This window comes from Pseudoalteromonas prydzensis (assembly GCF_001661495.1).
GTDB classification, from domain to species: domain Bacteria; phylum Pseudomonadota; class Gammaproteobacteria; order Enterobacterales; family Alteromonadaceae; genus Pseudoalteromonas; species Pseudoalteromonas prydzensis.
This window is the reverse complement of record NZ_BDDT01000015.1, coordinates 1-57,671: the sequence shown is the minus strand read 5'-3', so window position 1 is coordinate 57,671 and position 57,671 is coordinate 1. Positions and strand designations below refer to the sequence as shown.

Here is a 57,671-nt window from a genome sequence, read left to right as displayed (position 1 = left end):
CGTACTTATGCCTCACAATTACAGTTTGATTGGGACACTGAGTTCAAAGCACTTGTGCATCCACAAGAATACGCAGAAGCGGCATTAAAAGCGGTGGCGGAAGGTTACGATGCGGTTAAAGTTGATCCGATCCAATACGATAAAGACGGCAATACTTATTACGACCGTACTAATATCATTTCACGAGCTGAAATGAAATTATACCGTGCCCGCATGCAAGCAATTCGTGAAGCGGTAGGTGATGAAGTTGACATTATTTTCGAATGTCACAGCTTACCGGGTGTGACATCCGCAATTCAAATTGGTGAAATCGCCAAAGAGTTCGATTGTATGTTCTATGAAGAGCCAGTGAACTATTTAAATCATTCACTGCATGCCAAAGTAGCTGACAAAGTATCCGTGCCGATTGCTGGTGGCGAGCGTTTATACAACCGTTGGGGCGTACGCCCTTATTTAGAAGATCAAAGTATTAATGTACTACAACCTGATATTGGTTTATGTGGTGGTTTTACTGAAACCAAAAAAGTCTGTGATTATGCTGACATCTTTGACGTACGTATTCAGGCTCATGTGTGTGGCGGTCCCGTAGCCACTGCAGCGTCATTGCACTTAGAAACGGCTATTCCAAACTTCTTAATTCATGAGCATCATACTTATGCGATTAAAAAGTGGAACCGTGAGTTATGCCTGCAAGATCCACAACCTAAAAATGGCTTCTTTGAAGTATCGGAAGAGCCAGGTATTGGTATTGAGCTGAACGACGAAATCGTGATGCGCTCGCAACGTGTAGAAATAAAATAAGCGACGAGTCGCGAGCTATGAGTAGCGAGCTAAATTTAGCTCGCTACTCAAGCGATGATTTACTTTGACCTTTAACAAGCTTAAAGTTATTCCTACTAATTCAACATGTTAAAATTTTCCTAGAACCTAGAACCTAGAACCTAGAACCTAGTTATAATTCACCTTACATTTCACATCCGGCAATGGCTCTGTGGCCTTACTGTCTAAATGCCTAACAAAACAAAGATCATTTTTGATCAGCAGCTCATAACGGTCAGGCATATTAAGCTGCTTACCCATAATTGGGTTGCCAAGTTCGTCGGTTTTAGTAACGTTATCGACCACCATTAAACTTCGCTGCATAAATACATCATCAGCGACTGCAATATTCTCGCTGCGCATTAGGCGAGCAATCCCTTGGGCAATAAGCTCACTTTGCGGTTTTGTAAGTAACGCATGTTGTAATTTGGGCGTTGCTGTTTCTGCCGTTGCACAGCCATATAGTAATATTGCCGCTAGCATAAAAAGTACTTTTTTGTTTAGCATTGTTGTTGCCTCAATCGCTTATTGCCTTGGTAATACTTTGCTTTGTTCAGCCAAGGTTGCGGCACGGCTATCTTGTACGGCAGGCGTGTCGCTAAAGTTTGCGGGTGCAAAGCCTTGTTTACTGGCTATCGAGCTTGCAGCCGGGCAACTACCGTTTGTACGGTAATCTAATGCCGCTTTTAACATCGCTTCTTCAGGGTCGCCTAGCTGACGGCTAAAATCGTCTGCTACCGCACAACCCTCTACACGAACAGGTAAGCGGGCATTGTCAGTGGTGTTTTCTGGTGCAAAACCATCTGAGTACTCACCAAAACCTTTGTTGTTTTCGCCGGTAAATTGAATACTAAAGTACGTAGTATCACAGTTATCTGTTGGGTAAAAACCATAAGGTTTGCCACAAGTACCAGAGCCAATTTGAATGACTTCAACATCCACGCCGCGCAGGCCGTTCATAATGGCCTCACTGGCTGAACAGGTACTCGCAGTTGTTAACAAATATACACGTTTTAAATTAAGGCTCGGCAATGGCGTGCCTGGCAGCAACGCTGGGTTATCGGCAAAGCCAACAAATTCATCGGTGAACATCACAGGTTCTAAACGTTGCCCGGTGACAGGGTTAAAAGTTGGGTGTTGGTCATTGAAAATTGTTTTTTCAAAAATTTTGCCATTGGTATTCGCAGACCCTGCGATCATATAGGCAACTTGGCTCGCCATTTGTAAAAAACCACCGCCGTTGTAGCGAATATCAATAATTAAATCAGTGACATTACTGGCTTTAAGGTTATTAAATGCATCATAAAGGGGTTTTTCAGCCACCGCATTATGACTATTAAATTGAAAGTAGCCCACACTGCCGTCGGCTAAGGTTTTCACGTTTGTGACAGGAAGAGAAGTGATTGTTTGCGAGGTTAGAGTAACTTCACGGGTTTCGTCGGTATTAATGTCTTTGAATAAAAAAGTGGTGCTTTTACCGGTTTGACTGGGAAATAAACCCGCATTGAGAGTATCGACCTCTGCTTGCGTTGACGCATTAACAAAATCAACGCCGTCTACTTCTAAAATCTCAAAGCCGCGAGCAAGGTTTTGATTACTCGCGGGGGTATTTGGCTCTGTGTAACTGATCACGCCTTGACGTGGTGCTGTGGCGCTTATTAATTTTATTTTAAAGCCATAACCAAAGGTCACCCCAGACTGGCTTTGTGCTTCCCATTCTGCAGTTGGCAGGCTGGAATGAAAATTATCTTTTTTCGCGCCAGAGTCGGTAATTTGTTCTGTTTTGAGTAATGCAAAGTATTCACTAACAGTCGGTGTGAGTGCTGGATCGCGATCAATAATTTCGTCATACCAAAGGTAGGTTTCGTTACTCCACGAGCGCAACCAATGTTTTTCATTTAATGCTTGGCATTGCTGTGCAAAATTGCCTGATGGTTGAAATACACCTTGGGTCCAGCTGATGCTGGTTCCTGTATCTGGAGGACTGTTATCGCCCATTGAGCTACCGCCACCACAGCCAGTTAGCAGTGCTAGCAAAGAGATATTAACCAGTCCTAAGGCGACTTTATTTGTTGATGAAATAGCCATATTGATACTTTATTTTTATCCAACATAGCTTAAATATAGCGGGTTTTAATTAAACTTGATAGCAGTGCTGTGCGTTTTTGTAGCTAAGTTGTGACCACATGTTATCACTCGTGCAACGTTTGAAATGGCTTTGCCAACATTGTTGGTAACTAGTATTAATTTGGCATACAGGGAAGTTACTGGCAAACATTACTCGCTGTATTCCAAAGCGCTTAATAATAAAATCAAAGCACTGTTGTTGCTGGGTTTGAGTCAGTGCTGGGAGTAGTTCAAATCCTGAAAATTTGATCCTGCAATTGGCTATTTTTGCTAGTTGGCTAATACCTTGTTGCCACTGTGGCAAGTCATTAGGTAAGCCCGCATGGTTTATTACAATCTGCAAATGCGGGAGTTGGCGGCAATAATTTACAATTTGTTGCGTAATAGCGAGGTTTTCAATGTTAAATTGCGCCTCAAAAATTAGCTGATGACTACTTAGTAGCGCTAGGTTTTCTAGGCAGTGAGAGTTACTTAAGCGCACTGCATCAGTACCCTCGGTGATATCTCGAATACCCACTAAGCTGGGGTGTGATAAGGCGGTAATTGCATTATTAAAATCGTTGGGGGGGCTGTCAATCGGGGCAAAGCTGATAGCTTTATAATTGTGGCCAGCTAAGTGTTTAGCTAACCAGCGCAGCTCGTTGATTGGCTGCTGATTATCAAAGCCTGCCTCGATATGTACCAGGCCAGCAAGCTCAAACTGGGCTTGCTGCTGGAGTTGAACTGCCGTCATGGGGGCTTTAATAGTTGCTAAATTGGGCCAGCTTACCGGGTTGCTCCCTTGTAACCAGTCATATTGACCCTGTGCTAAATTAAAAAAGTGTACATGGGGATCGATAATGCGTTCACTCATTGCGCGGTGTAACCACCGTCAATGGTTTGCAAACTGCCGGTAATAAAGCTGGCATCATCACTGGCTAAAAAATTAACTAGAGCAGCGACTTCATCAGCCTGGCCGAGTCTGCCTAACGGTTGTAAAGCACCTTCTTCGGCTACTATACTTGCTTTATCTGCGCCACTACGAGCACAATACGCGTCGATAGCATTATGAAATAGCGGTGTTTCTATGGTGCCTGGGCAGACTGCATTGGCGCGAATATTGTACTGCGCGTAATCTAGTGCGGTGGTTTTTGCCATTGATGCTAAGGCATGTTTTGTTAAGTTGTAGGCAAATGAATTGCTTTTGCCGATAATGGCTTGATCTGAGGCAATTAAGATAATCGCCCCATTTTGCTGCGCTTTCATGCTCGGTAGGACACTTTGAATTGCTGCGTATGCACCTTTTACATTAAGTGCAAATAAGCTATCAAAGGTTGCTTCATCGGTATTCTCAATGGTAGCGCTTAAATGACGACCTGCATTCGATACTAACACATCGATGCGTTTTGAATGACTGGCAATGTCGGCAATAACTTGCTTTACAGCATTAACATTACTGACATCACAGTGGTGCCAAATGCCTAAATCAGCAGCTTCAAGATCCAGATTATGCACTTGATAGCCGTTATTTAAAAAACGCTCAACAACAGCACGGCCGATGCCTTTACTGCCGCCTGTTACGATTGCAACCTTTGACATGGTAATTCCTTAGTGGTTGTGGCCACAGCCACCTTCGCTGTGTACATGACCATGAGACAACTCTTCGCTGGTTGCTTCACGCACGCTGAGTACTTGCACATCAAAAGTGAGAGTTCTACCAGCAAATGGGTGGTTTAAATCGCAATCAGCATTAAAACGGCCTACTTTTACAATCGTTACTTGATGGCGGCCTTGGTTAGAGCTCACCATTGCAGTCATGCCTGGCTTCCACACTTTCGTGTCACCTTGTAGGTGTTTAAGTGGGATGCGTTGAATTAGGTCATCTACTCGCTCACCGTAAGATTCACTTGGCTTAAGGGTTACGCTGAAGCTATCGCCAGCGCCTTTACCTTCAAGCGCAGTTTCAAGACCTGGAAGCATGCCTGCTAGGCCATGAATATAGGTTAATGGCTCGCTGCCGATACTTGTTTCTAGTTGCTCGCCTGCTTCACTTAACGTGTAGTGAAATTCAACTGCCGAGTTTTTGCTAATTTGCATGCTGATCTCTTTAATTTAACTAAAATGAAAAGCTAATTTTACGCTAAATACAGATGATGTGAAACTGCTGCTTAGTGAGGTTGCTTTAAGGTTTTTTCAAGTTCAGAAAGTAAGCTGGCATTGGGCACTTGGGGAACGGTTTTAGTTACTTGCGGTAAATGTAATATCAGTTGCGTACCTGGGGTTAAAATACTGGTGGCATTGAGTTTATTCCACTGTGCTAAATCGCTGTGTGGCACATCATATAGCTGGCTAATTCCCCAGATGGTATCGCCTGGTTTTACTTGATATTGAATAGCAATAGTGGGGATCGTCACTTCATTTTGTTCCAGATAAGGACTGATCCGATAATCAATCATTAATGAATCTGGCATGGTGCGAGGTTGCCCAACCAGCAGAGTTTCGCCAATGCCGATTAGATTGGAGCGTTTATTATTAATAGTTTTAAGCTTTTTGACCGATAAACCAAAGCGACGAGCTATCGAATATAAGGTATCATTTTTTTTCACCGTATATTCACCAGTAAAATTATTCTTAAAAAACTGGCTTCGCAATAAGCTTTGTTGCTGTAGTGGCAGTAATAAAGTATGCGGACCATTGGGAGAACTTTGATTTTTTAAATAGCCAGGATTAAGTTTATGCAGCTGACTGCGGCCAATACCAGATAAGTTTGCGATCACTGAAAAATCAAATTGCTGGCCAACATTAAGCTCAGTGGTTAGGGCTTTATTTGCCAATTTGGGGCGGATCAGTCCACGTTTAGGGTGTTGTACTAAGTAGCTTAATGCCATTAATTTAGGTACGTATTCAGAGGTTTCTTTTGGTAATTTTAACGACCAATAATCGGTGCTTTTACCACGTTTTTTATTTTCGGCAATGGCACGCTTTACCCGTCCTTCACCGCTATTGTATGCCGCTAATGCATGTAACCAATTACCATCAAAACGTTTATGTAAATATGCTAAATAGTCCAGCGCAGCATCGGTCGACGCTAAAACATCTTTGCGACCGTCATACCATTGATCAGATTTAATCCCAAAGTGATGAGCTGTCGCACCCACTAACTGCCACACGCCAACCGCTTGTTCGGATGAGCTAATGGTTGGTCGAAAATCGCTTTCAACAAAGGGCAGTAAAGCCAATTCCATCGGTAGCTTACGTTGCTCAATTTTACTTACAATATGATAAAGATAAGGGGCGGCACGAGTACTGACAATCTGCAAGTAGTTAGGTTGCTTGGTATACCAAGCAATACGCTTATTGAGGGCTTTATTTAGATACACCTCGATAGTTAAGTTATTTGCAATGTGCTGCCATAAATCTTGGCTGCGATTGTTAGCTTGCGATACATTTTCCACTTGTTGCGATGGGGCTTTTAAATGTATTTTTTGTTTTTTCTGCTCAGTGTCAGTCAGCGGCGGCGGAGTAATGGCTGTTGGTTTAAAGTGATTAAAAATAACCGGAGCTTGCTGATTATCACTTGGCTGTAACGACTGCTCAGTACTCTGACAACCAGATAGTAAAAATAACGTTATTAACAGGACTAATAGATAACTGCGCATAAAAATCACTAAATAAATATCCTTATAAAAGATTAGCACATCCAGGTGCGGCCGCTATTTTGACTGTTTCGCTTGTTTAAGTCCAGCCTGTAGGAACAGTGGATAAGCTTTTTGGCTGATCGCATCGATTTGATAGTCTTTAGCAAACTGCGGGTTAAAACTTTGTTCTAATTGTAATAAATCTTGCTGTGGGTGAGCGGTTACATGGGCCTGAATGGCCTGCAAAAAGCTTAAAGGTTGTTGTAAGTCAATGGCTTTAAGGGCGCTTCCGTGGCCAGGAAGGATGATTTTAATTCGCTTATCATTGTGTAATTGAGTGAGTATGTTTAGCCAATTAGCAAAATTACCATGACCTGGGTATGGCAGCCAGTCAACAATATCTGCGCCAACTAAAATAGCGTGGTTTTCGGCGCTGAGCGTTAGGTCAGCATTGGTATGAGCTTGGTAAGCGTTAATGGTGACGGGGTAATTTCCCAACTCTAGCGTTAATGTATTTGCGACTTGTAAATTAGGGGTTTGAAGCTGGTATTGGCGCCAACGCAGTAACCGTTGCTTTGCCAAATTAAGTTTATCGCGCCATTGTTGCTGTTGTGCTGCTGGTTGTTCTGATAAGCGCTGAAAGCTCAGCTCAATACTTTTTTCATAACTATCAAGTTTATCCGTATAGGCTTTTTGCAATGAATTAAACTCGGCCGCAAGCTGCTGATGGACAATTAATTGGGCATCAGGAAAGTGGTGCTGAAAAATGGCCATGCCCAGTAAATGATCATCATGAAAGTGACTGGCAACCAAGTAGCATAAAGGGGTTTTTAAGGTGCTTTTTAGTTGCTCGACAGTGGCTTCGACGGCTGCAAAGTCGCCACTGGCATCAAACATTAGCGCACATTTATCACCTTGAACAAGCACTTGGTTTGAATCATAAAAACGTAAAGCGCTCGATTGCTCTAAAAATTGTACGTTAGCAGAGATGGTGTGCCATTGTGTGGCGGCTACACTGGGGGTGGCTGCAACAGCAAAATAACTTAGCAGTAAAAATGTAATTAACTGCACGGGAGTATAAAAATAGTGGGTCATAGTTACAGAGCCTGAGTTGCCAATAATAAAATAGGCAAGTTAGCTGATTTTGTTTGTAATTGATACTGCAATTGTTGAGGTAATAAAAAAGCGCATCGTGCGCTTTTTTATTTAGTTGATGATTGTCCTAAGTAAGCACTTAGTTTATCAATGAGCTGATCGTGTTGTTGTTGTTCAACGTTTTGCTGCGTTTTTGCTTCAAGTAGCTCGTGGCTAATGTTCAAAGCGGCCATTAATAAGGCTTTTTGATCATTGCGTACTGTTGAGCGTTGCTTCATTTGCTCAACCAAATCGTTTAGGTATTTGGCCGATGCAATGAGGGCATCTTCTTGTCCAGCAGGGCAAGCAAATTGCTGCTCTTTACCAAGCAACTCAACGGTGACTCGCTGGTTTTGCAGCTCAGACATTAGCTAGCCTGTTGGACGCTTTGTAACTTCTCGAGTAAACCAGTTAGAGTTGTACTGGTGTCTTTTTGTTTTTCTTCACTTTCAAGTACTTCAAGTTGAAGAATTTCATTTTCGTCGATTAGTTTACTATTTTTATCTTTAAGTTCGCTAACCTGAGTTTGTAGCTGTGAATTTTGACCAATTAATTGGTCGATCAATTGTTCTAGTTGAGAAAGGGTATCGTTATTCATTAAGGCGCTCATAAAACTGTGATTATTGTCATGCAAATGTAAAGCAAAGTTGCTTTATATGCCAGCATTTACGTGTGTTTTAGCTGATTTTTATTTAATGTTAATGAGCTGTTCAGGCTAGCAGCTTATTTGTTCATAAGTGATTCACTTAATGACCAGCAATTTATGACCCTGCGGATTTTATGTTGTAGAATATAGCCAACTTCAATGGGTTTATTTAAATAAACCATTTATAGCGAAATAACATTATGCTTAGTTATAGACATTCATTTCATGCTGGAAACCCAGCGGATGTGGTTAAACATTTGGTGCTTGCTCAAGTTTTAAGCTACCAGACTCTCAAAGATAAACCATTGGACTATATCGATACTCATTCAGGGGCTGGCTTTTTTGAATTAGCAGGCGCAGATGCGCAAAAGACCCAAGAATATCTCGATGGTATTGCTAAGCTTTATCAACATAACAGCGAACATCAAGAGCTCAATGATTATATTGCGTTGATCAAGTCATTTAATGACGCTCAGCAGTTGGCTTTTTATCCTGGCTCTCCAAAAATTGCCGAGCACTTTTTACGTCGCCAAGACAAGGGCTGGTTTTTTGAATTACATCCGCGAGATTTAGCGTTATTGCAAGAAAACATGAGTGGTAAACGTTCGATACGTGTTCGCGGTGAGAATGGCTTTGCAGGTTTAGTTGGATTATTACCGCCTGCGTCGCGGCGTGCTTGTGTGCTAATTGATCCTCCTTATGAAATTAAAGACGATTACGATACCGTTGTTAAAACCTTAACTAAGGCTTATCAACGCTTTGCTACTGGTACTTATATGATTTGGTATCCAGTGGTTGATAGAGAGCGAATTGAGCGGATGGAAGAGGGGCTTATAGCCTCAGGCATGCGTAATATTCAATTATTCGAACTGGCAACACAAGCGGATACCGATGTACATGGTATGACTGCATCGGGAATGATCGTGATTAACCCACCGTGGAAACTTAAACAAACCATGGATAACGTATTACCTGAACTGGTAAGCTTGTTAAGTGACTCGTCTGGTTTTTACCGTAGCGAGCAGTTAGTAGCAGAATAACCTAAAACGCCCAGCAGAGCTGGGCGTTTTATTTATTTTTCAGCGCTTTAATTTAAAAGTAAGTGGCTTTAAAAGTAGCCAGTTCATTGCCTTGCTGATCTTTTAAGCTGAGTAATTCACCTTTAATTTCCCACTTGGCAGTATTTTGCAACACAGCTGACATTGCCGCTTCTTGTTCCATACCTTTAAAACACATTTTCTTTGTGCTGGCTTGCGGGCTAAATGTAAGTGATTGCTGATTTACCTGATAGCTGCCAGTAAAGTTATTACAGCCTAAAAAGCCATGACTTTTGTTATCAGCGCTAAACTGTATAAATGGTTCTTTTGTTTCTACGGTTACTTTCTCGCCATTTAAAGTAATGGCTTTAAAATATGTATTTACTAAATCAACATCTGGCTTTTGTGGTGCAACCTTTGACACGACTACTTCATAAGGTGCAGCTTGTGCTGATTGCTCAAAAGGGTTGTTATAGGTAGTGCTAACATAAATCAGCTGGTCTTGATTAGTGATCCGTGCGATTACACTGTAACGATGGCGTTGATCCATTTTGCTCGCGTCGTAGCTAAGCTCTACCGTGTAAGGTGGTGCACCATTAATATCGACAGTTTGCTGGCTGATCACTTCAGCTTTAGCATCCATTTTTGATACGTCAGCAAGCGTCACTGTTAGTTGTGAGCCTGGGCGTAGCATACTGCGATCAAGGTAGGTAACTTGTGTTGTTAAAGTGGCCATAGCTGCATCTTCAGTAGTTTGTTCAGTTGCTTCAGGTTGAGTTTGGCATCCTGAAAGCACAACAGCACTGCTGGCTAATAGACTAATACCAACAATCGATTTTAACATTGCATGTGGTTTATGTAATAGCATGGCTTATTCCTTGATGTGAATTAAATCGGTGGACTCTTAATTGCTACAAGTTTACGGCGTAGTTACTTAATCATAGCTTAATTAGCTTAGCTATTAGATCAGCATAAAAGGTGCTTTTAGGCACCTTTTCAATACAAATATTCGCTTATTTCTTTACAAACTTTGTTAAAATAACAATGCGCTGACCATCAACACGCCCTTCGATATGTTCAGGATTGCTGGTTAAACCAATGTTACGAACAGCAGTACCTCGTTTAGCGGTTAAGCTACTACCTTTAACATCTAAATCTTTAATTAGCGTGACGGTATCGCCAGCTTGTAGCACTACGCCATTGCTATCAATATGTTTGATATCATCATTTTCAGCAAGTGCTTTTTTAGCCCATGCTAATGTATCTTCTTCAAGATAGATCATATCAAGAGCATCTTGTGCCCAGCCATTATCAACAGCTAAACGGGTTAGCATTCTATAAGCAACCACTTGCACAGCAGGTGTTTGACTCCACATGCTGTCGTTTAAACAATGCCAATGAATTGGCGTAATATCCGTGTTGCTTTCAACTTGGTCTTTACAGATTTGGCAGGTATAAATGCATTTATCTGAATGAGCTTCAGTGACCGGCGGCACTTCGTATACAGAAAGGTTTTCAGTAGCAGCGCATAACTCACATTGGTTATTACTGCGTTCAACTAAGGCTTGTTCTATGCTCATATCTGGCTCTATTTGGGAGGTAAACTCAAAGGTAAGCCGCTATTATACTCAATTGTAGAGCAAATTAGAACATATCCATTATTTATGTGTGGGTATATCGGTTATTTTAGATGAAGGTGATTTTACTCGATTTAGAAAAATGGGCTTTATTGCTTCAAGTTTAAGTTTAGGCAAGCTGAAAAAATTTAACTATACTGAGTCGATATAATAACAACCATTTAGCTGGCATGAGTCGCTAAAATTATTAGCAGGATATAATATGCTAAATACGCAGGTTACAGCCAATGTGCCAGACCTTGTAACTCAATATATAGCAAGGCAGCCTATTTTTAATGCTGAAACAGGCGTTTATGCGTACGAATTGCTTTATCGAGATTCGATTAATAACGTATTCCCTGTTGGCACAACGGATGGTCAAGCTACAGGGCGATTGTTTTTTAACGCTTTAATGCTTATTGGTATCGATAAACTTACCGCTAATCAATGTGCCTTTATCAATCTTTCTTCAGATGCGTTATTAGAAGATTTTCCTAAATTATTGCAACCAAACAGTGCCGTAATTGAAATTGTGGAAAGAGCCGATAACATAGAGGAAGTAACAAGGCGTGTACGCGCATTAAAAAAAGAGGGCTACATTTTTGCTCTTGATGATTACGATGGCGATGAAAAGTGGGAGCCATTATTAAGCCTAGTTGACTATATTAAGCTTGAAGTTGAAGAGCCAATCATTAAAACCAATATGCTATTAAAAAAGCTAAAGCGTCGTTTTCCTGATGTAAAAATTATAGTTGAACGTATTGAAACCCATGAACAATTCATGATTTTAAAAAACGCAGGCTGCGATTACTTTCAAGGCTTCTTTTTTGCACGACCTGAAATGCTCAGCTATCACAATGTTGAACCATCAAAATTAGCTGTTTTTGATCTATTACGTTGTACATCTCGCCCGGATTTGAATTTTGACGAAGTACATCAACGTGTTGCAAAGGATGTAGGATTAACTGCTCGTATTCTTAAGCTGGTTAATGCTCGCTCTAAAAACCCAGACTTCGTTATTAGTTCTATTTCCCAAGCGGTTATTTACTTAGGTGAAAATACCATCCGTCAATTTGTGCGAGTGCTCGCGTTGAGTGAGCTAGGTGTTGATAAACCCAGTGAATTGACTAAATTAGGTTTAATTCGTGCGCAATTTATGCTGTTGATGCTAGAGCCTGGTGGGAAAGAAATGGCTGAGCGAGGCTATTTAGTTGGTTTAATGTCGGTGCTCGATGCCATTTTAAATATGGGGCTTGATGTTATCGCAAAAGAGTTTTGCTTAGGGGATGATTTATCCAGCGCACTGCTTAACTTTAACGGCATGCTAGGTGCTACGTTACAACTAGCTCGAGCAGTGGAAGAAGATAACTGGCCGTTAGCGATTAAATTATTAGAGACCATTCGTCCTGCTTCTGAAATTGATATCGTCTATAACGCTATGTTTGCAGCGCGTCAGTATGGAGATGACGTTTTAGCCTCAATTATTGAACAAGCGTAATAGCTTGAGTATGATGCGCCATCAGCCATATTATTTTAAAGATTTATTATGCGTTTAGTACTGCCTATCATCACAATTTTAATTGCGCTTGCGCTATTGTTACCTGGGGTTACCCAGCCAGTGTTAACTTTAGAAGGTAAAATAGATAAATCAAAACTAGCACAAACAGGCATTGAAATGCTGGCAGACGAAGGTGACCGTAATACCCGCAATATGCTGATGATGGCATCTAGTATGTTGGGGCTTGATAAATTGGAAGGTGAAATTAACGCTTACCAAAAAACGAGGAGTATTTGGGGTACGGTTAATGAACTGGCTGATAACAAAAATTACTTAGTCGCAGCATTAGTGGCATTTTTCTCGATCGTGATACCAACCTTAAAACTATTGATGCAATTGCTCTATATTTTTTTACCGGTGAATAAATTTAAGCACATGCTCGGTCAAGTAATACAAGGTGTAACTAAGTGGAGCATGGTAGATGTATTTGTGATTGCCTTAATTGTGGTTTATCTTGCGGGTAATGCCGATGGCCAAATGGGGGAATTGATCAACATGCACGCTGAACTGGGTGTTGGTTTTTGGTATTTCACCGGCTATTGTTTATTTGCCATCGCCGCCAGCAGCTTAATAAAAACAGATATAAAAAGTAGTTAAACGTTTGTATTAGCGTGTAAGTTACCATAAACTTCGCTAGAACCTAGAACCTAGAACCTAGAACCTAGAACCTAGAACCTAGAACCTAGAACCTAGAACCTAGAACCTAGAACCTAGAACCTAGAACCTAGAACCTAGAACCTAGAACCTAGAACCTAGAACCTAATTTAAAAAAGGCATTGTGTTGCAACGTATTCACCAGAGTTTATTGGCCATAGTTTTGTTACTCACTTTAGTGGGTCAAGCTGTTGCGTCTGTAACTATGTCGTGCGAAATGCCTCATATGAGCCAACCCCAGTCGCAAGTTTTTGATACTACTGATATGCACCATGATATGTCGGCTGGTATGATGAACATGGATTGTTGCGATGACGACGCAACAAACAACCAAGAGTGCGCTTGCCCAATGAGCGCCTGTAGTACGCACTCTATGCTGTGTATGAATAGCTTATTTACAGCCGTGCTACTCAGTGCCGAAAAAGTACAACTCTATACCCCACAAAATCAAATCTACATAGCCAACTCGTTATATCGCCCTCCTATGTCTGCCTAATTGCAGCATAGGTGCGTCTGAAATTTACTAAACTTTATTAAAAATCGCCTATTGCTGCCTCTAAATTAATCATTTTTTTAATTTTTAGTGGAGTAAGTGATGAATCACTTCGTAGTACTTAAAAGCAGTTTTTTAGCGCTAATGCTAACAACAGCAAGCTCAGTATACAGTAACGAATTAAGCCTTGCACAAGCGCTCGATTATGCTCTTGATAATGAACCTTGGCTCACAGCGAATAAATATCAGCAAGCTGCTGTGCAAGCACAAAGCTTAGCCGCAGGTACATTACCTGATCCGGTATTAAGCTTAGGGCTGATGAATTTACCTACCGATGGCTTTGCTTTCGATCAAGAGGGTATGACCCAATTAAAAGTGGGTGTAAGCCAGATGTTTAGCCGTGGCGACAGCCTAGAACTCAAACAGCAAGCTTTAGCGCAATCAGCGCAGCAATATCCATGGCTGCGTGCCGATAGGCTTGCCCAGGTTAAAACCATTGTTATTGAATCTTGGCTCAACGCTTATCGTGCGCAGCAGAGTATTGCGCTGATTGAGCAGGATAAAGCCTTGTTCACGCAATTAATTGATATTACTGAGTCAAGTTATGCCAGCTCTGTTGGTAAAACTCGCCAGCAAGATATTATTCGCGCCCAGTTAGAATTAACCCGCCTTGAAGACAAACTGGTGGTGCTAGAACAGCAGTTTGAAAGTGCTAAAAAACGCATGTCACAATGGCTACCGATGAGTATGTTAACTCAACCTGTCAGCGCTAAGCGCAATGATATTAGCCCATTAGTTGACTTTGCGGCGCTTAAATTTGAACAGCTAATGCCGCTGTTAATAGCGCATCCTGCAATCGTTGCCATAGAGCAAAGCGTTGCTGCCAAGCAAACCGAAATTGCCGTGGCTAAACAAAGCTACAAACCGCAATTTGGTGTGAATATGGGATATGGCTACCGTGATGACACGCCGATGGGTGACTCTCGTGCCGATTTATTTTCAGTCGGGATTAGTATCGATTTACCGCTGTTTACCGACAATCGCCAAGACCAACAAGTCAATGCTGCTATTGCCATGGCGGAGTCAGCGAAAACAGAGAAGTTGATCGCACTGCAAAAGCTAAAAGGCATGTATTTTAAAGAGTTTAGCCAGCTTTCACGACTGCAACAACGTGACGCCTTGTATCAAACAAAGTTACTGCCACAAATGGCCGAACAAGCGCAAGCTACCCTAAATGCTTATACCCGCGATGATGGTGATTTTTCAGAAGTAATGCGTGCTCGTATCAGCGAACTGAACGCCAAAATTGACGCACTGAATATCCAAATTGATCAACAAATTATTATTGCTCGCTTGAATTATTACGCCAGTAGCAAAGATGCTGCTGTGATGGCTGAGCTATTAACAGGAGCGCATAATGAACACTAATTTAAAACTGCTCATTGCAGCAATAGCCGGCGCGGGAATTGCGACGGCAGGCTTTATTTTGTTAAAGGATGCTGCTGAATCGGCAACCGTTAATTCAGAGCAAAAACCTCTATATTGGGTGGCGCCTATGGATAGTAATTATCGCCGTGACGCACCTGGGCTTTCACCAATGGGCATGGATCTAGTGCCTGTGTATGCAGAAGATGAAAGCAATGGCCAAGATGGCCCTGGCGCGGTGACAATATCTCCTGCAGTGATCAATAACCTTGGCGTCAGAACCGCGAAAGTGCAGCACAAAGCACTGCAAACTGAAGTACAAACAGTGGGGTATGTACAATATAACCAAGATCAACTGGTGCATATTCACCCGCGTGTAGAAGGCTGGTTAGAAACACTTTTCGTTAAAGCTGCTGGTGATCAAGTTAAACAAGGTGAGCCGCTATACACCTTGTATTCACCGCAATTGGTCAACGCACAGGAAGAGTTTGTACTGGCTGTAAACCGCAATAACCCCGTGCTTATTCGTGCGGCAAAAGCCCGCTTAAAGGCGTTAAATGTCTCGGATGGTTTTGTTGAGCGCTTACAAGCTAATAAAAAGGTGATGCAAAATATTACCTTCTACGCGCGTCAAAGTGGAGTGGTTGATGAGCTTAATGTACGCGAAGGCTTTTATGTAAAACCCGGTACCTCAATGATGAGTATTGGCCAACTTGACGAAGTATGGGTCGAGGCCGAAGTGTTCGAGCGCCAAGCGCAGTTGATTGAGGTTGGTTTACCGGTGACCATGACCCTTGATTATATTGCCGGGCAAAGCTGGCGGGGCAAGGTTGATTATATTTACCCAACTCTGGATGCCAAAAACCGTACGCTGCGAGTGCGCCTGCGCTTTAATAATCAAGACCATCAGCTAAAACCGAACATGTTCGCACAAGTGAGCATTCATGCCAAAGCAGCTGAGCAACAACTTATAGTACCTAAAGAAGCAGTGATCCGTACAGGCAGCCAAGATCGCGTTGTAGTTGCGTTAGGTGAAGGTCGATTTAAATCTGTGGCAGTTGAACTGGGCCGAAGCGATAGCCTTAATGCCGTTATTTTAGCGGGCGTTAAAGCCGATGATGAAGTGGTGACGTCAGCACAGTTCTTATTGGATTCTGAATCCAGCAAAAACTCAGATTTTAAACGTATGCAAACACCCGAAGCTATCACTAGCGTGTGGGGCAAAGGTGTGGTGAATAGTGTAATGGCAGGCCATCGTATGGTGAATATTAGCCATGAACCTATGAAGGAATTGGATTGGCCAAGTATGACCATGGATTTTATGGTTGCCGATGGCGTTGATTTTCAGGCGTTACAAGCAGGACAAACTTTGCACTTTGAGCTAACCAAAAATGCCGATAACAGCTACATGATAAGCGCTATTCATATTATGGATTCAACCCATATGATGAATGAAGCTGATAATATGGCGAGTGTAACCGGTACTATCAACAGTATTGATAAAACCCAGCGCACTGCCAATATCAGTCGCGGTGCTATTAAAAAATGGCATCGAGCCCCAGCAACTATGGATTTTGTATTTGCTGAAAATATCGATTTAAGCCACCTTTCAGCGCAGCAAAAATTGGCATTTACCTTTTATGTGCAAGACGGTGAGTTTATCATCCAGCGTATTGATGCTGAATCAAGCATGCAATCACACAGTGGTCACTAGGGGGCATTATGATAGCAGCAGTTATTCGATGGTCCGTTACTAATCGGTTTTTTGTCTTGTTATTAACAGCAATACTGATTGGTGGTGGCTTATTTGCCGTAAAAAATACCCCCGTTGATGCCTTGCCCGATTTATCAGATGTGCAGGTGATTGTAAAAACCTCATATCCTGGGCAAGCGCCACAAGTGGTGCAAGATCAGGTTACTTTTCCACTGACCACAGCGATGCTCTCAGTGCCAGGGGCACAAACGGTACGCGGTTTTTCATTTTTTGGTGACTCCTACGTGTATGTCATCTTTGATGAAAACACCGATCTTTACTGGGCACGTAGTCGAGTGCAAGAGTATTTAAGTCAAGTGGCTAGCCGTTTGCCTGATAGCGCAACGGCAGAACTTGGCCCAGACGCCACCGGTGTTGGTTGGATTTATTTATACGCGCTAGTGGATAAAACCAACCAGCACGATATTAGTCAATTGCGCAGCTTACAAGATTGGTTTTTAAAATTTGAATTGCAAACGGTACCCGGGGTGTCAGAAGTGGCCTCAGTTGGGGGGATGGTAAAGCAATATCAAGTCAATGTAGAGCCAGATAAACTGCGCGCTTATGGTATTCCGCTGAGTTTAATTCAAACCGCGATTAAGCAAGGTAACCAAGAAATGGGCGCCTCGGTGGTGGAAATGGCCGAAGCCGAATACATGGTAACCAGCACCGGTTATATAAAAAGCGTTGCTGATTTAGAGGCCATTCCACTGGGCGTTAACGCCAACGGCACGCCACTACAATTGCGTGATGTTGCCGATATTCGTCTTGGTCCACAAATGCGCCGCGGCATTGCTGAGCTAAACGGCGAGGGCGAAGTCGCTGGTGGCGTAGTGGTAATGCGCTTTGGCGAAAATGCACAAAAAACCATAGAGTTGGTAAAAGCAAAGCTCGAATCACTGAAAAAAGGCCTGCCTGATGGCGTTGAAATAGTGCCTGTGTATGACCGCTCTAATTTGATCAAAAACGCAGTTGATAACCTCACCAGTAAACTGCTCGAAGAGTTAGCGGTGGTGGCGCTGATCTGCGTGGTATTTTTGTTCCACGTGCGCTCATCACTGGTGGCTATTATTACTTTACCGCTGGGGATTTTAACGGCGTTTATTATCATGTATTGGCAAGGTATTAACGCCAACATTATGTCGCTCGGCGGCATTGCCATTGCTATTGGCGCGATGACCGACGGCGCAATTGTAATGATCGAAAATATGCATAAACACATGGAAAAAACCCCACTCACGGATGAAAACCGCTGGCAAGTGGTCACTGATGCCGCCAGCGAAGTTGGTCCAGCACTATTTTTTAGTTTATTGATCATTACCGTCAGTTTTATGCCGGTGTTTATTCTAGAAGCCCAAGAAGGACGCATGTTTGCTCCGCTGGCGTACACTAAAACCTATGCAATGGCGGCATCAGCAGGTTTAGCAATTACCTTAGTGCCAGTATTAATGGGTTACTTTATTCGTGGCAAAGTTATTTCAGAGCAGAAAAATCCGGTTAATCGCTTATTGGTTAACGCCTACAAGCCATTACTGAATCTCGTTTTACGGTTTCCTAAAATGACCTTAGTGTTAGCACTGGTAGTCGCAATTATTGGTTTCTATCCGGTGAATAAAATTGGCAGTGAATTTATTCCACCGTTGGATGAAGGCGATTTAATGTATATGCCAACCACTTACCCAGGCTTGTCGATAGGTAAAGCGCGAGAGATTTTACAACAAACCGATAAGCTCATCGCCACAGTACCCGAGGTGTTAACCGTGTTTGGTAAAGTAGGCCGTGCAGAAACTGCCACCGATCCTGCGCCACTGACCATGATCGAGACCTTTATTCAACTCAAGCCTAAAGATCAATGGCGCGAAGGCATGACCTTAGAAAAATTGAAAAAAGAACTCGATGGCTTAGTGAAGTTTCCAGGCCTGACCAATGCGTGGGTGATGCCAATAAAAACTCGTATTGATATGCTAGCAACGGGAATTAAAACCCCTGTCGGCATTAAGGTTGCGGGGCCTAATTTGAGCGAAATTCAAAAAATTGGTCAGCAGATTGAAGTGTTACTTAAAGATGTGCCCGGTACTGCTTCCGTTTACTCTGAGCGGGTAGCGGGTGGGCGTTATATCAAGGTCGATATCAACCGTGAAAAAGCCGCCCGTTATAGTTTAAATATTGCCGATGTGCAGCAAGTGGTTGCCACTGCAATTGGCGGTATGAATGTAACCGAAACGGTTGAAGGGCAAGAGCGTTACCCGGTTAACTTACGTTACCCACAAGATTACCGTGATTCACCCGAAGAGCTGATGCTATTGCCAATTGTCACGCCAACAGGTCAACGTATTGCGCTTGCCGATGTAGCTGATGTATTTATTGAAGATGGCCCTCCGGGTATTAAAAGCGAAAATGCCCGCTTAAACGGCTGGAGCTTTATTGATATTGATGGCATTGATATTGGCAGTTATGTAGACAATGCGCGCCAAGTGCTTGACGAAAAGCTAGTGCTTCCAGCTGGCTATTCAATAACCTGGGCTGGGCAATATGAATACATGGAGCGTGCTAAAGATAAGCTTGCCTATGTATTACCACTGACCTTAGCGATTATAATTGTGTTGTTGTACCTCAACTTTCGAAGCTTTGTAGAAGTAGCCATAATAATGGCCACCTTACCGCTGGCGATGATCGGCGGTATCTGGCTCATGTACTTAGAAGGTTTTAACTTCTCAGTCGCCGTGGGCGTTGGCTTTATTGCCCTTGCTGGAGTCGCGGTGGAAATTGGCGTGATCATGCTGGTGTACTTAAACCAAGCCTATAATGCAAAGTGCGCGCAAGCACAACAAGCAGGTACAACGCTTAGCTTTATAGAGCTTAAACAAGCCATTATTGAAGGCGCTGGCCTGCGAGTACGCCCAGTGATGATGACAGTCGCCACCATTATCATCGGTTTACTACCTGTACTTTATGGTACTGGAACAGGCAGTGAAGTAATGAGCCGCATCGCCGCGCCAATGGTCGGCGGCATGTTCAGCGCCATTGTATTAACCTTGCTCGTACTACCCGCGGTGTATTTGCTATGGCGCAAGCGGGGTATTAATTAGTGAGTTTCACCCTATAAAAATTACCCTGTTACTTGTAACTTATACGAGTTTGAGTAACAGGTTTTTAATACTTACTTGTTTTTGCTTAACTTTTTAATGGCACGTTTTTAGCTTTATTCTTATAACACGTCTTTAGCTATAGCCTTATCTCTAGGCTTAATTAAGTAAGGAACACACATGCAAGTTAAAACAATACAAGAAGTGTACGATTGGACTGTACTATTTCATACGCAAATGGCTGCAAACTTTTTTAGTCTTCGCGATGGTTTAGCTGAGCATAATAGAATGCTCGCGGACTATTTTGTTGAGTACGAAAAAAAGTTGGCTGAGGATATGGTTGGTTTTAAAGCCATCACCGAAATAAATACATTAGATACGTATTGCTATGAGTACTTTGCTGAAAATCCTGAGCTGATTAAATTTACTGATTTGGATCGCGATATCCGTGTTGATGAGCAAGTGATGCAGGGTTACTTATCTGAGCAGCACAAAAAAGTGATTAACCTCTATGAATATCTGCTTAGTCGTGCAGAAACTCCAGCTGGCAAAGAGAAGTTAGCGCAATTGCTAGAGCTTGAGCAGCAAGGCTTAAAGCAGATGATACAAAGTGCTAATCGCCATATGGATATGTAATAGCTAAAATAAATCGAATTTGGATAGCCAGCGCTATCCAAATTTAGCTATGTTTGTAAATCACACAAAGTCGATTAAAAACCCCACCTTTTTTAAGTACTTTTGCTCTTGCTGTAAGTCTGCATGCAGTAGGGTTTGCTCGCTGAGCCATCCTAGTGGAAACTGCAACAGCATACTGTTACCTTTAACAGAAACGGCTAACTCTTGATGTTGATCGTTAAGGCGCTTTTGATTTAATAATACCGCTAATCTGAGCAATACAATTAATTGTAAAATTTGAAAGTGTGGCACGGATAGTAGCGTTGGAAACTCTTCTAAGCGAACTTTTTTGCGGTAAAACCGTATCATACAGCTAAGCAACGTTTGCTGCTGTTGCGTAAACCCCGGTAGCTGGCTATTTTCAACCACATAAGCACTGTGCTTATGTAAGCCCGATGAGTTAATACCTAAACCGATTTCATGCAACTGTGCGGCCCATACTAGAAGCTGGTGATTATCTAATGAGTCGAGCTGCCATTCTTTTTGTACTTGTAAAAATAGCCAATCGGCAGTATTTGCAACGCGCTGAGCATGGACTTTATCGATTGTGTTGCGTTCGCTTAAATTAGCTATGGTATTGCTGCGTATATCTTTAAGTGCCAGTTTTTGCTGCATTTCATGCAGTAAGCCTTCGCGTAGTGAAAAGTCACTGTAATCCATTTCGGTAATATTAAACAGCTGAAAAATCGCGAGTAAAATAGCTAAGCCACCGCAAATACTTACTTGACGTTCAGGGCTTAAACCTTCAATTAATAAGTTATCAATGGTTTTGGCTGCAATAAATTGGGTCTTAAGCTCAAGTAAGCGCTCTAAGGTAATATTTTTTTGCTCAGGATCATTTGCGCTGATCATTGCTAATATTGATTTTATTGTGCCCGAGGTGCCCACCACAGATTGCCAACCAGCATTAATGTAAGTAGCAAAAATGACTTCAAGCTCTTGCTCTGCTTTTATCTGCGCTTTGTTAAAGCGTTTTTCGTTGATCATGCCATCGGCAAAAAATTGCTTGGTATAGCTTACGCAGCCCATATTGCGACTTGAGAGCAGCTTATGTTTAAAATGCTTGCCAATAATTAGCTCGGTACTGCCGCCGCCAATATCAATCACTAAACGGTTTTCATCATGGTGAATGTAGTGGGCAACACCTTGGTAAATTAAGCGTGCTTCTTCTTGGCCTGAGATCACATCAATTTGATAAGGAAAAACATTACTTGCTTGAGTTAAAAAGGAATTAATATTTTTTGCGCGTCTGAGTGTATAGGTTGCGGCTATTTTTACATTGCTTGCAGGGAAGTCTTGCAGTGTGGTGGCAAATTGCTTCAGTATCGCTAATGCTCTATCAATTGCTGTCTGACTTAATTGATTTTTGTCGTCTAAGCCATCAGCTAAATACACGCGTTGCTTTTCTTTATGGAGAATTTGCAGCGAGCCGTCAACTTCTCTTGCGACCACTAGATGAAAGCTGTTAGAGCCTAAGTCAACCGCAGCTATTGAGGGATAATCATTCATTATTGTAATTGCCTTCCCATTTTTTTAAGTGGTCGTAAATTGCGATTTGCGAGCGTATTTTTTTGCGGTTACCGCGTCTTACATAATGGTTTTTTTGTTCGCTATCAATAATCCGAGCTTTAGTGCGATCTTTAAATTGGAGCTCAAGAACATCAATGATCAGTTGTTTAAGCTTTTCATCATAAATAGGCACACCCACTTCAACCCGATGATCAAGGTTACGAGTCATCCAATCAGCAGATGAAATATACACTTTTTCGTCACCATTATTAGCAAACACCATCACTCGTGGGTGCTCTAAAAAGCGGTCAACAATACTAATAACGCGAATATTGTCGCTAAAATTATTGAGCCCTGGGACCAGTGAACACATGCCCCGTACAATTATGCGAATTTTAACCCCGCTACGAGCGGCTAAATACAAGCTATCAACCAGCTCTTTATCGACTAAGTTATTTATTTTTAATGTTATTTTACCTGCTTTACCATTTTCAACGTGTGCTATTTCCTGCTCAATCAAACCAAGTAGCAGTTGTCGCGCATTGACGGGAGAAATCATCAAATGCTCGAACACAAAGGGTTTATAACTACTTTCAATAAACTTAAATACGCTATCGCTTTCATCACAAATGCCTTGATGTTTAGTGAACAAACTAAAGTCAGTGTAAATTTTAGCGGTTTTTTCGTGGAAATTACCGGTGCCGATATGCGCGTATTTAACAATGTGGCCTTTCTCTTTGCGATGCACAATACATAATTTACTGTGTACTTTAAGTGCCGGAATACCAAAAATAACTTTAATCCCAGCAGCGCTCAGTACTTTAGCCCAACCAATATTATTTTGCTCGTCAAAGCGGGCTTTTAGCTCAACCATTACCGTCACTTTTTTGCCATTTTTAGCCGCATTAATAAGTGATGAAATTAGCCGAGACTTACTTGCAACACGATAAATATTGACCTTAATTTGCGTAACATTAGGGTCAAATGCGGCTTGGCGAACATATTCCAATAAGTGGTTAAAGGTATGATAAGGATAGTAAAGTAGAATATCTTGCTGGCTAATTGCTGCAAAGACACTGGCGTGATTGTTAAAGGCGGTGCTTTGCAAAGCAGGGAGCGGTTTGTTTTCTAAATATTGCCGACCAACATTGGGAAAACCAATAAAGTCTCTAAAATTACGGTAACGGCCGCCGGGGATCAAGGCATCATGATGGGTAACACCTAAGCGTTTTTTCATTACTTTAAGCATCGATTCTGGCATGGCTTGATCGTAAACCAAGCGTACTGGCTCGGCATAAATACGTTGCTTGAGGCCTTTTGACATTTTATCAAGAATGCCTTCTTCTAGTTCATCATCAAGGTTGTATTCGGCATCACGAGTCAGCTTGATGGCGTAACCTTGAATGTTATCAAAGTCAAAAAAGCTACTAAAAACATCACTTAAAAAGAAAGTAATGACATCATCTAGCATCACAATAGTTTTATGACGACGAGTTTTTTCTGGGGGTAAAATAATGAATCTAGGCACTCGATCGGTCGGTACTTCTAGCATGGCGTAATGGCTTTTTTCATTATTCATTTCAACAAACATATAGGTCATAGTGTCGTTGATTTGATCTGAGTAATCTTTGTTTTCATCTAATAAAATAGGTGATATATGCTGTAATACATTATCGTGAAAGAAGTTTTTTAACCAGTTGATATGAAATTCGCTAAGCTGCTCAGGGCGGTCAACATAAATATTATGGGTAATCAGATCTTTTAGAATTTGTTCATGGATCAGGTTAAATTTTTTGCCTAACAGCAGCACTTTTTGCTGGATTTGAGTCAGTAAAATTTCGTCTTCATCAAAGTTAGTATCAGGTAATTTATTTAATAAAATGCGCCGTTTCACATCCGCAACTCGAACCCTAAAAAACTCATCCATGTTATTGGAAAAGATCCCCAAAAAACGAATGCGCTCAATAATTGGATTATTCTTATCTTTTGCTTCTTGTAAAACGCGGTCGTTAAAAGATAGCCAACTTAACTCTGGGGCAAAATAATTGATTGTTTGCGGCACATCAGCACAGGCGTTCATTTTCTATTCCTTGGATAGCAACTGAACAAAATATAAAGTACTTAGATGACACAAAAATGACAAGCGTGTCACTTTTGTGACACGCTAGAGGTTAGGTTTTAGTGTGATTTAAGCGTCTTCAATATCAACAATTAAATCAGAAGTAATTGCTTCAAGTGCTGCGACTACTTCATCTTTATTCATACCTGTAGGTAGTGCAACCGTGGCAACCGCACTAAAAATAGGCACTCCCCAGTTTGGTGCGCTTTGTTGCTTTGAGTTTAAGTGAGTGATATTTGCCCCTTTGTGGCGTAATACACCCGCAAGCTCTTGAATAATTCCAGGGCGGTCATTACCGGTGATCACAAAGTTAAGCTGTTCAGCTGGCGTGTCAGGAAGTGCATCACTACCCGTTTCAATACGTACTTCTAGTTGCGGTAGGCTATGTAATGAATCTTGTAATTCTTGTAAGTGTTCAGCGGGTACTGCAACTTCAATAATGCCGGCAAAATGACCGGCTAAATGACTTAAATTACTGGTGAGCCAGTTACCATGATGATTTAAAATTGCAGAAGAAATATCTTCCACAAGGCCAGAGCGATCTTGCCCCAAAATAGTTATAACTAATTGCTTCATAAGTAAATCCCTTGAAATGCCGTAATTGAATAATAAATGCCCAGGCATGAAATTGTTGTTATATAAAAAGAACCGAATTGAGTATTGACTCAGGTCCTAAATTTGTCCAATTTTTTTGCCATTAGTTCAACTGAAAGGCTGTAATAAAGCGTAGTTGTAGTAGGTAAATGTTCTAAACTTATGTTATTCAATAATAAATTACTAAGTTGAAAGTTTTTCAACTTGTCATGATTTTTTAACTTATTGAATATAAACACTGTTTAACTGATTGTAATGGATATAACCACAAAGCCTAAGCAATTATGACGGCTGTAACAATACTGTCATCTTGGTGAAATATAATCTGTCCAACGTTAAGATTTATAGGTGTTTTGATGACTTCCAATCCGAATAAACCGTCTTTTAATACGGATAGAAGCCGTCTATTTAAAGATCGGTTTGCCAAATTCAGCATTACCGCTGGCGGTATTATGGTATTGATAGCTTTGCTATTGATATTCTTCTATTTATTGTATGTAGTGCAACCTATTTTCGAATCAGCGAAAGTAGAAACTCGCGATAGTTTTGCACTCAGTAATGCAGATCAAATTGTTGGTTTAGGTGTTGAAGAACAAACCGAAGTGGCATTTTTACTAAGCAAACAAGGCAATGTTGATTTTTATAGTGTTGAGAAAAAAGGCTTTGGCAAAAAGCTTGCAAGCTTAGCAGTGCCACTGGATAGCGACGTGAGTAGTTTTGCAGTCAGCGCGCCTTTTCAAGGGCATTATGCATACGGCCTAGAAAACGGCTCAGTGGTTTTGGTCGCACCTAAATTCTTAGTTACCTTTCCTAATAACGAGCGTAAATTAACACCGCGCTTAGGTTATCCATTGGGCGAAGACTTACCATTACAAGTTGATGCACAAGGCGCAGCAATTAAACAATTTGCCTTTAGTCACTATGAAGATAAAACCGCGGTTGTGGCACAAACTGAAGATAAACGCGTCATTTTTAGCAGTTTTGTTGCAGAAGAGAACATGTTCAGCGGAGAAGTTGAATGGGTTGTTGAGCGTACTGAACTCGATATTGAGGGACGTGTTGATCAACTATTAATGTCACCAGATACTACCCGTACGTTTGTTCGTTCAGCCAATCAAATTTATGTTTACGATACACGCTACCCAAGTGAAGTTGAATTAATTCAAATGCTGGCGGCCAATGAAGAAAATGCCAACCTAGTGGCTGCACAATTGTTAGCAGGTGCTAACTCATTGATGCTAGCAAATGATAATGGCGAAGTATCACAATGGTTTGAAGTAAACACTGATACAGGTCGTGAATATCAAAAAATTCGTGCCTTTGAAACGTCAAAGCAACCTAAGTTAGATATATTTACTGAGTTTTATCGTCGTACTTTCTTCACCACAAGTAGCAACGGCGAGCTTGGTGTGTATTACACCACCAGTGAAGCTAAATTATGGCAAGGTAAAATCAGTGACGGTCCGATTGAAAACTTTGCCATTGCGCCGCGCTCAAACGCAGCGCTTATCTTAGCCGATAATAAACTTACTGTGCTTGAAATCCACAATGAGCACCCTGAAGTAACTTGGTCAGCGTTATGGCAAGAAGTATGGTACGAAGGTTACCCTGAGCCGGGTTATATTTGGCAGTCAACATCTGCAGGCGATGACTTTGAATCGAAGTTCTCTTTAGTGCCTATTTCGTTCGGTACTATTAAAGCGGCTTTATATGCCATGTTATTTGCTGTGCCAATCGCACTTTCTGCAGCAATCTATACCGCTTATTTTATGTCTGGCTCACTGCGTAAAGTTGTTAAACCCACTGTTGAAATCATGGAAGCCTTACCTACTGTAATCTTAGGGTTTTTAGCGGGTTTGTGGCTTGCACCATTAATTGAAGAACACTTACCGGCAATTGTAGGCTTATTGTTTATGCTACCGCTGGGTATTTTATTGACCGCATTTGCGTGGACTAAACTACCAGAAAGCATTCGTCATCGCGTTCCTGATGGGGCTCATTCAATTTTACTTATTCCAGTGTTGTTGTTAATTGGCTGGTTGGCGTTTGCCATGAGTGGTGCCATCGAACTTTGGATGTTTGATGGTAATGTGCGCCAATATTTAACTAACGAATTAGGGATGACGTTCGATCAACGTAACTCTCTTGTGGTTGGGATTGCGATGGGGTTTGCGGTTATTCCAACTATTTTCTCAATTGCTGAAGATGCCGTGTTTAGTGTGCCTAAGCATTTATCAAACGGTTCGTTAGCACTGGGTGCAACACAATGGCAAACACTAGTCAGTGTTGTGCTATTAACTGCCAGCCCAGGTATTTTCTCTGCCGTGATGATGGGCTTAGGTCGCGCCGTAGGTGAAACCATGATCGTACTAATGGCAACCGGTAACACACCAATAATGGATTGGAGTATTTTCCAAGGTATGCGTACTTTAGCAGCTAATATCGCAGTAGAAATGCCAGAATCAGAAGTGGGTAGTTCACACTATCGAATTTTGTTCTTAGCCGCATTTGTATTATTCATATTCACCTTTATTTTCAACACGATTGCTGAGTTTGTTCGTCAGCAGTTGCGTGATAAATACAGCTCGATGTAAGTAGGAGACACGACATGATAAAGCAGTGGTTTAAGTCAGGTTCTCCTTGGATATGGATGACAGGTGGTGCGGTTAGTATCAGTTTGATTTCCGTATTAGGGTTATTAGCCATGATCGCTTGGAAAGGATTAAGCTTTTTCTGGCCATCACAAGTTGTACAATTAGAGCTACAAGGCTCAGTTGCACAGCAAACGGTAATCGGTGAAATTTACGATCGTGAAATGGTGCCTAAATCGCGCCTTGAAGCAACCGGTGTTGATTTATCTGGTTTTGATAAAGAGCACCTAGAGCGCTTTTTGATTAAAACGGGTAACCGTGAATACGTTGATTTAGATTTTCGTTGGGTGCTTGAAACTGACATAAAATCAAACACAAAACCTGCCGCTATCGCCGTATTTGAGCGTAGTAAAAACGGTAACTTTTATGGTTATGTGGAAAGTGTAATAAAAGACGGTCAAGTTATTACTGACAATAAAAATGCAGTGCTTGAAGAGCTAGTTGAGCGGGCTGTTGAGTTAAACGAGCAAGCGCTTGATTTACAAAATGGCGATATTGGTCATATCAACTATCAGTTAGAACGCCTGCGTTTAGAAGAAAAGTCATACCTGCTTGATGATGCGTTGACCGATGAGCGCGTAGCAGAACTTGCACAGCAGCGCGCTGATTTAAGAGCTGAATACGGCGAGTTAGAAAAGCAATTATTTGCGCTACGTAAACAAGCCAAGCGTGACCAAGTTACAGTAAAAGATATGCGCGGTGAAATTGTTACTTTACCGTTATACCAAGTACTGGATTTTTGGTTTCCAAATGACATGGGCTTTTTTGCGAAACTAGGTCACTATTTTGTACAGCTAGGTAAATTTGTTGCGGATGATCCGCGCGAAGCCAATACCGAAGGCGGCGTATTCCCTGCCATATTTGGTACTGTATTTATGGTTATGTTAATGGCCGTGATTGTTACCCCATTTGGTGTTGTTGCCGCGATTTACTTACACGAATATGCTGCTAAAAATGCGGTTACTAAGATGATCCGTATCGCGGTGATCAACTTAGCCGGTGTACCATCGATTGTTTATGGGGTATTTGGTTTAGGGTTTTTTGTTTATGTGTTAGGTGGCAGCTTAGATCAGTTATTCTACCCTGAAGCATCACCGAGCCCAGTATTTGGTACGCCAGGGGTGATGTGGTCAGCATTGACGTTGGCAATTTTGACTTTACCAGTTGTGATAGTATCAACTGAAGAAGGTTTATCACGTATTCCAAGCACAGTTCGTCACGGTTCTTTAGCGCTGGGTGCAACGCAAGCAGAAACGTTGTGGCGTATTATAGTGCCAATGGCAAGCCCAGCGATTATGACTGGGTTAATATTAGCGGTTGCTCGTGCTGCCGGTGAAGTAGCGCCATTGATGCTGGTAGGTGTTGTTAAAATGGCACCGACACTGCCGCTTGATGGTAACTTTCCGTATTTTCACTTAGATCGCAAATTCATGCACTTAGGCTTTCATATATACGATGTAGGTTTCCAAAGCCCGAATGTTGAAGCGGCTCGTCCGTTGGTTTATGCCACCGCATTCTTGCTGGTATCAGTGATTATTGCTCTGAATATTACCGCAATCGGTATACGTAACCATTTACGTGAAAAGTTTAGATCGCTTGATCAATAATTAGTAAAGATTTTATAGGTAACAAACATGATTACAGTCGCTCCACAAGTAAACCAAGCAAACGGTAGTTTGAAGTTGGATTTAGAAAATTTAAGCACCGAGCAAACAGCACTCGAGATCAAAAACTTAGATCTTTACTATGGTGAAAAGCAAGCGCTTAGCTCCGTGAGCATGAGCATACCTAAAGGCCAAGTAACCGCGTTTATCGGGCCATCGGGTTGTGGTAAATCAACATTACTACGCTGTATTAATCGCATGAATGATTTGGTTGATAGTTGCCGCATTGAAGGTGAAATATTACTTCACGGGCAAAACATCTATGATAAAAGCGTCGATGTTGCAGCGCTGCGCCGTAATGTCGGGATGGTGTTTCAGCGCCCGAATCCATTTCCTAAATCAATCTACGAAAATGTGGTTTATGGCCTACGCTTACAAGGCATCAAAGAAAAGCGTAAATTAGATGAAGTTGTTGAACAGTCACTGCGAGGGGCTGCGTTGTGGGATGAAGTAAAAGACCGTCTTCACGATAGTGCGTTTGGTTTATCGGGTGGTCAGCAGCAACGTTTAGTGATTGCCCGCTCTATAGCTATTGAGCCAGAAGTGTTATTACTTGATGAACCAACATCTGCATTGGATCCTATTTCAACACTGGTAATTGAAGAGCTAATCAACGATTTAAAAAATAAGTTTACCGTAGTTATCGTTACCCACAACATGCAACAAGCGGCGCGGGTTTCTGATCAAACGGCCTTTATGTATATGGGTGAATTAATTGAGTACTCAAATACTAATACGTTATTTACCACCCCAGCGAAAAAGAAAACAGAAGACTATATTACCGGTCGTTACGGCTAGTAAGCAGTCATACAGCGTCTGGGTGTCGTGAACGATTTTGATAAGAAGGTAGACAATGGAACACAATATTAATAAGCATATTTCTGGCCGCTTCAATCAAGAGCTAGAAAACGTTCGTAACCATGTATTAAGCATGGGTGGTTTGGTTGAACAACAACTAAATAGCGCGCTTGATGCGGTAAGTAATGGCGATGCTGAATTAGCGCGCAAAGTGCGCGAAAACGACTATAAAGTCAATGCTATGGAAGTGAACATTGATGAAGAATGTACCCGTATTATTGCCCGTCGCCAGCCAGCGGCCAGCGATTTACGGTTAGTGGTAGCAATCGCTAAAACCATTGCCGATTTAGAGCGGATTGGTGATGAAGCTGAGCGCATTGCTAAAGTTGCGCTTGATTCATTTACTAAAGATCAACAAGATTTGTTGGTGAATATTGAAAATATGGGTCGCCAAGTTTCTAAAATGCTGCATGATGTACTCGATGCTTTTGCGCGTATGGATGTGCAAAAAGCATTTGAAGTGCATAAAGAAGATGCCAAGGTTGACCGCGAATACGAAGCAATTACGCGACAAATAATGACTTATATGATGGAAGACCCGCGCTCAATTCCAAAAATTATGGATTTAGTGTGGTCAGTGCGTTCATTAGAGCGCATTGGCGATCGCTGTCAAAATATCTCTGAGTACATTATTTATTTTGTTAATGGCAAAGATATTCGTCATACATCTCAAGAAGATATCGAAAAATCGTTATAAATTATTCGTTATCCTCCTTTTTTATTAATGCGGCTAATTGCCGCTTTTAATGTTTTCGTTATAATTATAATGCTGCTCGGGCGCGAGGGATGTAATAAAAGCATTCACAATCGCGGTGAATGCTGTAAAATTCACGCCGCAAAGCATACTAATTTGATTTAAGGGTCAGTTATGCCTACAAACGCATTTCTAGGGGTATTTGCAAAATCTCCTATAAAGCCAATGGAAGATCACATCAAGAAGGTACATCAAGCAAGTAAAGCTTTGATCCCTTTTTTCAATCATGTATTTAAAGAAGAGTGGCAACAAGCAGAAGAGATTCGCTTGAACATTCGTAATTTAGAACGTGAAGCCGACGATATGAAAAGAAATATACGTTTACAACTGCCGCGTGGTTTATTCATGCCGGTAGAGCGTACAGATCTACTCGAACTCGTCACCCAGCAAGACAAAATTGCTAATAAAGCAAAAGACATTGCTGGTCGTGTAATTGGTCGTGAGATGACCATACCAAAAGAAATTCAAGTTGATTTTCTAGCTTATGTAACTCGTTGTGTTGATGCCACTAAACAAGCATCAAATGCAATTAATGAGTTAGATGAGTTATTAGAGACTGGTTTTAAAGGTCGCGAAGTGACCTTAGTCGAAAAAATGCTCGTTGAATTGGATGCAATTGAACAAGACACGGATGATATGCAAATCAAAATACGTCGTCAGTTACGCGCCGTTGAAGATGGACTAAATCCAGTTGATGTAATGTTTTTATATAAAATCATCGAGTGGGTCGGCGAACTGGCAGATATTGCAGAACGCGTAGGTTCACGTCTTGAGCTGATGTTAGCTCGTTAATTTATACTCAGTTCAATAACGAAAGATTAGGGTTACACAATGGATATCATTGCATCTTATGGCACGGTATTAATTTTAATTGCCGCAGCAGTCGGTTTTTTTATGGCTTATGGTATTGGCGCGAATGACGTTGCTAATGCGATGGGCACATCGGTAGGTTCAAAAGCATTAACCATTAAACAAGCAATTTTTATTGCGATGATTTTTGAATTTGCGGGCGCCTACTTAGCTGGCGGTGAGGTAACATCGACAATTCGTAAAGGTATTATCGATTCAACACCATTTTTAGAACTTCCCGAATTAATGGTATTGGGTATGATCTCGGCATTATTTGCAGCCGGTAGTTGGTTGCTAATTGCATCTTTCTTAGGTTGGCCGGTATCTACTACACACTCAATTATTGGCGCGATTATTGGTTTTGCCTTAGTTGCAGTTGGCAGCGAAGCGATTCAGTGGAATAAAGTAGCAGGCATTGTTGGGAGTTGGATTGTAACCCCTGCAATTTCAGGCTTTATTGCGTATTTGATCTTCATGAGTGCGCAAAAACTAATTTTTGATACCGATGCACCACTTAAAAACGCTAAACGCTATGTACCAATTTATATGGGTCTAGCGGGCTTTATCATGTCTTTGGTTACCATCAAAAAAGGCTTAAAGCATATTGGTATTAATATCGGTGCGGTTGAAGGTTATTTATTAGCCGTCGGTATTGCTGTGATTGTAGCTATTATTGGTAAGATTGTTATCTCTCGCTTAAAGATAGATCCAAAAGCCGATAAGAAAATGCAATTTAATAATGTTGAGAAAGTGTTCGCTATCTTAATGGTATTGACAGCATGTTGTATGGCCTTTGCGCATGGTTCGAATGACGTTGCTAACGCCATTGGTCCACTTGCTGCAGTTGTAAACATTGTTGAAAACAATGGTGAAATAGCTAAACAAGCGTCAATCGCATGGTGGATTTTACCACTAGGTGGCTTTGGTATTGTTGCGGGTCTTGCTATTTTAGGTAAGAAAGTAATCAAAACCATTGGTGAAGGCATTACCCATTTAACACCAAGTCGTGGTTTTGCTGCTGAATTAGCCGCAGCATCTACGGTTGTTATTGCATCAGGTACTGGCTTACCAATTTCTACCACCCAAACCTTAGTTGGCGCGGTGTTAGGGGTAGGTATGGCTCGTGGTATTGCTGCACTTAACATGGGTGTGATCAGAAACATTGTAGTTTCTTGGGTAATTACGTTGCCAGTTGGCGCTGCCCTTGCTATTGTTATTTTCTACATACTAAGAACTGCCTTTGGAGTTTAAATCCAGCAGCTTTTGAGTATTACAGACTTTTAGCTTGAAAAGATCTCAATGCCCTTGGTGTTGGGGTCTTTTTATTTGTGGGTAAAGAAAGTATGACGAACTTACCAAGTATTAAACAACTGCAGTATTTATTGGCAGTTCATCAGCATCAGCACTTTGGACGCGCAGCAAGTGCGTGTTTCATCGGGCAGTCAACACTCAGTAGTGCGATTCAAACCCTTGAAGAAACACTCGGTTGCCAACTCATCGAACGTGAAAACCGCAGCTTGATGTTCACCGCCATCGGTGAAGAAGTGGTCGAGCGGGCACGAAAAATTATTGATGATACACTCAGTGTTAGAGAGCTGACTAAAAGTCATTTAACACCACTAAGCGGTACGCTCACACTCGGTGTTATTCCAACCATTGCTAGTTTTATTGCCGCGCCTTTATATCACCTTTGTCAGCAACAATTTGCCGATTTAGAGCTGGTTCTGGTTGAAGATACCAGCGATAGCTTGCTGGATAAGTTAGAGCATGGTCATATCGATATGGCCTTGTTAGCACTACCTTATGATACAGAGAAGTTTCATACCCAAGTGCTCGCGCAAGATCATTTTTGTTTAGTGCATCACAAAGATTACTTACCCGCTAAAAACATTGAAGATTTTAACTTGCTCCCTGAAGCCAGCGTGTTCTTATTAGAGCGAGAGCATTGTATGACGGGGCATGCGCTCAGTGCATGTCACTTGAACCGTTCCAGTTGTATCAACCCGTTTGAAGCCGCTAGTTTGCATACATTGCTGAGCATGGTTGAGCACCAGCTAGGGGTGACGTTTTTACCGCAAATGGCGATTAACGCCGGTATTTTAGCGCATAAGAATATGCTAGCAACGCCTTCGCAAGGTGATGCATACCGTGATATTGGCATTTTATGGCGCAAAACCACCGGACGCATTCGAGACTTTCGCTTATTTAGCCAAATGCTAGAGGGCTTTTTAAAGCAGCAGTGCCGTTTAATACCATCTATGCAGGAATAGCTCATTTAGGTGAGCTTTTTCATTTATTTTAATTTATTTTCATCTTTTCCAAACTATCTTCCTCGCACTATCGACTAACCTAATAAGTAAAATAACTAAGCATCGAGAATCGTGTTTTTTCAATCAATAGAAACATTAATCGCCAAAGCACAGCAAGGGAATAAACGCGCCTGGCTTAAGTTGGTTAAACAGCATGAAAGCCAAGTTTATAACTATTGCTTGCGCATGCTTAGTAACCCTGATGATGCTATGGATTTAATGCAAGAGGTGTTTATCTCTGTGTATAAAAGTTTGCCAAGTTTTCGTGGTGAATCAAGTTTTAACACTTGGGTGTTCCAGATAGTACACCGTCGCAGCGTTGAGTATTATCGTCGTCGCAAGCATTTCCAGAGTCTTGATGAAGTGCCTGAACAGGCATGTGAGCACAGCGAGCTGGAGAGCAATCAGTTAGTGCAAGTTCAACATCAACAATTAACAACGATGTTAAATAACTTACCGTGGGAGCAACGTTTAGTAGTGGAGCTAAAGTTTTTTCAGCATTGCACTTTTGAAGAGATTGCAGAGCAACTGGATATTTCCACAAATACCGCCAAGTCACGATTATACAGTGCATTAGGCAAGTTAAAGGTTCATTTGGAGGCCGTTGATGGCTAATTTAGAGGCGCTTTTTGAGCAATGGTTAGAGGGGAACGTTTTAAGTGATGCGCAATTACAGCAGCTTGAAAATGACCCTGAATATCGTGCGCTCATGAGCCAAGCACAAGTTTGGCAACAACATAGTCGCGAATATAACACAGTGCCAGTACCACAATGGGATCGCCAATCAACGATGCCACAGGTCGCTTCAGAGAGCGTATTTGGTGTGGCCGGTATATGGGCTGTTGCAGCATCAGTCATGATTTGTTCGCTGGTATTTTTAGTTATGCCGCAGCAACAGGCTCCCGAATTACTGGATCAGGTCGCGAAACAAACGCAGTTATTAGAGTCACAGCAAAAGCAAATTGACCAACTGCAAAAAATTATAACGGCGCAAAATGAATTACAACAGCAACACATGTATCAACTGGCTAAAGAGGCGATTGCCACAGGACGCGTCGAACGCCAAGAAGACATTAATAGCTTAATTACCTATATCAAAACCCTGCGTGCTCAAGATCAAGCGTATCTGCGGATGCAGCTAAACGACTTAGCCGAACAAGTACAAGAGCAGCCAATGGCCGCCATTGCGAAAAACCAGGAGTAAAGAGCATGAATAAAAAACTTATCAGCAGCGCTATCATTGCGGTTATTGGTTGTGCAGCTGGCAACCTGCAAGCAAAAGCCCCTGCAGAATTGGCCGCTATCCAGCGCGAAGTCGGTATTATGGAAAATATTTTAAGTAGCGCTTTAAAGCAGGATACCGATAAAAAGATCCGCGCAATTTCTGCTAACTACTTTGTTGGTCAAGGCGTGGTATTTGAGCTGGATGTTAGAGGCGCAAGTCGTTGGCAGACCATTTTTAGTAACGCGCCAAATGCGCCATTGCCACCGTTGCCCGACATTGATTTTTCAAATGTGGATGTTGAATTCATCACTGAGCATGTTGAAGTATTAAGTGAGCAGGCTGTTGAATCATCACGTGAAGCTTACCAACAAGCGATGGAAGTTATGCGCGAAGGTGCGGAGCGAGTACGTGAGATTGCTGAGCAAGAGCGCGATGTTAGCCGAGATTTACGTGAGTTGGAACGTGAAAAGCGTGATTTAGAATTTGCTAGCCGCCATGATAATAGCGCCGAAGCCAAAGAGCTTGAACAACGTAAAAAAACACTCGAAAAAGATATCGCTAAGCTTGAAAAGCAACAAACTACACTCACAAAACAGCAGCAGCAGTTACGCCAAGATATCACCGCAAAACAAGCTGAGCGTGAAAAGCAACAAGCAGCAGAGCAGCAAAAGCTGCTCGCACAGGTTAATAACAGTATTAGTTTAACGCTTTGTGACTATGGCAGTGGTTTACGTAGTTTGCCAAACGATGAGCGTGTCAGTTTCGTACTCAAAGGTTTGGCTGATAAAAACCAGAGTTTGATCAAAGTATTCACTAAGGCAGATATAAAAAAATGCGTAGTGGGTGACATTAAAGCCAGCGAGTTAGCCCTTAAAGCAATTAGCTATCAGTTTTAATGGCACGGTAAAAAATCCCTGACCAATAAAGCAGCCGATTATAAAGGCTGCTTTTCATTATGTCCTTCATACTCAAACTGTTTATTGAACGGCGTAATATCGGGTAAAAACAATAAATACACCCACACCACTAAATTAAAATAGGGTACCAGCCCTAAGCAAGTAAATGTTGTTACCGGGTAGCCTTTACGTTCGGCGTTACGGTAGCATTGGTAAGTTATCCCTAAGTTTACCACTAGTAATAGCACGATTAATTGCGTCATAATTCACTCCATAAATTGACAATAATACTAATAACAATATGTTATCTGTTACGTAGTATGTTGTGGTCATTCGGTGATGTCATGTTATTTTTTGATAATCAGTATAATAACAAGACATTTGCCAAGCGATAGACAAAGTATAGATGAGTTATTCTAAGATGGAAGTAAAAAATCAGCTTGAATTGTTTAAAAATGTAACAGTTCTAGCTAGGTGATTGTTCGTAAAAAGTTTTGTTTTCAGAAATTTTTTGTAATTGATGTTTAATTTTTTCTATCGGTACAGGACGAGAAATAAAGTATCCTTGCCCGTAGTCAACGCCAATTTCCTTCAGCGCTAAAAAAATCTCTTTATTTTCTACATACTCAGCTACAGAGCGCTTATCTAGCGAGCGGCTAATATCATTAATTGCTTTAACGAGTGCTAAATCAATCGGATCATTGAGCATATCACGAACAAATGAGCCATCTATTTTCACGTGTTGCGCAGGCAGTTGCTTAAGATAATTAAAGGTACTAAAGCCTGTTCCAAAGTCATCTATTGAGAAATGGCAGCCCAAGCGATTGAGTTTCTCAATCATTAGTCGGGTGGCCGTCAGGTTATTAATACTGGCTGATTCGGTGATTTCAAAAATAACCCGAGTCGGAACGACCTGACACTTTTCAAGAGTGGATTCGATATGTGGTAATAAGCGTTCATCTAAAAACGATTGCGCCGAGAGGTTAATTGCAACTTGATTTAGTTCGGGATTGACTGCGATGGCAGCAATGGCATTGCTGATCACACATTGATCCATCAAGTAGGTATCGTTTAGTAATTCCAATGATGGAATAAATTGATTGGGGAAGATCAGCTCACCATCGAGTTTTAATCGTAATAGCGCTTCAAAATAAGCGACGCCACCTTGTTTGAAATTCCAAATTGGTTGGTAATGTAATTCAATTTGGTTTTGCTGCAGCGCTTGGCGAATACTGTGTCCCCACTCCAAGCCAGCTTGCAAGGTGTTATGGTTGGCATCTTCTTTTGAGTAACAATGCACTAAATTACGACCTAAGCTTTTTGCAACATATAAAGCAATATCGGCTTGTTTTAAACATTCACTCGGATCGTGGTTGGCGGCTGTGATCTGCGTTAAGCCTATCGAGCAGCTGATTGAATACACTTGCTCTTCAGATTTAAACTGATGGCCTTCAATTGCCATACAAATGCTTTCTGCGATTAAGTGCGCATCAAGCAAGCTCATATTCTTTAAGATCACTGCAAATTCGTCACCACCGATACGACACACTAAGTGCTCGTCACTGATATTGGCGGTAAATAGCTGTGCCACTTCTTTTAGGACGATATCACCTTGTTGATGGCCTTTACTGTCATTAATAATTTTAAAGTGGTCAAGGTCGATATAAATTAAGGCGTGCTCTATGTCGCCATAGGTGCGTTGTGGTTGGCAAATTCGATTCAGTTGTTGATCAAAATAATAGCGATTATGTAAACCTGTTAAGGTGTCATGTAAGGCCAAATGACGTAGCTGTAATTCAGCTTGCTTACGCTCATGAATATTATCGATAGTGGCGGTTATCGTTGCCGCATTACTACTGTTTTTGATCAGTTGTAAACGACACTCAACCCAGATAGCGCGACCATCTTTATGAATAATTTGTACTTCTACCTGCTGTTGCAAAGCGCCGCCTTGCAAAATACTGCTAATGGTATCAAGCAGCTTTTCTTTACAGTCATTAATACAAAAGTCAGAGAGTGCTTTGGTTAAGGTTTGTTTTATGCCAAAACCACTGAGTGCTTCCCAAGCAGGGTTGATAAAACGAATTCGCCCTTGTTGATCAAATTCAAGCACCACAGTATTTAGGTGTAACAGGATCCGTTGATGGGCTGAAAACAGCTCTTTATAACGATTTTGACTTTGGCTGAGCTGCTCAACCTTTTGCGCAAACTCGGCATAACTGACCATAAAATCTTCGCGACGTGCAGCATGGTCGCATACTTTTGTGAGCAATGAATGCTCGTAGGGCGCACGAATGAAATCAGTAACACCCGAAAGTAGCAGTTGCTCAGCATGGTTTGCATCTTTCGTGTCGATAATGGTTACAATGGCTTGCTTTGGATTATGCTGTAAAATTTCTTCAACTAATTGGCTTGCAGCTCCGGCATTTTCGGCGGTTGCATCAAGTAATACGATGGCAAACTTTTGTTGTAAATAGATAGCTAGCGCTTGTTTATTATTAGCAACATGGGTACAGGCAAAGTTGAGTTGTAAGTGTTGTGTTATTTCGGCTGCTTTAGCGCTGTCGGCTTCAAGCAGCAATAAGTCTAAGCGGCTGCTTTTTTCTAAATGAGTCGATAACACATTCGCTAACACTTGCGGTAGCATATCTTGGCGCTCAAATGGCAGTACCGCATCTATGCCGTAACTACGAGCAGTGGTTTCTGCTATACGCTCACAATAAATAGGTGGCGTGAGTACGATTGGGGTGTTTTTTGGGGTTTTTAATAACCCAGAACGGATCATCCGCGAGAATCGCCAACCATCGATTTTACCAACATTGAGCCCGGTAATAATGACATCAACAGCTTGAGACTTTAAAATTTCGAGGGCTTGCTGGCTGTCGGCTACTTCAAGAAAAGTAAATACATTAAGTCGACTTAAGGTTGACTTAACTGCCTGACGCTCAGCGACACTGGCATTTAAGATCAGCAAACTTAGCTGCTTAGCCATCTATGTCATACCTCTTTTCAACCCAACTTTAATTCAGTCCAGTAGAATAATGCCATTTGTCCCGAACCACAAGAGAACATTCAGGGTATTTTTATTCAGGCCGTTGGTTGAGCTAATAGCGCGATACAGTTAAACTTGGCGCGACTTTTTTGATCTGGATATATCCTATGCGCGTGGCCGATTTTAGCTTTGACCTACCTGATGAATTAATTGCTCGTTTTCCTAAACAGGATCGAACCAGCAGCCGTTTACTGACTTTAGATGGCCCAAGTGGCACAGTTGAACATAAGGTTTTTAGTGATGTTCTTGATTTAGTAAATGAAAATGACTTGTTGGTATTTAACAATACTAAAGTGATCCCCGCGCGAATGTACGGCCAAAAAGCATCAGGCGGTAAATTGGAAGTGCTGGTAGAGCGAGTGCTTGATGAGCATCGTGTGCTTGCCCATGTCCGCGCCAGCAAATCGCCTAAACCTGGCACAATCATTATTCTTGAAGGCAAAGCTGAAGCGACCATGGTTGGGCGTCATGGTGAATTGTTTGAATTGGACTTTACGGGTGAGCAAAATGTGCTGGAAATTTTAAACGATATTGGTCATATGCCTTTACCGCCGTACATTGATCGCCCAGATACCGACGAAGACCGTAAACGTTATCAAACCGTGTATGGCGAAAAGCCTGGCGCCGTTGCGGCACCTACTGCAGGCCTGCATTTTGATGACTCGCTAATGGCGGCATTAAAAGCGAAAGGCGTAAACATGGCCTTTGTTACTTTGCATGTAGGCGCGGGTACGTTTCAACCAGTGCGGGTAGATTCGGTTGATGATCATATAATGCACTCAGAGTATATTGAAGTACCCGATGATGTGGTGGCCGCAGTGGCAGCCACGAAAGCCAAAGGCGGCCGCGTTATTGCCGTGGGGACAACGTCGGTTCGTTCACTTGAATCGGCGGCTAAAATACATGGCGGGCAATTAGCTAGCTACTTTGGCGATACGGATATCTTTATTTATCCGGGTTACCAATTTAATGTGGTTGATGCCATGGTGACTAACTTTCACCTATCAGAATCGACACTTATTATGCTGGTCAGTGCGTTTGCTGGGCAGGAAAATATTATGAGTGCTTATCAAACTGCAATCGAACAAAAGTATCGCTTTTTCAGTTACGGTGATGCGATGTTTCTGACTCGGAAATAAAGCCTTCTTAAATCAGTTTAGAACCCAGCAAAATGCTGGGTTTTTTTACTTTTAATTTCAGCTTTTAGCCCAATTAATAGTAATGCCATAGTAACTAATGGTAGAATCGAGCGGTTAAATTATAGCTTGTTGGACTGTTTTTCTGACATTGAGGATGATATGAAATTTGAATTAGACCGTACAGACGGTAAAGCCCGCCGTGGCCGCTTGATTTTTGAGCGAGGCGTAGTAGAAACGCCAGCATTTATGCCAGTAGGTACTTATGGCACCGTTAAAGGCATGACCCCAGATGAGGTAAAAGATACTGGCGCGCACATTTGTTTAGGTAATACCTTTCACTTAATGCTACGCCCTGGCACTGAAATCATCAAACAGCATGGTGGCTTACATGGCTTTATGAACTGGGATCGCCCTATACTAACTGACTCAGGCGGTTTCCAAGTGTTTAGTTTAGGTGCAATGCGTAAAATCAGCGAAGAAGGTGTGTTATTTAGTTCGCCAGTAAATGGTGAAAAAATCATGCTTTCGCCAGAAAAAGCGATGCAAGTGCAACGTGACTTAGGCTCAGACATCGTGATGATTTTTGACGAATGTACGCCTTATCCAGCCACAGAAAAAGAAGCAAAAGAGTCAATGGAGTTATCGCTTCGTTGGGCTAAGCGTTCAAAAGAAGGCCATGGTGACAATCCATCAGCCTTGTTTGGTATTATTCAAGGCGGTATGTATCCTGAGTTACGCGCACAATCACAAGCCGGATTAGAAGAAATTGGCTTTGATGGTTATGCATTAGGTGGCTTATCTGTGGGTGAGCCTAAGAATGAGATGATCAACATTCTTGATCATTGTGCCTATAAAATGCCAGAGAACAAGCCGCGTTACCTGATGGGCGTAGGCAAACCAGAAGATTTAGTTGAAGCTGTGCGTCGTGGTATCGACATGTTTGACTGTGTAATGCCAACCCGTAATGCGCGTAATGGTCACTTATTTATTACTGGTGGCATTGTTAAAATTCGCAACGCAGTACATAAAACAGACACAGCTCCACTGGATCCAGAGTGTGATTGCCATACGTGTAAGAATTATTCGCGTGCGTACCTACATCATCTTGATAAATGCAACGAAATTTTAGGTGCACGACTAAACACTATTCATAACTTGCGTTATTATCAGCGTGTTATGGAAGGTTTACGTAATGCGATCAGTGAAGGCAAGTTAGATGAATTCGTAAATGATTTTTATGCACGCCGCGGCCAAGAAGTGCCAGAGCTTGCAGAGACCACAAATTAAATTTTAAAAATTAAAGAGGAAGTGTTATGAGTTTATTTATTTCAAACGCCCACGCAAGTGCGGCAGGTGCAGCTCCAGCCGGTGGTGGTTATGAGATGTTGATTATGCTAGCTATTTTTGGCCTAGTATTTTATTTCTTAATTTACCGTCCGCAAGCTAAACGCGTAAAAGAGCATAAAGCGCTAATGAATGCGATGGCGAAAGGCGACGAAGTATTAACCCAAGGTGGTTTAGTGGGTAAAATCGCTAAAATCTCTGAGGATAAAGACTTCATCGTTATTTCACTAAATGATCAAGCTGAAGTGACAGTACAAAAATCAGCAGTATCAGCGGTATTGCCGAAAGGCACAATGAAGTCGCTATAATAATAAAAAGAAGGACGCCCACGTGTTAAACAAGTTTCCAGTATGGAAGTATTTACTTGTTCTAGCTGTGATTGCGATAGGTCTTTTATATGCCTCTCCTAATTTGTATGGTCGTGATCCGGCCATACAAATTTCAGGTACTAAAGGAACCGATGCCGATCTCAGTGTTGTAGACAAAGTAAACGCGACCCTCAAAGAACACAACGTAACCGCTAAGTCAGTCGTTTTAGAAAGTGGTCAAGTGTTGATCCGTTTCAAAAACGTTGAAGAGCAACTTAAAGCGCAAGACTTATTGCGTGATTCATTAAGTGAAGACTACATCTCAGCCATTAACATGGCCCCGGCGCAACCTCATTGGTTAAAAGCCCTTGGTGGCAATCCAATGAAATTGGGCTTGGATTTAAGTGGCGGTGTTCACTTTACGATGGAAATCGACATGGTGACAGCGGTTGATAACGCGCTGGAACAGATGGATCAAGACTATAAAAGTGACTTACGTGAAGAAAAACTGCGTTATCGCACCGTTCGTCGCGTGGCGGGTACTGAACGTCTGCGCGTTGAAATGCGCAGCGAAGAAGACAAAGACGCTGCAGAGCGCTTCTTACAGTCACGTTACCCATTACACATTTTCATTGATGATAGTTCAAACGATAATGCATTTTATGCCAGCCTTAGTGATCAAAAGCTAAAGGAAATTCGTGACTATGCAATCAAGCAAAACGAAACCATTATTCGTAACCGTATCAACCAAATTGGTGTTGCTGAACCGAACGTACAACGCCAAGGTGCTGAGCGTATTATTGTGCAGCTACCTGGTGTACAAGATACCGCTCGAGCGAAAGAGATCTTAGGTGCAACAGCAACCCTAGAGTTTCGTGAAGTAGACGAAAATGCAGATCCTTCAGCCGCGGCACAAGGGCGTATACCTCCTGGCACTGAAATGATCATGAGCCGTGATGGTTACCCAGTTGTTCTAAAAAAACGTATTATTTTAGAAGGTAGCCACATTACTGGCGCGCAATCTGGTGCTGATGAATACCAACGCCCGCAAGTAAGTATTAGCCTTGATAGTAAAGGCGGCGCAAAAATGAATGCCTTTACTAAGCGCGCGATTGGTAAGCGTATGGCAACGGTATTTATTGAGTACAAGCCTTCTGGTAAAACAGACGCAAATGGCAAAGCGCTACCACCAATTAAAGTGGAAGAAGTCATTAACGTTGCAACTATTCAAGCGCGTCTTGATCGTTCATTCCGTATTACCGGCATTGATAACCCTGCTGAAGCACATAACCTAAGTTTATTATTACGTGCTGGTGCTTTAGTGGCGCCAATTCAGATTGTTGAAGAGCGTACGGTAGGGCCAAGCTTAGGACAAGAAAATATTGAAGCGGGTATGACCGCAGTTGCATTAGGCTTCTTATTTGTATTGATCTTTATGTTGGTTTACTACAAAGGCTTTGGCTTAGTGGCAAATATTGCTCTAGCAGCTAACTTAGTACTGATTGTTGGTGTGATGTCACTTATTCCAGGTGCTGCATTAACACTACCAGGTATTGCCGGTATTGTATTAACCGTAGGTATGGCCGTTGATGCCAACGTACTAATATTTGAGCGTATTCGTGAAGAGTTGGCTGATGGACGTAGTCCGCAACAGGCCGTTCACCATGGTTATGACAGTGCCTTTAGTACAATTTTTGATGCTAATATTACTACCTTAATTGCTGCAATTATCTTATTTGCAGTGGGTACAGGTCCAATTGCAGGTTTCGCAGTAACACTCGCGATTGGTATTATCACCTCAATGTTTACAGCCATTGTTGGTACCCGTGCGGTGATCAACTTATGTATTGGTGGTAAGCGCATTGATAAGCTGTCAATTTAAGGAGCAGATATGCAAATTTTAAAATTAGGCGGCAGAACTTTAGGGTTTATGTCGCTGCGCAAAGTTGCAATGAGCATCTCAACGCTACTTATTTTGGCCTCATTCGCATCGTTCTTCGTTAAAGGTTTAAACTTTGGTTTAGACTTTACCGGTGGTACTGCGGTTGAAGTTGGTTTTGCTCAACCTGCAGACTTAAAGAAGGTACGTTCAGTACTTGCCGAAAACGGTTTTGCAGATGCATCGGTGCAATTGTTTGGTTCAAGCCAAGAGATTTTAGTACGTTTAGCACCGCGCGGTGATGATGTAAAAGCGGAAGTCATTGGTAACCAAGTTATTGATGCACTTAAAAAGGCTGACGACAGCGTAGTCATGCGCCGCATCGAGTTTGTTGGCCCAAGTGTTGGTGAAGATTTAAAAGAGCAGGGTGGCCTTGCCATGTTAACTGCGCTGATTTGTATCTTGATCTACGTTGCATTTCGCTTTGAGTGGCGCTTTGCGGTAGGTGCTGTATCGGCACTTCTCCACGATGTAATTATTACACTAGGTTTGTTTTCAGTGTTAGGTCTAGAGTTCGATTTAACAATCTTGGCAGCAATCCTGGCAGTAATAGGTTACTCACTGAACGATACCATTGTTGTATCTGACCGTATTCGTGAGAACTTCCGTAAAGTGCGTATCGACGACACTATTGAGATCATTGATATTTCATTAACGCAAACACTTAACCGTACCTTAGTAACTTCAATCACTACTATCTTAGTATTGATTGCCTTGTTTGCTTGGGGCGGCCAGACTATCCACGGCTTTGCTACAGCATTGTTATTTGGTGTGTTTATTGGTACTTATTCTTCAATTTATGTTGCAAGTGCCGTTGCTATTGCAATGGGCGTAAGCAAAGAAGATTTAATACCAGAAGTGATCGAAAAAGAAGGTGCCGACTTAGACGCTATGCCATAAGGTATAAGTCTAAGTTTACCTTTAAAAAACCGCTCAACGAGCGGTTTTTTGTTTTTAAGTGTTTGTGCGTCAGCAAACTTAACGCCTACGGGAGTATAGAGTTATTTTGCTGCTTAATAACTTGTAGGCGAGTGGCTTGCCACCGCGTTGTTAAAAATATTCTAATGTCTTCTCTTTGTGCAAAAGATGTTTAAGTAATTTATTCACCACTGAGGGCACAGAGCTCACAGAGGAAGAGATAAAGTTAATGGTGCTGTGGTTAAGTAATTCCGTCTACGGGTTGGTATTGCTATTTGGATTTGCGTAGGCGCGGCTTTATGCCGCGCAGCTTGAAAGGCATGCTGTTAATTATTGCTATTTATGAAATTAAATATTCCCTATAATAGTCATTATTGATTAAGTATTAATGTAACTAACTAATGTTAAAGCCACTTGTAGTCGCTAGTAGTCTAATTATTGTTAGCGGATGCGATAACAACATAACAGCTCAACAAGCTGCTCATGTCGCCAAACCTGCACAATTAAGCGTATTTGAGCAATACTCACATCAAGCTAATACCTTGCTAAGTAATATTCGTGCGAGAAAGGATGCGGCCAGCTTAGAGGCAGAATCCGCACAGTTAGTCACCTTATCGCAGGCCTTAATTAAAGAGTTTGTTGTTAAATATCCCCGATGTACTGAGTACTTAGCTGCGCTGAGCGACGTGGCGACGGTGCTCTCTTCATTGCCCATAGATGAAATTGAAAGTGGGTATCATAGCGATGGCAAATTGCCTAAATTTGACGAGCCTATATGTTATCACGCGAAGGATTTACTAGTGCATCCAGCAACAGTGCAAGCGAATGCACGCTTGGGGTTAGTTGAACAACACGCTTATCAAAACGCAGAACTTGATATGATTGAAGTCATAGCGCATTTTGAGCAGGTTGCACGGGCATTAAATAACTAACTAATTATTCAGTGCAACACACTGCGCTGCCATAAAATTGTCATACGCTCTTGCTACTTTAACCGCCTCTTAATGAAGTTATGGGTTAATAATAGTGAGTGATCGGCTTGGTATATTAGAAAATATCTTAAAAAACAGTGAAATTACCACGTTATTTCAACCCATCTTTGATATTGCCGAGCAGCAAATATTAGGTTACGAAGCGCTTAGTCGTGGCCCTAAAGGCTGCGTACTAGAAATGCCTAATGCATTATTTAGTGCTGCGGTGAATTACGACAAAATCTCAGAACTTGAATTGCTATGCCGCTCTAAGGCAATCGAAAACTTTATAAAACTAAAGCTGCAAGGCAAATTGTTTTTAAATGTTAGTCCGAAAACGTTACTTGATCCCTGCCATCCTAAAGGTGAAACATTACACCTTGTTGAACAATTTGGCTTAGCTGCTAATAGAGTGGTTATTGAAGTGACTGAGCAAGAAAAAGTGGATGATGGCTTTTTATTACTGAAAACCATTGCTCACTATCGCAAGCTGGGTTTTTCAATTGCCATTGATGACCTAGGAGCGGGTTACTCAGGGTTAAAGCAATGGTCAGAATTATGCCCTGATTATGTAAAGATTGATCGCTACTTTATTGATCACTGCGACGAAAGTGTGGTTAAAAAAGAATTTTTAAAATCCATTATTGAACTTGCTAAAGTCACTAAAACAGCGGTTATAGCCGAGGGAATAGAGCGTCCTGAAGAGCTTAGTTTACTCGAAAGCCTTGGCATAGTGCACGCGCAAGGATTTTTGCTTGAGCGGCCAAGTTTACGGCCAAGTGCAGAGTTTAACTCCGAACAATTGCAGCAATTAAATTTTACACCATTAGCTGATCAGTTTGAGCAATCAATGGCAATTGGTTGGCTGGCAGTTGAACAAACACCTATTGATAGCCATACTCGTTGTAAAGATGCCCATAATATTTTTGAAAAAGATAAAGCAATTATCAGTATTGCTATTGTTAACCAAGATTTGCAACCAATAGGTTTGTTGCACAAAGACCAGCTAACGGAAGTATTTGCAGCGCCTTACGGTCACGCTTTATATGATAAACAACCCGTCACAGCATTAATGCATAAGCAACCTTTAGTCGTTGATGAAAATCAGTTACTTGATACAGTGAGCCAGAAAATAACAGAAAATGACTTTGATATTCGCCGCCATATTATCATCACGCGTGCTGGACGATACTTGGGCCTTGCGCCACTTCGCGATATTTTAAAACACATTACCGAAGAGAAAATACGCCATGCCCAGCATGCTAACCCACTCACTATGCTACCTGGTAATGTGGCAATAAATGAAGCGATAGAACATAGACTAAGAGTAAAACACGGCTTCGCACTCGCTTATATAGATTTAAATCACTTCAAACAGTTTAATGACTTATATGGTTACGCCAGTGGTGACAGTGTTATAAAATTGCTAGCGGATGTGACCACCCAGGCATGCAGTAACATACCAAGTTTTGTTGGTCATATTGGCGGCGATGATTTTATGGTGGTGTTTGATGGCGATGATGCTGAGGTTGTTTGTAATCAAATAATTAGTGATTTTGAGTTAAAATCACGGGCCTTTTTTACCCCAGAGCATATTGCCAGTGGCGGTTATTGGGCCAGTAACCGTGAAGGTGAAAAACAATTTGTGCCATTGTTAACATTATCAATTGGTGTTGTAGAGCCAGATTTAGAGCAATGCACTAACAGTCATCAAATTGCTGCGTTGGCAACCGATGCTAAAAAAGAAGCGAAGCGTTATCGGCACAGTTATCTATTTTTGTGCAAACGACGTGGCCCCGCACTTGCGGTTGTTCGTATAAACTCGGAAAAACAAGCAATGTGAAATAATTTTAAGGAGAAGTTGTTTTACTTGAGTATTCACTCACTAGCGTGTAGCTTAATTTAAACCTAAAAGGTAAGCACGCCAAAAACTAGAAAATAATAATTATGACTAGCTACTTTTCCTCACTTATTTCACTTTTAGCATTAAAAAAGGAGCCTAAGCTCCTTTTTATAGTTTACTCACACTAATAATTAGCGAAGTAACGCTTCAGTTAAAACTGGGCGAATTTCACGAATGATTGCTTGAGTCAGCTTTGGTGCGCCACAGATAAGGTTACCGCTGTGGCTATAATTATTACCACCAGCGAAATCAACAACCATACCGCCAGCTTCCTTAACCATTAGCTCACCCGCAGCGCTGTGCCAAGGTTTTAAGCCAATCTCAAAGAAACCATCAACGCGCCCTGCTGCAACGTACGCCATATCTAATGCCGTACAACCAGCGCGGCGAATATCAGCAGTATGAACAAACAATGCCTTGAATGCTTCAGTGTAAGCATCCATGTGGTGTTTGTTTTTATACGGGAAACCAGTAGCTAGCACAGTGCCTGATAAAACAGTTGTTTTACTTACGCGAAGACGTTTGCTGTTTAGCTGTGCGCCTTGACCACGAGAAGCAGTGAAAAGCTCACCACGAATTGGATCGTAGATAACTGCTTGGTCTAAACGACCTTTAACTTTAAGTGCGATAGAAACCGCATAATGAGGAATGCCTTTGATGAAATTTGTAGTGCCATCAATAGGATCAACAATCCATTGGTAATCTGCATCCTTGCCTACGTGCTCACCTAGCTCTTCACCAACAATAGAGTGAGTAGGGTAAGACTGTAAAATTGTGTCGCGAATTACGGCTTCGGCTTCTTTATCAATATTGGTTACTAAATCGTTAGTGCCTTTTTGTTGCACTTCAACTTTTGATAAATCTTCACTTGCGCGAAGTAAAATTTTGCCTGCGTTACGCGCAGCGCGAACCGCAATGTTTAACATTGGATGCATGGTGTTACCTTTGGGTTGTAAAAGAACGTGTATATATTTCTATATATTTCAGCCGGCGTATTCTAGCGATTTTTGCCACAAAGTAAACAATAAACCCCAAAAAGTTTTGAGTGTTTTTTGTACGTAGTTGAGTTGTAAGAGAAAAGCTGTAGAGTTTTAAGCTTTAAGTTATAAGTAGTATCGTGCATTACTTAATCATTACCGCTTAATTTGTTTTTTAGGCTATTAAGCATTGCAGATAACTCCCTTGTTTCCTGTAGCCAATGCTCACCTTGCTCTTTGTTTATAAATTTAATTTCAATTCCAATATATATTTGAGTGCGAGCCTCTGAAAGTGACGATCTTGCAATATCAAGGAAGCGCTTCTTTTCTTTATTGCTATCTCTACTCATTCCTTCTGCAATATTACTAGGAACCGATAAGCCTGAGCGGGTTAGCTGGTCACGAAATCCATAATCTTTTATTTGTTTAGTGTGGATATAAATATCTGCACTTAATCGAGCTGAACGTTTCCATACTTCTAATTTCTCAAAATTCATAATCCAAGTTCCTTTTTAGGTACTTAAATTGTATAGCTTAGATTTGAGTCTGTGGTCAAATAAATAGCTGAGATTATTATCGATGTATCGCTTACAGCTTATCGCTTATCGCTTACAGCTTATCGCTTACAGCTTATCGCTTACAGCTTATCGCTGTGTTATAATCCGCGCAATTTTTTGTATGAGTGAAAGTAGCACCGCAATGATCTTAGATGACATCCGTATTGTTTTAGTCAACACCTCGCATTCAGGTAACATCGGCTCAGCAGCCCGCGCGATGAAAACCATGGGCTTATCAAAACTTTATTTAGTTGATCCTGCGTGTGAAGTAGATAGCCACGCCAGCGCATTAGCCGCGGGTGCTACTGATGTACTAGGTAATGCGGTGATTGTTGATACCGTAGCTGATGCAATTGCTGATTGTGCGCTCACAATTGGCACGAGTGCACGTTCACGTACCTTATCATGGCCTATGGTTGAGCCGCGTGAGTGTGGTGAAAAACTAGTGGCTGAAGCCGTGAATGGTCCTGTTGCATTAGTGTTTGGTCGTGAAAACAGCGGCTTAAGCAATGAAGAATTACAGTTATGTAACTACCATGTGTGTATCCCTGCCAACCCAGAATATAGCTCTCTTAATCTAGCTATGGCTGTGCAAACATTATGTTATGAAACCCGTATGGCTTTTTTAACACAACAGCCTAAAGTAACTCAAGAAGACGATGCAATTTACCCAAGCTCAAAACAAACAGAGCTATTTTACGAGCATTTAGAAAAAACACTGTTCGATACTGGTTTTATCATTAAACAACATCCAGGTATGGTAATGACCAAGCTGCGCCGGTTATTTAACCGCGCACGCCCTGAAGATGCAGAGCTAAATATCTTACGTGGAATTTTAACCTCAATAAATAAGTCTACTAAATAAGCGAAAGTTATAAGACTATTTGCTGCTAATACTTGACTAAATTACTCAGGTAATTACAATGAACACAATACTTGACTAAAATAGTCGGGTATTGAAGTTTAGCTGATAGCTGATAGCTGATAGCTGATAGCTGATAGCTGATAGCTGATAGCTGATAGCTGATAGCTGATAGCTGATAGCTGATAGCTGATAGCTTCTAATATAATACTTGACTATTTTACTCTGGTAATTAAAATTTGCACTCTTTAGTGCGGGGGCTCAAATGAAGTTAACATCAAAAGGCAGATATGCCGTCACAGCGATGCTTGATGTTGCGCTACACGCAAGTGTAGGGCCAGTTCCCCTTGCCGATATTTCAGAGCGACAAGAAATTTCGTTGTCGTATCTTGAGCAGTTATTTGCCCGATTACGTAAAAATGGTTTAGTAAGCTCTGTGCGTGGTCCAGGTGGTGGTTATCTACTTGGCCGTGAAACGCATGCTATTTCGGTTGGCGATGTGATCAATGCTGTTGATGAATCAATAGATGCAACCCGTTGTCATGGTGCAACGGGTGGTTGTCAAAGTGGTATGCGTTGTTTGACGCACACCCTATGGTCAGATTTAAGTGCCCGAATAGAAGACTTTTTAAATGGTATTACTCTTGCGGAGTTGGTGGAACAATCAGATGTGCAAGCAGTTGCATCTCGCCAAAAAAGCAACGTTAGCAATGCAATTAAGCAATTGGAAAATATTCAAGTAAGCTGCCAATTATAGGTTGGCGTCCAGCGGAGAAAGAAATGAAGTTACCGATTTATTTAGATTACGCAGCAACCACGCCAGTTGACGAGCGTGTTGCAAAAGAAATGATGCAATGCCTAACAATGGATGGCAATTTTGGTAACCCTGCATCACGTTCACACCGTTTTGGTTGGCAAGCTGAAGAGGCGATTGATCAGGCGCGTACTGATATCGCAGATCTAATTAACGCAGACCCACGTGAAATCGTTTTCACTTCGGGTGCGACAGAATCAAACAACCTTGCAATTAAAGGTGCAGCACAGTTTTACAAAAAGAAAGGTAAGCACGTTATTACCGCTAAAACTGAGCATAAAGCTGTGATCGACACATGTCGTGAGCTAGAGCGTCAAGGTTTTGAAGTTACTTATATGGACGTTGAAGAAAACGGCCTACTTGATCTTAAAAAGCTTGAACAAACTATGCGTGACGATACCGTATTAGTAAGCATCATGCACGTAAACAACGAGCTTGGTGTAATTCAAGATATCGCGACAATTGGCGAAATGTGTCGTGAACGTAAAATTATGTTCCACGTTGATGCCGCGCAAAGCGCAGGTAAAGTGTTAATTGACGTACAACAACTTAAAGTTGATTTTATGTCATTCTCTGCACACAAAGTATATGGCCCGAAAGGCGTAGGTGCTTTATATGTTCGCCGTAAGCCACGTGCTCGTTTAGAAGCACAAATGCACGGTGGCGGTCATGAGCGTGGTATGCGTTCAGGTACTTTAGCGACACACCAATTAGTTGGTATGGGCGCTGCGTTTAGAATCGCAAAACAAGACTTTGAAAAAGATCATGCACACATCAGTGCGCTACGTAAGCGTTTAATTGATGGCATCATGGCTGATATGGAAGAAGTGTATTTCAATGGTACACCAGATCAATCAGTACCAGGAATTGTTAACATCAGCTTCAACTTTGTTGAAGGTGAGTCGTTATTGATGGCTGTAAAAGATATTGCTGTATCATCAGGCTCTGCCTGTACTTCAGCAAGCTTAGAGCCTTCTTATGTATTACGTGCGCTTGGCCGTAACGACGAATTAGCACATAGCTCAATTCGTTTCAGTATTGGTCGTTTTACTACCGAAGAAGAGATTGATTATACCGTCAATTTAATGAAGAACTCTATCGGTCGCTTACGTGAGATGTCACCTCTTTGGGAAATGCATCAAGAAGGTGTTGATTTAGATTCAGTTGAATGGGCTCATCATTAATTGATGAGTACATCCGCTAGCAGGTAATGAGGATAGTATTATGGCGTATAGTGATAAAGTAATCGATCATGTTGAAAACCCACGTAACGTAGGTGTTTTAGACAAAAATGATCCATCAGTAGCAACCGGTATGGTTGGCGCACCAGCATGTGGTGACGTAATGAAGCTGCAAATTAAAGTATCAGCTGCAGGCGTCATTGAAGACGCTAAATTTAAAACATACGGTTGTGGTAGCGCAATTGCTTCATCATCACTGGTAACAGAGTGGGTTAAAGGTAAGACTTTAGATGAAGCTGCAATGATCAAAAACACTGATATCAGTGCTGAGCTTGAGTTGCCACCAGTGAAAATTCACTGTTCAATTTTAGCTGAAGATGCAATCCAAGCAGCAATTGCAGACTACAAAAGTAAACAAGCGAAGTAAGAGATAATCATGGCAGTGACATTGACAGATGCGGCAGCAAACCGCGTAGAATCATTTTTAGCAAATCGCGGTAAAGGCCTTGGCCTGCGCGTAGGCATTAAAACGACGGGCTGTTCAGGTCTTGCTTATGTTCTTGAGTTTGTTGACGAGTTAACTGACGGCGACGAAGTATTCGAATCCCAAGGGGTGAAAGTAATCGTTGACGCTAAAAGCTTGGTTTATATTGATGGTACTGAGCTTGATTACACCAAAGAAGGTTTGAATGAAGGGTTTAAATTTATTAACCCAAACCAAGCTGATGAGTGTGGTTGTGGCGAAAGTTTCACAGTTTAAAGATTAAAAGAGCTGTATATTGAAGCCCTGCACTTGTAGGGCTTTGTTCTATCTGAATTTTAAGCCAATACATTAATTTGGCATGGTTGGAATTATGCGCTATTTTGAATTGTTTGCGATACCGGTTGATTACAATGTGGATTTGGCAACAGTAAATAAAAATTACCTCGAACTCCAGCGTGCTGTTCACCCTGACCGTCATGCCAACGCTAGTAGCCGCGATAAATTATTAGCTGTACAAAATACAGCCGAAATCAATGACGCCTTACAAACTTTAAAGCACCCAGTAAAGCGTGCTGAATATATGCTCAGTGAACTCGGCGTAGATATTCGAGCTGAACAGCAAACGTTGCAAGATCCACTCTTTTTAATGCAACAAATGGAACTGCGTGAAGAACTTGAAGAGCTAACTACAAGTGCTGATCCCGATGCAGCGATAGCCCGGTTTGAACAGCAAATAAAGCAACTTGATAGCCAATATAGCGCGCAGTTAGCAGAGCAATTAGCAAGTAATGATGAGCAGCAATGGCAGTTAGCCGCTGATAATATTCGCAAATTAAAGTTCGTGTACAAATTACGCGATGAATTAGAGCGAATTGAAGACAGTTTATTCGACGATTAATTATCTAACTTACTGAACAACAAGTAAGTCAAACAAGAGTTAAAGAGCATTATGGCATTATTGCAGATTGCTGAGCCGGGGCAGAGCGCGGCACCACACGAACATAAGTTAGCAATAGGTATTGATCTGGGTACTACCAACTCATTAGTTGCGACAGTGCAAAGTGGCGAAGCCCGTACCCTTACCGATATTAGTGGTGCAGCTATGCTCCCTTCTGTTGTTCGCTATCAAGCTGACAGCGTTACGGTTGGTGCAGAAGCGGCACAAGCGGCTACGCAAGATCCTGCCAATACGCTTGTTTCAGTTAAACGTTTTTTAGGTAAAACCCAAGCTGAGATTGAACACAGCTATGGTCAATTACCGTATGATTTTTGCCAACAGGATGGCGCACTTGTCATTACTACCGCAGCAGGCAATATCAGTCCAGTCACTGCATCCAGCGATATTTTAAAAGCGTTAAAGCAACGCGCAGAAGAAAGCTTTGCAGGGCAAGATATTTTAGGTGCCGTGATCACCGTACCTGCTTACTTTGATGACGCGCAGCGCCAAAGCACTAAAGATGCCGCTGAGCTTGCAGGTATAAATGTACTACGATTATTAAACGAACCAACTGCAGCCGCAGTGGCTTATGGCTTAGACTCAGGCCAAGAAGGTATTATTGCGGTTTATGATTTAGGTGGCGGTACTTTTGATATTTCAATTCTGCGCCTAAACCAAGGTGTATTTGAAGTACTTGCAACCGGTGGTGACTCAAGCCTTGGCGGTGATGATTTTGACTCATTATTAGTGGATCACTTTAAACGTGAAACAGGGGTGATGACATTATCACCTTCAAACTTACGTTTATTCATCAATAAAGCAAAAGCCTGCAAAGAAGCACTTAGCCAATACGCAAAAGTGAATGTTGGCCTTGAGTTTGACAACGAAAAGTACACGGTTGAAGTAACCCGCGAAAAGTTTGAAGAATTAGCCATGGCTTTGGTTAAAAAGACACTTCGTTCATGCCGCCGTGCAGTGAAAGATGCAGGCATCAGTAATGACGAAGTACTGCAAGTGGTGATGGTGGGTGGTTCAACTCGTATGCCAATTGTACGTAGCCAAGTTGCTGAGTTCTTTAATAAAGAGCCACTTACTTCTATTGACCCTGATCGCGTGGTTGCACTGGGCGCGGCATTACAAGCTGATGTGTTAGTAGGTAACAAGCCTGATTCAGACATGTTATTACTTGATGTTTTACCATTGTCACTTGGCCTTGAAACCATGGGGGGCTTGGTTGAGAAAATCATTCCACGTAATACCACAATTCCTGTTGCACGCGCACAAGAGTTCACTACCTTTAAAGATGGGCAAACGGCAATGTCGTTGCATGTATTGCAAGGTGAACGTGAATTGGTTGACGATTGCCGCTCATTGGCTAAATTTAGCTTAAAAGGTATTCCACCCATGGCAGCCGGTGCGGCGCATATTCGCGTTACGTTTAAAGTTGATGCCGATGGTTTACTGAGTGTATCGGCAATGGAAAAATCAACGGGTGTACAAGCTGAAATCCAGGTTAAACCATCATTTGGTTTATCTGACGATCAAGTCGCTAATATGCTTAAAGAGTCGATGACTAACGCCAAAGATGACATGCAAGCACGTATGCTCAAGGAGCAGCAAGTTGAAGCTTTGCGTGTTATTGAGGCACTTTATGCATCACTGGCAACCGATAGCGCTTTACTTGATGAACATGAATTAACTAACTTGAATGCAGAAATTGCTAAACTCGTGACCGTTCGCGAGACAGCCACCGAGCCAAATGAAATAAAAGCAGCCATTGAAAAAGTTGATAACGCCAGTAGTAAATTTGCTGAGTTAAGAATGGATGCATCGATCAAAAAAGCACTGCAAGGGCAGTCAGTAGACAACGTTTAAAAGAGGTTCGAATGCCACAAATTATTTTTCTTCCCCATCCGGAATTATGTCCTGACGGCGCTGCAATTGATGCACCAAGCGGTGAAACTGTTCTTGATGTAGCACTTAAAAACGGTATCAGTATTCCCCATGCGTGTGAAAAGTCATGTGCCTGTACCACGTGTCATTTAGTGATCCGCGAAGGGTTTGATTCTCTAGATGAAAGCGATGAACTTGAAGACGATATGCTAGATAAAGCATGGGGTTTAGAGCCAGAATCACGCCTTGGTTGCCAAGCAATTATTCGTGACGAAGACTTAATAGTTGAAATACCGAAGTACAATCTCAATATCGTTAATGAAGAGCATTGATATTGAGCTTTTAGCGATAAGCTATAAGCATTAAGAAAACACCGCGCTCAATTTGAACGCGGTGTTTTTGTTTATAAATATGAAAAACCAGCGTGAGGTAAACTCGCGGCTACGGGTTTGCAGCGGAGTTTAAATTAGCGTAGGCGCGGCTTTATGCCGCGCAAGATTTAAGTGATTTACTCACAAAGAGGTTAAGAGGGCGCTGCGCTTAAGAGGAAGATATAAATAAATGGCTATGTTTTCTCATTTACTCTCATTGTCTTCTCTTTGTGCAAATTGTTTATGTCTTGCCTGTAATGAACATCACATTGGCTATATGCCGTAATAATTGCTTTGGAGGTTTTATGGATAATCTATTATTTAGCGACTCTTTCATTAACGGTGAGTTTTACTCGACCGCTAGTCATTTTGATATAATCGACCCCGCTACAGAACAAAGCATTACTTCGGTCAGTGATATTGACCAAGCGGGTGTAAAGCTTGCCATCAACGCCGCTCACGGCGCATTTATTAAACTCAAATCAACCAATGCCACCACCCGTAGTAATGTTTTAATGCGTTGGTATGAATTGGTAATGCAGCATAAACAAACGCTTGCTGAATTAATGACCAAGGAGCAGGGCAAACCACTTAAAGAAGCGCAGGGTGAAGTTGAATATGGTGCAGGTTTTATAAAATGGTATGCAGAGCAAGCAAAACGCAGTTACGGTGAGCTGATCCCTGCTACTGATGATAACCACAGATTATCGAGCTTTAAACAACCAATTGGTGTGGTTGCAGGCATAACGCCGTGGAATTTCCCCATCGCCATGGTAACGCGTAAAGTTGCGCCAGCCTATGCCGCAGGTTGTAGCTTTGTATTAAAACCTTCTGAGCACACACCTCTTTGTGCATTAGCGTTAGCATATTTAGCTGATCAAGCTGGTTTTGAAAAAGGCGCCTTTAATGTCTTGCTTTCTGAAAACGCTAAAATGGTCGGAGAGTTACTCACTGAATCTGAACTTGTTCGTAAGTTCACTTTTACCGGCTCAACGGATGTAGGTAAGCAATTACTAGCGCAATGTGCCCCAACTATTAAGCGTACGTCAATGGAGCTTGGTGGCAATGCACCGTTTATTATTTTTGATAACGCTGATTTAGATGAAGCTGTAAGCGGTTTAATGGGCGCTAAATTTAGAAATGGTGGGCAAACTTGTGTGGCGGCTAATCGCATTTTTGTGCAGCGCAGCGTACTTGATCAAGTGCTCGCAAAGCTAACAAAAAAAGTAGCAGCATTAAAAGTTGCAAATGGCTTTGACGCAGATACTGATATTGGTCCATTAATTTATCCTAAGGCCAAGCAAAAAGTGCAAGAGTTAGTTGCCGATGTATTGGCTAAAGGAGCATCAAAAATTGGTGATGATAAAGATCTTGGTGGTAACTTTCAGGCGCCACTGATCTTAACTGGAGTTACCAGTGAAATGGATATTTACCATCAAGAAGTATTTGGCCCAGTCGCTAGTATTATTGCTTTTGATGAAGAAGCTGAAGTGTTGGCAATGGCAAACGATGTCCCATATGGCTTAGCGGCTTACTTTTATAGCCAAGACATTAAACAAATCTACCGAGTTAGCGAAGCGCTAGAATATGGCATGGTTGGTATTAACGAAGGTTTGATTTCAAATCCTGTTGCACCATTTGGCGGTGTAAAACAGTCAGGCTTAGGTCGCGAAGGCGGCCACCAAGGGCTAGACGAATACCTCGAAGAAAAATATGTGTGTATGAAAATTTAAAGCCAGAAGCTTTTAGCCGTCAGCCGTCAGCCGTCAGTTTTAGACATAAATAAAAACCGTACTTGACTAAACACAAGTGCGGTTTTTAATTTTTAGCTGATAGCTGATAGCTGATAGCTGATAGCTGATAGCTGATAGCTGATAGCTGATAGCTGATAGCTGATAGCTGATAGCTGATAGCTGATAGCTGATAGCTGATAGCTGATAGCTGATAGCTGAT

Annotated in this window: 53 protein-coding genes (1 of these 53 running past the window's edge); 35 read left to right on the top strand and 18 right to left on the bottom strand. The window is 41.8% G+C overall.

Annotation, left to right across the window (positions count from 1 at the left end; translation table 11 throughout):
- Positions 1 to 801, top strand: the 3' portion of a protein-coding gene (locus A7968_RS19330; RefSeq protein WP_064668182.1) for a mandelate racemase/muconate lactonizing enzyme family protein. It extends 375 nt beyond the left edge of the window; 801 of the gene's 1,176 nt are visible here — the last part of the coding sequence; its start codon lies off the left edge, out of view; it ends in the stop codon at positions 799 to 801.
- Between the two features lie 147 nt (positions 802 to 948).
- Here the strand turns inward: A7968_RS19330 and A7968_RS19325 are convergent, their stop codons facing one another.
- The 9 genes from A7968_RS19325 to zapB all read right to left on the bottom strand — a co-directional run bounded on the left by A7968_RS19325 (position 949) and on the right by zapB (position 8,295).
- The gene (locus A7968_RS19325) at positions 949 to 1,326 is read right to left on the bottom strand and encodes a hypothetical protein (protein ID WP_084448243.1); all 378 of its coding nucleotides are present in this window, start codon (positions 1,324 to 1,326) and stop codon (positions 949 to 951) included.
- A gap of 18 nt (positions 1,327 to 1,344) precedes the next feature.
- A complete protein-coding gene (locus tag A7968_RS19320; protein ID WP_064668181.1) occupies positions 1,345 to 2,907 on the bottom strand; it encodes a S41 family peptidase in 1,563 nt (520 codons plus the stop codon).
- A gap of 49 nt (positions 2,908 to 2,956) precedes the next feature.
- Positions 2,957 to 3,799, bottom strand: coding sequence for an amidohydrolase family protein (locus tag A7968_RS19315; protein ID WP_064668180.1), 843 nt, complete (start codon positions 3,797 to 3,799; stop codon positions 2,957 to 2,959).
- The gene (locus tag A7968_RS19310) at positions 3,796 to 4,524 is read right to left on the bottom strand and encodes an SDR family NAD(P)-dependent oxidoreductase (RefSeq protein WP_064668179.1); all 729 of its coding nucleotides are present in this window, start codon (positions 4,522 to 4,524) and stop codon (positions 3,796 to 3,798) included. Before A7968_RS19310 ends, A7968_RS19315 begins: the two co-directional genes overlap by 4 nt.
- A gap of 9 nt (positions 4,525 to 4,533) precedes the next feature.
- Positions 4,534 to 5,022, bottom strand: a complete 489-nt coding sequence (locus tag A7968_RS19305) for an FKBP-type peptidyl-prolyl cis-trans isomerase (RefSeq protein WP_064668178.1) — start codon at positions 5,020 to 5,022, stop codon at positions 4,534 to 4,536.
- Between the two features lie 71 nt (positions 5,023 to 5,093).
- On the bottom strand, positions 5,094 to 6,584 hold the full coding sequence (locus A7968_RS19300; RefSeq protein ID WP_064668177.1) for a LysM peptidoglycan-binding domain-containing protein: 1,491 nt from the start codon (positions 6,582 to 6,584) through the stop codon (positions 5,094 to 5,096).
- A gap of 54 nt (positions 6,585 to 6,638) precedes the next feature.
- Positions 6,639 to 7,658, bottom strand: a complete 1,020-nt coding sequence (locus tag A7968_RS19295) for an MBL fold metallo-hydrolase (protein ID WP_064668176.1) — start codon at positions 7,656 to 7,658, stop codon at positions 6,639 to 6,641.
- A 107-nt stretch (positions 7,659 to 7,765) separates the two neighbouring features.
- A complete protein-coding gene (locus A7968_RS19290) occupies positions 7,766 to 8,065 on the bottom strand; it encodes a cell division protein ZapA (RefSeq protein ID WP_064668175.1) in 300 nt (99 codons plus the stop codon).
- Entirely contained in the window at positions 8,065 to 8,295 is a 231-nt protein-coding gene (gene zapB / locus A7968_RS19285; protein WP_064668174.1) for a cell division protein ZapB, read from the bottom strand. Before zapB ends, A7968_RS19290 begins: the two co-directional genes overlap by 1 nt.
- Positions 8,296 to 8,543: 248 nt before the next feature.
- On the opposite strand from zapB, the gene A7968_RS19280 reads away from it, so the two are divergent.
- Positions 8,544 to 9,383, top strand: coding sequence for a 23S rRNA (adenine(2030)-N(6))-methyltransferase RlmJ (locus tag A7968_RS19280; RefSeq protein ID WP_064668173.1), 840 nt, complete (start codon positions 8,544 to 8,546; stop codon positions 9,381 to 9,383).
- A gap of 52 nt (positions 9,384 to 9,435) precedes the next feature.
- Here A7968_RS19280 and A7968_RS19275 read toward each other — a convergent pair whose 3' ends face one another.
- The gene (locus A7968_RS19275; protein WP_064668172.1) at positions 9,436 to 10,248 is read right to left on the bottom strand and encodes an META domain-containing protein; all 813 of its coding nucleotides are present in this window, start codon (positions 10,246 to 10,248) and stop codon (positions 9,436 to 9,438) included.
- A gap of 145 nt (positions 10,249 to 10,393) precedes the next feature.
- Positions 10,394 to 10,960: a PhnA domain-containing protein gene (locus A7968_RS19270; protein WP_064668171.1), complete on the bottom strand. Its 567-nt coding sequence runs from the start codon at positions 10,958 to 10,960 to the stop codon at positions 10,394 to 10,396.
- A 259-nt stretch (positions 10,961 to 11,219) separates the two neighbouring features.
- On the opposite strand from A7968_RS19270, the gene A7968_RS19265 reads away from it, so the two are divergent.
- The 7 genes from A7968_RS19265 to A7968_RS19235 all read left to right on the top strand — a co-directional run bounded on the left by A7968_RS19265 (position 11,220) and on the right by A7968_RS19235 (position 20,601).
- Positions 11,220 to 12,494 (top strand): EAL and HDOD domain-containing protein, encoded by a 1,275-nt coding sequence (locus A7968_RS19265; protein ID WP_064668170.1) that lies wholly within the window; start codon positions 11,220 to 11,222, stop codon positions 12,492 to 12,494.
- 48 nt (positions 12,495 to 12,542) lie between these two features.
- A complete protein-coding gene (locus A7968_RS19260; RefSeq protein WP_064668169.1) occupies positions 12,543 to 13,151 on the top strand; it encodes a paraquat-inducible protein A in 609 nt (202 codons plus the stop codon).
- 181 nt (positions 13,152 to 13,332) lie between these two features.
- Positions 13,333 to 13,704: a hypothetical protein gene (locus A7968_RS19255; protein WP_227008865.1), complete on the top strand. Its 372-nt coding sequence runs from the start codon at positions 13,333 to 13,335 to the stop codon at positions 13,702 to 13,704.
- A 99-nt stretch (positions 13,705 to 13,803) separates the two neighbouring features.
- Entirely contained in the window at positions 13,804 to 15,129 is a 1,326-nt protein-coding gene (locus A7968_RS19250; RefSeq protein ID WP_064668167.1) for a TolC family protein, read from the top strand.
- Positions 15,119 to 16,840, top strand: a complete 1,722-nt coding sequence (locus tag A7968_RS19245) for an efflux RND transporter periplasmic adaptor subunit (RefSeq protein ID WP_064668166.1) — start codon at positions 15,119 to 15,121, stop codon at positions 16,838 to 16,840. Before A7968_RS19250 ends, A7968_RS19245 begins: the two co-directional genes overlap by 11 nt.
- Before the next feature lie 8 nt (positions 16,841 to 16,848).
- Entirely contained in the window at positions 16,849 to 19,968 is a 3,120-nt protein-coding gene (locus A7968_RS19240) for an efflux RND transporter permease subunit (protein WP_064668165.1), read from the top strand.
- A gap of 177 nt (positions 19,969 to 20,145) precedes the next feature.
- Entirely contained in the window at positions 20,146 to 20,601 is a 456-nt protein-coding gene (locus A7968_RS19235) for a hypothetical protein (RefSeq protein WP_064668164.1), read from the top strand.
- 60 nt (positions 20,602 to 20,661) lie between these two features.
- On the opposite strand, the gene ppx is transcribed toward A7968_RS19235, so the two are convergent.
- The 3 genes from ppx to A7968_RS19220 all read right to left on the bottom strand — a co-directional run bounded on the left by ppx (position 20,662) and on the right by A7968_RS19220 (position 24,844).
- Positions 20,662 to 22,149, bottom strand: a complete 1,488-nt coding sequence (gene ppx / locus A7968_RS19230; protein WP_064668163.1) for an exopolyphosphatase — start codon at positions 22,147 to 22,149, stop codon at positions 20,662 to 20,664.
- The gene (gene ppk1 / locus A7968_RS19225) at positions 22,142 to 24,229 is read right to left on the bottom strand and encodes a polyphosphate kinase 1 (protein ID WP_064668162.1); all 2,088 of its coding nucleotides are present in this window, start codon (positions 24,227 to 24,229) and stop codon (positions 22,142 to 22,144) included. The genes ppx and ppk1 overlap by 8 nt, the downstream gene beginning before the upstream one ends.
- A gap of 108 nt (positions 24,230 to 24,337) precedes the next feature.
- A complete protein-coding gene (locus tag A7968_RS19220; RefSeq protein ID WP_064668161.1) occupies positions 24,338 to 24,844 on the bottom strand; it encodes a glycine cleavage system transcriptional repressor in 507 nt (168 codons plus the stop codon).
- Between the two features lie 374 nt (positions 24,845 to 25,218).
- Here A7968_RS19220 and A7968_RS19215 point away from each other — a divergent pair, with 374 nt between their 5' ends.
- From A7968_RS19215 to A7968_RS19170, 10 genes are all read left to right on the top strand, one after another.
- The gene (locus A7968_RS19215) at positions 25,219 to 27,456 is read left to right on the top strand and encodes an ABC transporter permease subunit (protein WP_064668160.1); all 2,238 of its coding nucleotides are present in this window, start codon (positions 25,219 to 25,221) and stop codon (positions 27,454 to 27,456) included.
- Positions 27,457 to 27,470: 14 nt separating this feature from the next.
- Positions 27,471 to 29,120, top strand: a complete 1,650-nt coding sequence (gene pstA / locus A7968_RS19210; RefSeq protein WP_064668159.1) for a phosphate ABC transporter permease PstA — start codon at positions 27,471 to 27,473, stop codon at positions 29,118 to 29,120.
- A 27-nt stretch (positions 29,121 to 29,147) separates the two neighbouring features.
- Entirely contained in the window at positions 29,148 to 29,975 is an 828-nt protein-coding gene (pstB, locus tag A7968_RS19205) for a phosphate ABC transporter ATP-binding protein PstB (protein ID WP_064668158.1), read from the top strand.
- Between the two features lie 55 nt (positions 29,976 to 30,030).
- Positions 30,031 to 30,732 carry a phosphate signaling complex protein PhoU gene (gene phoU, locus A7968_RS19200; protein WP_064668157.1) on the top strand — a complete coding sequence of 234 codons (702 nt, stop codon included), beginning with the start codon at positions 30,031 to 30,033 and terminating at the stop codon, positions 30,730 to 30,732.
- Positions 30,733 to 30,903: 171 nt separating this feature from the next.
- Positions 30,904 to 31,581, top strand: coding sequence for a TIGR00153 family protein (locus A7968_RS19195; protein WP_064668156.1), 678 nt, complete (start codon positions 30,904 to 30,906; stop codon positions 31,579 to 31,581).
- Positions 31,582 to 31,620: 39 nt separating this feature from the next.
- Positions 31,621 to 32,889, top strand: a complete 1,269-nt coding sequence (locus A7968_RS19190; protein ID WP_064668155.1) for an inorganic phosphate transporter — start codon at positions 31,621 to 31,623, stop codon at positions 32,887 to 32,889.
- Positions 32,890 to 32,981: 92 nt separating this feature from the next.
- Positions 32,982 to 33,908 (top strand): hydrogen peroxide-inducible genes activator, encoded by a 927-nt coding sequence (locus A7968_RS19185; RefSeq protein WP_064668224.1) that lies wholly within the window; start codon positions 32,982 to 32,984, stop codon positions 33,906 to 33,908.
- A gap of 111 nt (positions 33,909 to 34,019) precedes the next feature.
- Positions 34,020 to 34,562, top strand: coding sequence for an RNA polymerase sigma factor (locus A7968_RS19180; RefSeq protein WP_064668154.1), 543 nt, complete (start codon positions 34,020 to 34,022; stop codon positions 34,560 to 34,562).
- Positions 34,555 to 35,151 carry a hypothetical protein gene (locus tag A7968_RS19175; protein WP_064668153.1) on the top strand — a complete coding sequence of 199 codons (597 nt, stop codon included), beginning with the start codon at positions 34,555 to 34,557 and terminating at the stop codon, positions 35,149 to 35,151. The genes A7968_RS19180 and A7968_RS19175 overlap by 8 nt, the downstream gene beginning before the upstream one ends.
- A 5-nt stretch (positions 35,152 to 35,156) precedes the next feature.
- Positions 35,157 to 36,068 carry a hypothetical protein gene (locus A7968_RS19170; RefSeq protein ID WP_064668152.1) on the top strand — a complete coding sequence of 304 codons (912 nt, stop codon included), beginning with the start codon at positions 35,157 to 35,159 and terminating at the stop codon, positions 36,066 to 36,068.
- A 38-nt stretch (positions 36,069 to 36,106) separates the two neighbouring features.
- Here A7968_RS19170 and A7968_RS19165 read toward each other — a convergent pair whose 3' ends face one another.
- Positions 36,107 to 36,331, bottom strand: a complete 225-nt coding sequence (locus tag A7968_RS19165; RefSeq protein ID WP_064668151.1) for a hypothetical protein — start codon at positions 36,329 to 36,331, stop codon at positions 36,107 to 36,109.
- A gap of 203 nt (positions 36,332 to 36,534) precedes the next feature.
- Positions 36,535 to 39,060, bottom strand: coding sequence for an EAL domain-containing protein (locus A7968_RS19160; RefSeq protein ID WP_064668150.1), 2,526 nt, complete (start codon positions 39,058 to 39,060; stop codon positions 36,535 to 36,537).
- A 167-nt stretch (positions 39,061 to 39,227) separates the two neighbouring features.
- On the opposite strand from A7968_RS19160, the gene queA reads away from it, so the two are divergent.
- The 7 genes from queA to A7968_RS19125 all read left to right on the top strand — a co-directional run bounded on the left by queA (position 39,228) and on the right by A7968_RS19125 (position 47,582).
- Positions 39,228 to 40,259, top strand: coding sequence for a tRNA preQ1(34) S-adenosylmethionine ribosyltransferase-isomerase QueA (gene queA, locus A7968_RS19155; protein WP_064668149.1), 1,032 nt, complete (start codon positions 39,228 to 39,230; stop codon positions 40,257 to 40,259).
- Positions 40,260 to 40,418: 159 nt separating this feature from the next.
- Positions 40,419 to 41,546, top strand: coding sequence for a tRNA guanosine(34) transglycosylase Tgt (gene tgt / locus A7968_RS19150; RefSeq protein ID WP_064668148.1), 1,128 nt, complete (start codon positions 40,419 to 40,421; stop codon positions 41,544 to 41,546).
- 26 nt (positions 41,547 to 41,572) lie between these two features.
- Positions 41,573 to 41,911, top strand: a complete 339-nt coding sequence (gene yajC, locus A7968_RS19145) for a preprotein translocase subunit YajC (protein WP_016709184.1) — start codon at positions 41,573 to 41,575, stop codon at positions 41,909 to 41,911.
- Between the two features lie 22 nt (positions 41,912 to 41,933).
- Positions 41,934 to 43,793 carry a protein translocase subunit SecD gene (secD, locus tag A7968_RS19140; protein WP_064668147.1) on the top strand — a complete coding sequence of 620 codons (1,860 nt, stop codon included), beginning with the start codon at positions 41,934 to 41,936 and terminating at the stop codon, positions 43,791 to 43,793.
- Between the two features lie 9 nt (positions 43,794 to 43,802).
- On the top strand, positions 43,803 to 44,750 hold the full coding sequence (gene secF, locus A7968_RS19135) for a protein translocase subunit SecF (protein ID WP_064668146.1): 948 nt from the start codon (positions 43,803 to 43,805) through the stop codon (positions 44,748 to 44,750).
- A gap of 419 nt (positions 44,751 to 45,169) precedes the next feature.
- Positions 45,170 to 45,700 carry a hypothetical protein gene (locus tag A7968_RS19130; RefSeq protein WP_064668145.1) on the top strand — a complete coding sequence of 177 codons (531 nt, stop codon included), beginning with the start codon at positions 45,170 to 45,172 and terminating at the stop codon, positions 45,698 to 45,700.
- Positions 45,701 to 45,794: 94 nt separating this feature from the next.
- Positions 45,795 to 47,582 carry a GGDEF domain-containing protein gene (locus A7968_RS19125; RefSeq protein WP_064668144.1) on the top strand — a complete coding sequence of 596 codons (1,788 nt, stop codon included), beginning with the start codon at positions 45,795 to 45,797 and terminating at the stop codon, positions 47,580 to 47,582.
- A 191-nt stretch (positions 47,583 to 47,773) separates the two neighbouring features.
- Here A7968_RS19125 and suhB read toward each other — a convergent pair whose 3' ends face one another.
- Entirely contained in the window at positions 47,774 to 48,577 is an 804-nt protein-coding gene (gene suhB / locus A7968_RS19120; RefSeq protein ID WP_064668143.1) for an inositol-1-monophosphatase, read from the bottom strand.
- Between the two features lie 191 nt (positions 48,578 to 48,768).
- Positions 48,769 to 49,116: a four helix bundle protein gene (locus A7968_RS19115; protein ID WP_064668142.1), complete on the bottom strand. Its 348-nt coding sequence runs from the start codon at positions 49,114 to 49,116 to the stop codon at positions 48,769 to 48,771.
- A gap of 202 nt (positions 49,117 to 49,318) precedes the next feature.
- Between A7968_RS19115 and trmJ the strand changes: the two genes are divergently transcribed.
- The 9 genes from trmJ to A7968_RS19070 all read left to right on the top strand — a co-directional run bounded on the left by trmJ (position 49,319) and on the right by A7968_RS19070 (position 57,451).
- A complete protein-coding gene (trmJ, locus tag A7968_RS19110) occupies positions 49,319 to 50,041 on the top strand; it encodes a tRNA (cytosine(32)/uridine(32)-2'-O)-methyltransferase TrmJ (protein ID WP_064668223.1) in 723 nt (240 codons plus the stop codon).
- Between the two features lie 262 nt (positions 50,042 to 50,303).
- Entirely contained in the window at positions 50,304 to 50,795 is a 492-nt protein-coding gene (gene iscR, locus A7968_RS19105) for a Fe-S cluster assembly transcriptional regulator IscR (RefSeq protein WP_064668141.1), read from the top strand.
- A 23-nt stretch (positions 50,796 to 50,818) separates the two neighbouring features.
- A complete protein-coding gene (locus A7968_RS19100) occupies positions 50,819 to 52,036 on the top strand; it encodes an IscS subfamily cysteine desulfurase (protein ID WP_064668140.1) in 1,218 nt (405 codons plus the stop codon).
- 40 nt (positions 52,037 to 52,076) lie between these two features.
- Complete coding sequence (iscU, locus tag A7968_RS19095; protein ID WP_016710658.1) at positions 52,077 to 52,460, top strand: Fe-S cluster assembly scaffold IscU; 384 nt, start codon at positions 52,077 to 52,079, stop codon at positions 52,458 to 52,460.
- 9 nt (positions 52,461 to 52,469) lie between these two features.
- A complete protein-coding gene (iscA, locus tag A7968_RS19090; protein ID WP_064668139.1) occupies positions 52,470 to 52,793 on the top strand; it encodes an iron-sulfur cluster assembly protein IscA in 324 nt (107 codons plus the stop codon).
- A 94-nt stretch (positions 52,794 to 52,887) separates the two neighbouring features.
- Positions 52,888 to 53,415 carry a co-chaperone HscB gene (gene hscB, locus A7968_RS19085; protein ID WP_064668138.1) on the top strand — a complete coding sequence of 176 codons (528 nt, stop codon included), beginning with the start codon at positions 52,888 to 52,890 and terminating at the stop codon, positions 53,413 to 53,415.
- Between the two features lie 51 nt (positions 53,416 to 53,466).
- Positions 53,467 to 55,329 carry a Fe-S protein assembly chaperone HscA gene (hscA, locus tag A7968_RS19080; RefSeq protein ID WP_064668137.1) on the top strand — a complete coding sequence of 621 codons (1,863 nt, stop codon included), beginning with the start codon at positions 53,467 to 53,469 and terminating at the stop codon, positions 55,327 to 55,329.
- Positions 55,330 to 55,340: 11 nt separating this feature from the next.
- Positions 55,341 to 55,679: an ISC system 2Fe-2S type ferredoxin gene (gene fdx / locus A7968_RS19075; RefSeq protein WP_016710654.1), complete on the top strand. Its 339-nt coding sequence runs from the start codon at positions 55,341 to 55,343 to the stop codon at positions 55,677 to 55,679.
- 344 nt (positions 55,680 to 56,023) lie between these two features.
- On the top strand, positions 56,024 to 57,451 hold the full coding sequence (locus A7968_RS19070) for an NAD-dependent succinate-semialdehyde dehydrogenase (protein ID WP_064668136.1): 1,428 nt from the start codon (positions 56,024 to 56,026) through the stop codon (positions 57,449 to 57,451).
- Positions 57,452 to 57,671: the final 220 nt, after the last annotated feature.

What these genes read in the sequence shown, in the direction of transcription:
- pstA (WP_064668159.1), top strand. Translation starts at nt 27,471, where the DNA reads ATGATAAAGCAGTGGTTTAAGTCAGGTTCTCCTTGGATATGGATGACA.
- iscU (WP_016710658.1), top strand. Translation starts at nt 52,077, where the DNA reads ATGGCGTATAGTGATAAAGTAATCGATCATGTTGAAAACCCACGTAAC.
- A7968_RS19185 (WP_064668224.1), top strand. Translation starts at nt 32,982, where the DNA reads ATGACGAACTTACCAAGTATTAAACAACTGCAGTATTTATTGGCAGTT.
- A7968_RS19195 (WP_064668156.1), top strand. Translation starts at nt 30,904, where the DNA reads ATGCCTACAAACGCATTTCTAGGGGTATTTGCAAAATCTCCTATAAAG.
- ppk1 (WP_064668162.1), bottom strand. Translation starts at nt 24,229, where the DNA reads ATGAACGCCTGTGCTGATGTGCCGCAAACAATCAATTATTTTGCCCCA.
- A7968_RS19190 (WP_064668155.1), top strand. Translation starts at nt 31,621, where the DNA reads ATGGATATCATTGCATCTTATGGCACGGTATTAATTTTAATTGCCGCA.
- A7968_RS19325 (WP_084448243.1), bottom strand. Translation starts at nt 1,326, where the DNA reads ATGCTAAACAAAAAAGTACTTTTTATGCTAGCGGCAATATTACTATAT.
- hscA (WP_064668137.1), top strand. Translation starts at nt 53,467, where the DNA reads ATGGCATTATTGCAGATTGCTGAGCCGGGGCAGAGCGCGGCACCACAC.
- A7968_RS19215 (WP_064668160.1), top strand. Translation starts at nt 25,219, where the DNA reads ATGACTTCCAATCCGAATAAACCGTCTTTTAATACGGATAGAAGCCGT.
- A7968_RS19315 (WP_064668180.1), bottom strand. Translation starts at nt 3,799, where the DNA reads ATGAGTGAACGCATTATCGATCCCCATGTACACTTTTTTAATTTAGCA.
- A7968_RS19275 (WP_064668172.1), bottom strand. Translation starts at nt 10,248, where the DNA reads ATGCTATTACATAAACCACATGCAATGTTAAAATCGATTGTTGGTATT.
- A7968_RS19220 (WP_064668161.1), bottom strand. Translation starts at nt 24,844, where the DNA reads ATGAAGCAATTAGTTATAACTATTTTGGGGCAAGATCGCTCTGGCCTT.
- phoU (WP_064668157.1), top strand. Translation starts at nt 30,031, where the DNA reads ATGGAACACAATATTAATAAGCATATTTCTGGCCGCTTCAATCAAGAG.
- yajC (WP_016709184.1), top strand. Translation starts at nt 41,573, where the DNA reads ATGAGTTTATTTATTTCAAACGCCCACGCAAGTGCGGCAGGTGCAGCT.
- trmJ (WP_064668223.1), top strand. Translation starts at nt 49,319, where the DNA reads ATGATCTTAGATGACATCCGTATTGTTTTAGTCAACACCTCGCATTCA.
- secF (WP_064668146.1), top strand. Translation starts at nt 43,803, where the DNA reads ATGCAAATTTTAAAATTAGGCGGCAGAACTTTAGGGTTTATGTCGCTG.
- pstB (WP_064668158.1), top strand. Translation starts at nt 29,148, where the DNA reads ATGATTACAGTCGCTCCACAAGTAAACCAAGCAAACGGTAGTTTGAAG.
- A7968_RS19130 (WP_064668145.1), top strand. Translation starts at nt 45,170, where the DNA reads ATGTTAAAGCCACTTGTAGTCGCTAGTAGTCTAATTATTGTTAGCGGA.
- fdx (WP_016710654.1), top strand. Translation starts at nt 55,341, where the DNA reads ATGCCACAAATTATTTTTCTTCCCCATCCGGAATTATGTCCTGACGGC.
- A7968_RS19310 (WP_064668179.1), bottom strand. Translation starts at nt 4,524, where the DNA reads ATGTCAAAGGTTGCAATCGTAACAGGCGGCAGTAAAGGCATCGGCCGT.
- A7968_RS19290 (WP_064668175.1), bottom strand. Translation starts at nt 8,065, where the DNA reads ATGTCTGAGCTGCAAAACCAGCGAGTCACCGTTGAGTTGCTTGGTAAA.
- iscR (WP_064668141.1), top strand. Translation starts at nt 50,304, where the DNA reads ATGAAGTTAACATCAAAAGGCAGATATGCCGTCACAGCGATGCTTGAT.
- A7968_RS19320 (WP_064668181.1), bottom strand. Translation starts at nt 2,907, where the DNA reads ATGGCTATTTCATCAACAAATAAAGTCGCCTTAGGACTGGTTAATATC.
- A7968_RS19235 (WP_064668164.1), top strand. Translation starts at nt 20,146, where the DNA reads ATGCAAGTTAAAACAATACAAGAAGTGTACGATTGGACTGTACTATTT.
- A7968_RS19240 (WP_064668165.1), top strand. Translation starts at nt 16,849, where the DNA reads ATGATAGCAGCAGTTATTCGATGGTCCGTTACTAATCGGTTTTTTGTC.
- hscB (WP_064668138.1), top strand. Translation starts at nt 52,888, where the DNA reads ATGCGCTATTTTGAATTGTTTGCGATACCGGTTGATTACAATGTGGAT.
- A7968_RS19160 (WP_064668150.1), bottom strand. Translation starts at nt 39,060, where the DNA reads ATGGCTAAGCAGCTAAGTTTGCTGATCTTAAATGCCAGTGTCGCTGAG.
- A7968_RS19100 (WP_064668140.1), top strand. Translation starts at nt 50,819, where the DNA reads ATGAAGTTACCGATTTATTTAGATTACGCAGCAACCACGCCAGTTGAC.
- A7968_RS19165 (WP_064668151.1), bottom strand. Translation starts at nt 36,331, where the DNA reads ATGACGCAATTAATCGTGCTATTACTAGTGGTAAACTTAGGGATAACT.
- A7968_RS19115 (WP_064668142.1), bottom strand. Translation starts at nt 49,116, where the DNA reads ATGAATTTTGAGAAATTAGAAGTATGGAAACGTTCAGCTCGATTAAGT.
- A7968_RS19070 (WP_064668136.1), top strand. Translation starts at nt 56,024, where the DNA reads ATGGATAATCTATTATTTAGCGACTCTTTCATTAACGGTGAGTTTTAC.
- A7968_RS19305 (WP_064668178.1), bottom strand. Translation starts at nt 5,022, where the DNA reads ATGCAAATTAGCAAAAACTCGGCAGTTGAATTTCACTACACGTTAAGT.
- tgt (WP_064668148.1), top strand. Translation starts at nt 40,419, where the DNA reads ATGAAATTTGAATTAGACCGTACAGACGGTAAAGCCCGCCGTGGCCGC.
- zapB (WP_064668174.1), bottom strand. Translation starts at nt 8,295, where the DNA reads ATGAATAACGATACCCTTTCTCAACTAGAACAATTGATCGACCAATTA.
- A7968_RS19245 (WP_064668166.1), top strand. Translation starts at nt 15,119, where the DNA reads ATGAACACTAATTTAAAACTGCTCATTGCAGCAATAGCCGGCGCGGGA.
- A7968_RS19175 (WP_064668153.1), top strand. Translation starts at nt 34,555, where the DNA reads ATGGCTAATTTAGAGGCGCTTTTTGAGCAATGGTTAGAGGGGAACGTT.
- A7968_RS19170 (WP_064668152.1), top strand. Translation starts at nt 35,157, where the DNA reads ATGAATAAAAAACTTATCAGCAGCGCTATCATTGCGGTTATTGGTTGT.
- A7968_RS19270 (WP_064668171.1), bottom strand. Translation starts at nt 10,960, where the DNA reads ATGAGCATAGAACAAGCCTTAGTTGAACGCAGTAATAACCAATGTGAG.
- A7968_RS19300 (WP_064668177.1), bottom strand. Translation starts at nt 6,584, where the DNA reads ATGCGCAGTTATCTATTAGTCCTGTTAATAACGTTATTTTTACTATCT.
- A7968_RS19280 (WP_064668173.1), top strand. Translation starts at nt 8,544, where the DNA reads ATGCTTAGTTATAGACATTCATTTCATGCTGGAAACCCAGCGGATGTG.
- suhB (WP_064668143.1), bottom strand. Translation starts at nt 48,577, where the DNA reads ATGCATCCAATGTTAAACATTGCGGTTCGCGCTGCGCGTAACGCAGGC.
- A7968_RS19250 (WP_064668167.1), top strand. Translation starts at nt 13,804, where the DNA reads ATGAATCACTTCGTAGTACTTAAAAGCAGTTTTTTAGCGCTAATGCTA.
- A7968_RS19295 (WP_064668176.1), bottom strand. Translation starts at nt 7,658, where the DNA reads ATGACCCACTATTTTTATACTCCCGTGCAGTTAATTACATTTTTACTG.
- queA (WP_064668149.1), top strand. Translation starts at nt 39,228, where the DNA reads ATGCGCGTGGCCGATTTTAGCTTTGACCTACCTGATGAATTAATTGCT.
- ppx (WP_064668163.1), bottom strand. Translation starts at nt 22,149, where the DNA reads ATGAATGATTATCCCTCAATAGCTGCGGTTGACTTAGGCTCTAACAGC.
- A7968_RS19265 (WP_064668170.1), top strand. Translation starts at nt 11,220, where the DNA reads ATGCTAAATACGCAGGTTACAGCCAATGTGCCAGACCTTGTAACTCAA.
- A7968_RS19260 (WP_064668169.1), top strand. Translation starts at nt 12,543, where the DNA reads ATGCGTTTAGTACTGCCTATCATCACAATTTTAATTGCGCTTGCGCTA.
- iscA (WP_064668139.1), top strand. Translation starts at nt 52,470, where the DNA reads ATGGCAGTGACATTGACAGATGCGGCAGCAAACCGCGTAGAATCATTT.